Genomic DNA, 57671 nt, shown 5'->3' on the forward strand with positions numbered 1-57671 from the left:
CTCATCGAAGGTCACAAAATCGAGATCGATCTTTTCTCCACCGTCGAGATCTTGTTCTGTAACCTTGCGACACCCCCGAGCAATGAAAATATAAACCGCCCACTCGATTTTGCTTACAGGTTGGTGTGCATCAAGCAGAATCCAATCGGCTGCTTCATATCCAGATTCTTCAAGCAGCTCACGCTTGGCGGCTTCTATCGGACTTTCCCCTTCATCAACTCTTCCGCCAAAAGTGCCGACAAACACATCTTGACCAGGCTGCTGTTGCCGGCAGAGGATAATCTTGCCATCTTCCGTCACAGGGACGACAAGCACGGTATCTGGTCTACGAAGCTTTTCAAACATCGTCCGAGAGCCATCAAACAACTCCTGTTCCCATTGATAAACATCAAAAATGACGCCCTTGAAAACCCTGGTGGCATTTTCAGGAATCGGTTGCTTCGATTGCGGTTTTGCGATATGCATAGGTACCCAACGTCATTCCCGCGTAGAGTATCACACTCCCAGTAAACGCCTAAAACACAAAAAGGGGTCAGGTCTTGAATTTTGAATTTTAAAAAGTCGACGTTATCTGGATATACAAAAAGCCACCAGCAATGCTGGCGGCCTTTTTGGTGACCCCACCGGGAATCGAACCCGGATTACAGGCTTGAAAAGCCCGTGTCCTAACCATTAGACGATGGGGCCGTTAATATGGCGCGAAGAATCTATCATATTAGTATGGGCAAATCAAGACAAAATCAGCAAATTCAAAATTCAAGACCTGACCCCAATTCGATTCCATTTAAATAAGTACTCATCGGGTGTATATACATCATGGGTAAATTAAGCCCTCCAGCAACGGTATGCAAACAACTCCGTTTCCTCCTCCCCTTATCATGGCACACCGTGGCGGACGATTTTGGACCGCCAGTAACTTTTCTTATATCGACGAGGCGCGTGAGAGCGGCGCCGATATTGTGGAACTCGATGTTCGCGCGCGCGGCACGGAGCTCATTGTGCAGCATGACATGCGTTCGTCCTATCAAGGCGTCCTTCGTGATGCGCTTGCGCGATGCGAGGGAGCAGATGTCTTTCTCGATGTAAAGGATCGCGGAGTCGATATCTGGAGGCTACTCGACCTCGTGAAGTTATCGAATGTACATTCTTTTATCGTCGGTTCTTTTTATGCGTCGGTACTCCGCCCACTCGTCGGAGGAGGCACAACGCTCGCGTTCTCTCATATCGGAATCCCCGCGCCCATCCCCCCCGCAGTAGCTTCAGGCGCCACATGGCTATCTGTCCCGTGCTGGCGATTCACTCCTGGGTTAGTGCAAAAGTGTCGGGAACAAAACATCAAACTGTCTCCCTGGGGAAATTTTCAAAAAAATGCCTCTGAGAGAAGCCAACTTCGATGTGCCATGCTCGGCGCACACTCTATCGCCACATACGACGTCAGGCACCTGCGCGAAATAATGAAACAACAAGGGATTCTCTCGTAGGCGCTCCTTAGGGCGCTTTCCGTTTTGTGTTATGCTGTGGCCAACCATTTATGAAATCCAAAAAACGCACACCCGTCATCCTCCCCGCCCTCTCTTTTCTTTTCGCTCTCGCGGCCCTCGCCATCGCCCTTTACGGTCTGTGGCGCCCCACAACGCAGGAACCAGTGGCTCAAGTTATCCAAACAGAAACACCGGAGCCGACCGCCAAGCCCGCGAACATATCCCGCAAGCCGGAAGACCTTCCGGAGGGAATCTATTACGAAGGTGCATATGAGGAATGGGGACGCGCCACCGATGTCACATCGCGTTTTGCCACAATGGAAGAACTCGGATTTACGTTCACCGCGCCGGCATCGTGGGGCGAGGCCGTTTTCACTTTTCAGCCGGGACGCATCTTTGCTGGCGGTGGCACCTACAGCGGGAACTTTCTCAGTACCAGCGTGCAATTCTCCGCGCTCGTTCCACGCTATGTGGAAGGTCGGGAAGGGTATATAGGAGATGCTCTCGGATACGAAAAGCGAGAAGACGGGTACGTCCTCAAATGGATTCCAAGCGCAGACAAACTATTCCCGGTGATCCCCGTTCCCGCCGATCAGGTCGTGGATGAAATCAAAACGAAAAATGGGTCCGCCCTCGTCATTCGTGGAAAAGCCACCGAGGATATGTCCTTCTTTCCCACCGACCCACGCGAGCGCGTCGCAATCTTCAATATTTCAAATGGGGCAACACCGGCGGGAGTCTTTTTCGCAGCCCCTGATGTTCCGGCCATCGAATTTCGCGCGTTCCTCGAGAGCCTTGAAACAAAATAACTGCTATACTAGGTGGGTATGCCGCGAGCAAAATCTCTCTCCCCTCTTTCCCTGGTCGCCGAAGACGTGCCCTATTTTGACGTGAAGGCTGCAACGGACCAGCCGGCGTGGAGCGTAGACGAAGAAGGAGAGCTGGCCCTCGATGTCATGGAAACACCAAACGACGTAGTCGTGCGCTCTGCCATTGCCGGCGTGCATCCCAAAGACCTCGCCATCCACGTCACCGAGGACACCCTCACAATCCGTGGCACGCGCGAATATCACGAGGAACACCACATCATCACCACTCACGTACAGGAATGCCACTGGGGGGCTTTCTCTCGCACCGTCGTCTTGCCGCACACCGTACGCGCCGACGATGCCATTGCCACCATTAAAGGCGGTGTGCTTACCATCATTCTGCCAAAAAGCCGTCACGACGGCCGGGTTCCTATTCACCCTCTTGAGCCATGATCCCCCCTCTCCCCCTACCACAGGAACCATCCAAACATCTGCGCGCACTTTTCCTTGCGGCGCTTTTTGTATTGATTTTCTTGGGAGTCTCTTCCGCCCTCGCCTCCACCTACCGCGGTCGCGTGTACCCTGGCGTACGCATAGGATCGCTTGCCGTCGGAGGAATGACCCCTGCGGAAGTTCGCTCTGCCCTCACGGAACGCGTTGAGCGTATCGTTGCTCAGGGTATTGAGGTGCAGGTCAAAGAAACACGTTCTCATCTCTCGCTTGAAAACATTTCTCAACAAGACCCGGATCTTTCCCGCACGCTTGTTTCTGCCAACGTTGACGCCGTCATGGAGATGGCCCTGCAGAAGGGTCGCGGCCACAATAGTTTTATGAACATCCTGTTGGCTTTGGTGCCGCTTGTTGAACGTCCACGCATCGTCGTACCCGTAGCGCTCGATGCAGAAGAGCTGTCCGCCCGCCTTGCGGAATCTTTCCCTGCTTTTCACGAACCTGCTGCTCCCACGCGCTTTGCCATCAACAAAGAAGGAACGGCATGGAACATCCAGATTGTACCAGGAGAAGATCGACAGCAGCTTTCCGCCAAAGTGATTTTGGACCGTTTGATGCTGGCCGTCTCCACGCTCGATGCCGCATGGCTAGCAACACCCGTCGAAGTCCCCCTCGTCACAGTGAAACCACGCGTGTCTCCCGATGAGGCGCGCCTTCTTATTCCCGAGGCCGATGCCACTCTTGCCCGGGCACCCTATCATCTCCGTTACACAAGTCCCGATAGGGAAGAATTCGCTTGGGAGCTCTCTGCGGAGCGGCTTGCTTCCATGCTTCTCCCCACCCCTTCGGGAGTAGATTTGGAAGAAGGAGCACTCGAAGATTTCCTCGACACGATGGCGCGTGAGGTAAACATTACCGCCGAAGATGCGCGAATGGAGTTTGACGGCGTGCGTGTAAAAGAGTTCCGTCCATCGCGCGAGGGCCGCGAACTCGACCGAGATGAAACCCGCGGCATCGTCCGTCGTCTTGTAGGGTACGCGCGTGACGGATCCGCATTCGTGGTCGTGCGTATGACACAACCCACAACCGACGTGGAGGACGTAAATACTTTGGGGATCAAAGAGGTCCTCGGCACGGGAATCTCCTCCTATGCGGGTAGCCCCGGTAATCGCATAAAAAATATCGCAAACGGCGCCCGACTCCTAAACGGCATCCTTATTGCACCGGGCGAAACATTCTCCCTGCTCTCTGCCTTACGCCCCTTTAACACAGAAAACGGGTATCTGCCGGAACTCGTTATCAAGGGCGACCGCATCATTCCAGAAATCGGCGGCGGGCTTTGCCAAATTGGCACGACCACCTTCCGCGCCGTCATGAATTCTGGTCTCCCTATTGTGGCACGACAGAATCACTCTCTTGTCGTCACGTACTACAACGACCCCGCCAATGGCAACCCGGGCACAGACGCGACCATCTACGATCCGTGGCCTGATTTTAAATTTTTAAACGATACGGGAAATTACCTTTTGTTCGTCACCGAGAACGATGTGACAAAAAAAGAACTACGCTTCTCTTTTTGGGGAACGCGGGACGGCCGAAAAGGTTCTTATTCCCCCCCCATCGTGGAAAAATGGATCCCCGCAGGAGCTACACGAGAAATCAAAACCACCGACCTCGCTCCCGGCGTTCGTCAATGTCAGAGTGCGCACCCAGGCGCCGTGGCCTCCTTCGTCTATACAGTGGAAAAGCCCGACGGGACAAAAGAAGACCGCACCTTCACCTCTTCATATCGTCCGTTGCCAACCATTTGTTTGGTCGGTGTGGAAAAAACCGACATACCTCCCCTTTCCCCCTACATCACTCCAGAAGTCATCCCCACAGAATGAGTTATCCCCTTCCCACCAAAAAAGGAACCGCGTAGGATGCAAGTGGACTTGCGGCGCGATTGGCCTCGGTCAAACGCGCACGAAAGTTTTTCAAACAAAAACAAAAAACCGTTTCTCGCGGGAAGCTGCAGGCAAGAAGATTCATCATGTGGAAGAATCGAGCCGAGGCCTGATTTTTCCATAGATCAATCCCCATGCTTGTCGTGCCTGCAGTTTCCCAAGAGAAACAGCAAAGGAGGAGCGAAATCGCTCCTCCCTTTGTTTTTGTTTGAATGAACAAGGCATGCTAACACGCCCGGCACTCTGTGTCAATAGCCCCTACTTCGCACGAATGACTTTATCAATAATGCCGTAGCGAAGAGCTTCGGCGGGGTCCATAAAGTTGTCGCGGTCTGTATCCTTATCGACCTGCGTTTTGGACTGCCCCGTGTGCTTGGCAAGAATCATGGAAAGATTGTCCTTCACCTTCAAAATGCGCTCCGCATGAATCTTAATGTCTGTCGCCTGCCCTTGCATACCACCGAGCACTTGGTGAATCATAATCTCGGCGTTTGGAAGAGCGAAGCGTTTGCCCGCGGCACCTGCCGAAAGAAGTACCGCGCCCATCGAAGCGGCGAGTCCCACGCAGATCGTCGAGACATCCGGCTTCACGTATTGCATCGCGTCATAAATTGCGAGGCCAGATGTCACAGAACCCCCCGGAGAATTGATATAGATCTTGATGTCCTTTTCTTTATCCTGACTTTCCAGGAATAACAGCTGTGCGATCACCGTATTCGCGACATCATCATCAATCGCCGTTCCAAGAAAGATGATACGGTCAATGAGGAGGCGCGAATAAATATCGTACGCGCGTTCCCCAAGATGCGTTTTTTCAATGACGGTAGGAATGAGAAATTGGTTGGTTGGCATAGTGGGGGAAGTATAGCAAACGTTCGGGTGTGACGGGTAGCGATTTAGAAATACGAAATGAGGGGGACGTGATTACCGGCGGCATCCACAAGAAACATATCTTCGCCCTCTTGTGCCACCGAAGCCCCCGCAACACTGAAGCCGGCAGCCTTTATATGCCCGCCTCCGCCGTGACGACTGGCGATCTCCGCCACATTGCGGGTCGTGCCACGCAGACTCGCTTTTACGCTCCCGTCTTGCTTTTCCACGAGTACGCAAATCATGGGCGCCCCGTGAACAAGGCTCGTCAAAAAATTAGCGAGAGACGACGTATCCAAGTCGAGATCCTCATCTTTGGGAACGTCCTCGCGCTTGAGGTACGTCACCACCGTGCCGTCGGGAAGTTTCTGCAAACGCTCCATACACGTCCCCCACACACGAAGAAGCGAGACGGGTTTATTAGCGTACATGGCGCGCACGACGTCGTGTACACGCGCACCTAGCCGTCCAAGTTCCGCTGCCGCCTCCAGACACACGACGTTCGTCGCATCGTTGCTGAAAAAAGTGGTGTCCGTGCAAATTGCCGTGAGCAAACACGTCGCGGATTCGTGTGAGAGAGCAACACGGTTCTTTTTGAGAAACTGCCATACAACCTCCCCCGTAGAGGAAGCCTCGGGTATGAGTAAATTGAGATCGCCGTAGCGCGGATTCGTTACGTGATGGTCGAAAGAGATAAGGAACGGGTGATGCGGGACATGGGAACGGAACTCCACAACGTGGTCCCCATCGGCACAATCAAAGGAGAGGATAAGGTCAATCGTCGAGTCGTGCAGCGCGACTGTATCAAAAGTGATTTCCCGGATACCTGGAAGAAAATTGAAAGCTTCAGAAATCGGCATAGGAGAAATATGCGTCACCCGTTTATGAAGCCTCCGAAGAACCTGGGCCACGGCAAGCGAGGAGCCCATCGTGTCCCCATCGATGCGCACATCGTTAACGATCAAGACGTGCTTGGCCGCCTGTATACGCTCCCATGCCTGTTGTGCGCGCCGTTCGTCCATAAGGGGGATAGGGTACGTTTTCCTGCCGTCCTCGTCAACCCTCGTTGGGCATTTCGTGTAAGACAAGGGTTGACGAAATAAGGGAAAAATGACACGCTGGCGCGTCATGCTAGGTTCCTAGCCGCTGACCAGCCCAGCGCCTGCTGGGGGGAGGTCTTTCGTGGTCCACATCAACCTGACACCGGAAAGGGTCACGTTCATGAACGAAGAACTTCGTAGCCTCAAGCAAAGAATCCTCGTTCTCGCTGTCCTTGGTCTCGGTCTCGGCATCCTTCTCATCGGCTTCATCTGGAAGACGCGCGCGGACGAGGACGCCATCGTGGCAGAGCTCGGCTGGCGCACGGGACCCATCAGCACGTTCCCGCGGGCAGCGGGCGGCGACATCGTCTCCCTTCAGTCCCAGATCATAGCCCTCGCAGACCGGACAGCGGAGCTCGAGAAGCGCCACGCCCTTACGACCGACCAAGCCGATGTCTTGAGCCACATCCCCGCGGGTAGGCTCCACCAGCTCGAAGGGATCCTCAAGAGCTACGAAGAGGATGGGGGCGACCTGGATCGTGACGGGGGTCCCGATGCCACCACCGACGTAAGCGAGACACTCAAGGAGCGCGGCCTCGTCGCCTTCCTGGGCTATCGGCGCACGCCGCATGGTGTGCGAAGCTACTGGGTGGGAACCCTCTCCCCCACGGGAGAACCCAGACTTCACATCATCATGTGCACGCCTGTGGCGAACGGCAAGCCGCTCTCGGAGTCCCCGAAGGATGGCGCGCCTCCTGCATCCGTGCGTCCATGCTTCGTCACAGACGCGCTTCCGGACCCCGATCCCACCGGCGGCTAGCCCGCTTCCGTCCCTTTTTCTCAGCGACTCGCAAGAGTCGCTTTCGCATTCCTACAAGCTACAAGCTTTGATACACTATCGCCGATATGTACCTCTCGCGCATCGAGCTTCAAGGCTTCAAGACCTTCGCCGCAAAAACCACTCTCGCCTTCTTACCAAAAAAGGCTATGGGGCACTCCCCCATCACGGCCATTGTGGGTCCGAATGGTTCGGGAAAATCCAACTTGGCCGACGCCATTCGTTGGGCTATGGGCGAACAGTCTTTGAAGCTCCTGCGCGGCAAGGAATCTACCGACATTATTTTCTCTGGTTCGGCGCAAAAAGGCCGCGGGGGTTTTGCCGAAGTCTCTCTCACTTTTGACAACAGCGATGGCGCTTTCCCGCTTGAGACCCCTGAAGTCTCTGTCACACGCCGCCTCTATCGCGACGGCGAGTCGGCTTATCTCCTCAACAACACTCCCGCGCGCCTTGCGGACATCCAGCTTCTTCTCGCCGAAAGCGGCGTGGGCCAGCGTTCGTATTCCGTGATCGGCCAGGGCATGGTGGATGCCATCCTCATTGCAAGCCCCGAGGAACGGAAGCAGTTTTTTGACGACGCCACTGGCGTGCGGCCGCTGCAGATGAAGCGCCATCAAGCTATGTTGAAACTTCGTCACACCTACGAAAACTTAGCCGAGACGGAAATGATCATGGCTGAAATTGAACCGCGCTTGCGTCTTCTACGACGCCAGCGTCGTCGTCTAGACGAACGCGCAGAAGTCGAGCAGGAACTTATCCGCGTGCGCGAAAACTATCTGGGCGGACTATGGCGCGAGCTCACGGCAGAGTGGGAAGTGGCGAAAAAAGATTTAGATGCAGCAGAAAAGTTTGCGGCGAGACTTCGCCAAGACGTCGCAACGCTCGAAACCAGTCTCTCGTCGCTTGAGAAGCCGGGCAAAGCGCCCGACGGACTCGCCGAACTTCAGAGGGCATACAAAGATGCACAAACACTCGTCCAAAAAGCGCGCGAGGAACGCTATCGTTTGGAAAAAGAGATTGAGTTGGCGCGCGTGCGCGCGCAGGCGTCGTGGGCGCCTTTGCCATTGGCGGATATTTTGGGGGAGCTGGAAGAAATCAGCAAAAAGTTCGAAAAAGATCTAAAAAGTTTGAAAGGTTTGAAAAGTCTGGAGGAGTTGAAACTGCTTCTGCCGGACATCGAGAAGCTCCACGGACAGAGTGAGAAACTACGCAAGCGACTCACACGACCGGCGCCGGAAGATGTCGAGGTAGATAAAGAACTTGCAGGGAAGCTTACTCAAACCAAAAAGAGCATCGAAGAGGCTGAGCACGAGCGGAAACGCACGGAGGCGGCGCTTGATGCCTACGCCTCACGTGCGGCAGACGAACGCCAAGCCCTCTTTGCTGGGGAGCGGCAACTCCGAGAAACACAACATGCGCTGCACGAAGCAGAGGCAAAAGAGCACGAACGGGAAATTCATGTGGCGCGGCTGGAAGAACGGCGCGTGGGGGCAAGACAAGAAGCCGAGGGGGAACTTCACGACGCGGCCGAAGCATTCCTGGGCCGTCGAGATCTTCCGCACAACACTTCAGCGGAGCGGGAAAAATTGCGCGCAGAGCTTGAACGGCTTAAGTACAAACTCGAACTCATCGGCGGCATTGACCCAGAGACAGTAGCGGAGTTCGAGCAGACCGAGGCGCGCTTCAATCATCTGGAAGAACAAATCAAAGACCTCCGCGCCGCCATGCGCGACACCGAGCACGTCGTAGATGAACTCGACGAAAAAATCCACAAACAGTCCGAGGCCGCTTTCCGCGACATCAACGCACACTTCCAAACCTATTTTAAGGTGCTCTTCGGTGGCGGAACATGCTCGCTTGTAAAGATGACGCGTGAAGAAATCGCCCCCACAGGGTCAGAACACCCAGAGGCGGAGGCGCACGAGGGTGACGTAGATGCGTCGCTTGCAAAGATGGATTCGCCTGCTCTCAAGGAACTGCAGGCTCGTGTAAAAGAACGTGCGGATCGGACGGTCGGCATCGATATTCACGCCACGCCTCCCGGCAAAAAACTCAAAGCCTTGGCTCTCCTCTCCGGCGGGGAGCGCGCACTCACCTCCATTGCCTTGCTGGCAGCCATCATGGCAACGAACCCCGCTCCGTTCGTCGTGCTCGATGAAGTAGACGCGGCGTTGGACGAAGCCAACACACTCCGCTTTGCCGCCATCCTAGAGGAGCTGGCAAAAAAGACACAATATATTGTCGTCACCCACAACCGCGCCACAATGGAGAAAGCCGACGTCCTCTACGGCGTCACCATGAACGAAGACGGCGTAAGCCAGCTCTTGTCGGTTGATCTGTCTGATATTGCCCCCACCTCCGCTACCCGGCGGTAGGCAAAACGACTATTGACACCTCCGCTCGCGTACGTTACCCTCTTGCCACCTATGTTAACGCTTCGACTTTCACGCATCGGGAAACGCAAACAACCCTACTTTCGTTTGATTGCTGTTGAAAAAGGCAAAGATCCGTGGGGCACGAATGTGGAGATTCTCGGCACCTACGATCCGCGCTCTAAAGCACAAACATTCAACACCGAGCGCGTCTCCTACTGGTTGGGAAAGGGGGCACAGCCGTCCGACCGCGTCCACAATATGCTCGTGGACCTCAAGCTCCTGGAGAGCAAAAAACGCACGGCCTCGCGCATCTCCCATAAACGCCAGGGAAAACTGGCCGCGGCCGCGCCGAAAGCAGAGACCTCCGCCTAATCAACGCTCCTGCGGCTTGCCCGCCCAGGAGCGTTTTGCTATGATCGGCGCACATAACTCATCTATTTTCAGATCTTCATATGGAGCAAGATCAGCAGTTTGTTGAATACGTGATCAAGGCGATCGTCAATAACCCCGATGACGTCCGGACCGAGCGCACCGTGGATGAGCGCGGCGTCCTCATTACCTTGCACGTGAACCAAACCGACATGGGCTACGTGATCGGCCGCGAAGGGCAGACCGCCCGCTCGGTACGCACACTTCTCAAAATTGTGGGGGCCAAGCACAACGCGCGCGTGAACCTCAAGATCTACGAGCCAGAAGGATCGCGGCCGCCGCGACGTGAGCACCGTGAGGATGTTGCGCCAGTGGCTCCTGCCGCTGCCGACACATCTGACCTCGATGACTTGGGTATCTAAGTCGCCGCAAAAGAAAACCACTTCCTTCGGGAGGTGGTTTTTGATGCGCAAAGTTGCTATTATGGAGTCGCTATGAACGATGTCCGCAAACAATTACAAGAGGCACGCCAAACTTTCCGCGATTCCATGAAGGCCGTACGCGAGAAAGAATCCGGAGCGTTTCGAGAAGCTATCGAAGAAATGGATAAAGCAGAGATCCCTCTCAAGAGAAAAGAACTCCTCGCTCTGTATGGATGACACACGATCTCTTGAACGTGGGCGAGAGCTCAATGAGGTAACCCGCGAGAATGAAGAGCCCTCTGCTTTGGAGCACACGGTGGCGGAAATGGTGGAAGCCATGCAAGCGGAGCGGGAAAGCGCACGGCGAGATTTTGAAGCACGCAAGTTCACGCATGTGGGGGTGATGCAGACGCTTGCACGCAGACGGCAGGCCCCAGAAGCAGCATCCATCATCGAGACCTACCAACGAAAGGTGGCCGAGATTTCTGAGGACGCCAAGCAGCAGGACAAGCGTCTCGAAGAAGTCCTCAAGCAGGGAGAAAAGAAGGAGGGCGAAACGAAAAAGGTTGAAGGGCCCAAGACACTTCGTGAAACGCTCGAGGCTCGTTTGAAACATATTGAGACAGAAATTGATGCTGTGCCTCGATTCTCTCCCGAGCAGGAAGCGCTCTTTGCCAAGCATAAGGCGATCCGCTACGAGTTGGAGCAGCTCGACCGCACAGAAGATCCGACGGAACGTGCGGCGCTCGAACAGGAGTTGGGAAAACGCGAAGCCATGCGTACAGAGGAGGATGCGCGGCTGCCAAAAGAGGAGCCTCCGATCGTACCCATCGAGACCCACACATCTGCCCCGGCACCCGTATCAAAAGAAAACATCGTCCCAGCTACTCCTGAACCAGAAGAGATAGACGAGGCAAAGCGCGCGCGGTATGACGCGGCGGAAAAAGCTCGTGAGCTCGACGCAGAGCGGTTGGAGTACGAACGCACGTGGGGCATGGCAAACGAACTCACTGCACGTCTGAAATCCTCTGACGCAAGCGAGCGTTGGGTTGCAGAAACTCTCCTTAAAGATCTCGCCCCAAAACTTGATCTCGCTTCAAAACTTTCGAAAATGGAGAGCGACCTCCTGAATCATGGGGTAGTCCATCGTACCGAACTCTCCGCACGGCCGCCGGGAGAACGCTTCCGGAAAGAATTCGACATCCTCGTCGCCACACACAAAAAGTATGGAAAGGACTTTGAGGAAGCAATGCTCCGAGATATTGCTCACACACTCATGGGTTCGGAAGCCGCTGGCACAACGCCGCCCCAGGAATCAGCCCCCGCAAAAGAAACCGAGAATGTCCCTCCCACAAAGGAGGCGATCCCAGACCTCCCTATTGATCAACTTTACCGGTGGCTGGTGTCGTCACAGAGCATGCCCGGAGAGGAGGGGGAGAATCTTTTCGAGATCCTGCGCCAAGAGATGGCCAAGCGCCTCTCCACCGAAGAGGGGATGCAACGAGAAATGAAACATGCAGAAAAAAACGGCAACCAAGATATTCTGCGCGTTCTTGAAGACCATCGCGCAAAACACTATCCCACCCTTGTCGTATGAAATCTTTTGACATCCTGACAATCTTTCCCGAAGTTTGTACGCCCTATCTCGAGACTTCCATTCTGGGGCGAGCGCAGGAAAAAAAACTTGTACGTATTGCGGCCCATAATTTGCGGGATTGGAGTCCGGACAAAAAACATAAAAAGGTGGACGACAAGCCATTTGGCGGTGGACCGGGCATGGTTATGGGTATTCAAGCATTCGATCAAGCATTGAAGAAGTTGAAGAGAAAAAATGCGCGGGTGATTCTTACAAGTGCTTCAGGGAAACGGTTCACGCAAGCCGACGCAAAGCGCCTGGCAAAATACGACCAGCTCATTTTCCTGTGCGGACGCTACGAGGGAGTAGATCACCGCGTGGAAAAACACTTGGCAGATGAGGCGCTCTCCATCGGCGATTATGTCCTCACCGGCGGCGAACTCCCTGCCCTCGCCATGATCGATGCCATCACCCGCCTTATTCCTGGCGTGCTAGGAAAAGAGGCCTCCCTCACCATGGAGTCCCACGATACTCCGGGCGTCCTCGAGTATCCCCAGTACACCCGGCCGGAGGTCTATCCTTTCAAAAAAGACCGGAAAATAAAGAAATTACGTGTGCCGACCGTCCTTCTGTCCGGCCACCACGAGAAAATTACCCACTGGCGCCAGAAGCAGACGAAAGGCCATACTCGCAACGTCTAATGGAGGGTGGAAAGAATCTGGAAATCCCCTGTTGACAGGCATATTCGCCTCCGGTACACTACGCCCGCTACGTAAGAACTTTCACAATTTATAGCATTACGAAACCAATTAGATTTTGTGTGATCATAACGTCCTCGCGTGGCCTTCGGGCCGCCCGAGATTATCACCAAGATAATAATTCCTTTATAGAGTATAGAGCGAAAGCTCAAACAGCAGATCCCTCGCAAGAGGGGTATATCTGAGAGTTTGATCCTGGCTCAGGACGAACGCTGGCGGCGTGTCTAAGGCATGCAAGTCGAACGCCCCGCAGCAATGCGGGGAGTGGCAAACGGGAGCGTAACACATTGGCAACCTACCTCGCAGTCGAGCATAATTCGCCGAAAGGCGGACTAATTCTCGATGGACAAGGGGGGACGAAAGTCATTCCCTTGTAAAGCTCCGGCGCTGCGAGAGGGGCCTATGTCCTATCAGCTTGTTGGTGAGGTAACGGCTCACCAAGGCGACGACGGGTACCGGGTGTGAGAGCACAACCCGGCTCACTGGGACTGAGACACGGCCCAGACACCTACGGGTGGCTGCAGTCGAGAATATTCCTCAATGCACGAAAGTGTGAAGGAGCGACGCCGCGTGGTGGATGACGGTCTTCGGATTGTAAACACCTTTTGTCGGGGACGAACAAATGACGGTACCCGACGAATAAGAGGTTGCTAACTCTGTGCCAGCAGCAGCGGTAATACAGAGACCTCGAGCGTTGTCCGGATTTATTGGGCGTAAAGCGTCTGTAGGCGGTTCGGTGCGTCACTTGTTAAATCTTCAGGCTCAACTTGGAGACCGCGAGTGAAACGGCCGGACTTGAAGCCGGAAGAGGCACACGGAATTGTCGGTGTAGCGGTAAAATGCGTTTATATCGACAAGAACACCAAATGCGAAAGCAGTGTGCTGGGACGGCCTTGACGCTGAGAGACGAAAGCGTGGGGAGCGAATGGGATTAGATACCCCAGTAGTCCACGCCGTAAACGATGAATGCTAGGTATCGGGAGTATCGACCCTCTCGGTGCCGATGAAACAAGCTAACGCATTAAGCATTCCGCCTGGGAAGTACGGTCGCAAGACTAAAACTCAAAGGAATAGACGGGGACCCGCACAAGCGGTGGAGCATGTGGTTTAATTCGACGGTAAGCGAGGAACCTTACCTGGGCTCGAAATTCAGCTGCAGGCCTGACGAAAGTCGGGCGGCCTTCGAGGGTGCTGAATAGGTGCTGCATGGTTGTCGTCAGCTCGTGCCGTGAGGTGTACCCTTCAGTGGGGTAACGAGCGCAACCCTTGTCCCGTGTTGTTTTTCACGGGAGACTGCCCTGGCAACAGGGAGGAAGGCGAGGATGACGTCAAATCAGCATGGCTCTTACGTCCAGGGCGACACACGTGCTACAATGGCCGGGGCAATGGGTTGCCAAACCGCAAGGTGGAGCTAATCCCAAAAGCCGGCCCCAGTTCGGATTGAGGTCTGCAACTCGACCTCATGAAGTCGGAATCGCTAGTAATGGCGCATCAGCCACGGCGCCGTGAATACGTTCTCGGGTCTTGTACTCACCGCCCGTCAAGTCAAGAGAGTTGGTAATGCCCGAACGTCGCCGTAGGGCGGCGGAAGGCAGGACCAATGATAGGGACTAAGTCGTAACAAGGCATCCGTAGCGGAAGCTGTGGATGGATCACCTCCTTTCTAAGGATTTTTTCCTTGGTCGAGATCAAGTTCGAAAGAACTAATCAGGGGTTGACGTTATGATCACAAAGAATCTAATGGAATGAAAAAACAGGAAAAAGGCCTGTTTTTCGTTTTCCGGGGACTTGAATAAATGCATGAGCCATGATACATTTGAGCGGCTAAAAATGGGCGGGGGCGTGTAGCTCAGGTGGTTAGAGCGTTACACTGATAATGTAAAGGTCGATGGTTCGAGTCCATCCACGCCCACCATGCCGGGGTAGCTCAGTGGTAGAGCGCAGGCCTGAAGAGCCTGGCGTCGTCAGTTCAATTCTGACCCCCGGCACCAAAAAACAACATCCAACGATGTTGTTTTTTTGTATAATCAATGCGAGCCAAGAGGCTCTGGCGGTTTTGTTGACGCGTATGAAATGCTCCGGTAAGGTGTGGCGGCAACCCACGGAGGAATCCCATGCAGACTTCTTCTGTCCTGCACCACTCAGGACTCCCCTTCTACTCTCCAGACCAGGACGGGGGGAGTCCCCCAGCCAAGCTCACCCGCGTGGGGGCATGGTGGGAGAGTCTCGGCTACAAGGTCCGCTTCGTCAAGCGCCCCGGAGACATCGACGGATGCGCCGACGGCTGGCGTCTGCAGGTAGGAAACGAGTTCCACCCGACCATCCTCACCTATCGTCCGCAACCGCCAATCCCGGAACTCGACGAGGCGAGGATGGACAAGGTCTTCGCTGCCGCAGGGCACGCAGAGATCGATGCCCCGCCGCAGACCCTCGAGGCGCTCCAGTCGCATCCGAGCTTCTGGAAGGTGGTGCCCTGGGAGGACTCTCGGACTCGGACTTCGGTCCTCTTGCGTGACCCACTGGGCAACTCCATCGGGTTCACGTACGCTCCCTTCGAGAGCGTCTACGACCAGACCTCAGTCTCAAGCACGGGCATGTCCTGCAGCTAGACCGGTCAGTATCTCCTTTTTCTTCAAGCACCCCAACGGGTGCTTCTCAATTTCTTATCCCTCCCCCTCTTTTTTAGGCTCTGTTATAATCCTCCGCATATGAAGAACTTGCCACTTTTTCTTGTTTCCTTCGTTCTGTCCCTCCTAGCACTTCCCGCCTTTGCGGAAGAACCGGACCGCTATGCTGACACGGTCGTTGAGGGGCAAAACTTTTTCCTAAGTTCGGAAGCAGCCCTCGGCGCTCCTGACAACGTCTTTTCGGACAATATGTCCGGAGGCGGTTCCCTGAAGCTTGATCTTGGGAGAGGTGAGGAAGGGCTTGGAAATCTCACGCTCCACTACGCCGTCTTCAGCCCGCAAGTCCAAGTCATAGTTGATTTGCTGGACGCCAATGGCAATCTCCTCCTCTCACAGGGAAACTATGCTCCCATCGCAAACTCGTGGGTGTTTGAGTATTCCGGAACCACCCCTTACCGCTACGTGGTGATCTACAACACGGGGCGACTCACGCTACGCATAGATGCTGTCGAGGCGGCACAGGTCGTGTCGTCTGGAGAAACAGTGGAACAGGAAAGTACCGAGCCGGTAGAGGTCGTGACACAAGACCCCTTGCGCGGACGCATCGTGAAACTCGTGGATGACTGGAATGATGCCACCGACACCGACAAGATCGTGTACATGCTCGATGCGCGAAACAATCGCCACGTGATCCCAAACGAGGCTGTTTTTGACTCATGGAGCTTGGAATTTTCCGGTACGGAGTACGTCGGTGCGGGATCCTATACGGCTATGCCGCTTACGCAGAATGTCTATGTGAGACCCGGAACGTACCTTGTGAAGATCCAGGCAAGCCCGAAAGTCTATGCCGTTGCAACAGGCGGGGTCCTGCGCTGGATCCACACAGAAGAGATCGCAGAAAAGTTGTACGGGAAGAATTGGGCGCAGCGTGTCATTGATGTGCCAGAAGTGCTATTTGCTCGCTACACCAAAGGGGAACCCATTACTCGAGTACGATACCCGGGAACAAGCTACGTACGGGACGAATTCGGTTCAACATGGTACGTGAGTGACACCGGGAGGCGTTGGTCTGTAGGGCCGAAGACGCTCGAGGCGCTGAAACTTAAAGAGGGGTTCCTCGAGACAGGCATGACACTTACGGAGTTTTCTGCTGAGCATGAATTTGCCGAACGGCTCCCCTACTCCGACGGCCTGCGTTGGCCATTCTAGGAAACCTCTGATACAGTGCGCCCATGTCGGGCCGTGGCGCAGTTGGTAGCGCGCCTGGTTTGGGACCAGGAGGTCGCAGGTTCGAGCCCTGTCGGCCCGACCACAAAAACATCCACTCAAGAGGGTGTTTTTGTATAGAAATTTCTCTCTTAGTGACCTCTTAGTGACCACTTAGAGACAATCCAAGACTCGGGCATGCACCCATATAATGTGTGATAGAATAGGCGTGATATGAAAAGGAGGAAGGAGGTGAGTATCACACGCGAGACGGCAGCGCACATCATGGATGCGAATTTTATTGTCGTGGATCTGCATGCAGGACACCAAAGTGTGGCCGAGAAAATACGCCGAGCCATGAAAAAAAACGAGGTGGTCCCAAGCATTCTGGCTGTGGATCGAAAAAAGAAGCTCGTGGGTGTCGTGGACATTGCCGACATTCTCCATGCTTCAACCTCCACAGCCATTGGATCACTCGTGCACCCGATTCCGCAACTTCCCGAACACCTCCCGCGCGCAGATGTACTCCATGCGGCGGCCGAGGCCCGACGCGACCGCATGGTGGTGCTAGATGAGAAGGGACGCCCCATCGGGATTGTCCATGCCAAAGATCTCCTGCACCGTTTTGCGCAGGAACGCTCGGCATCACTCGCCGCGTTTGCCAACGTGCATGAGGAGCATGCCACCGACAGCGTCTGGCGCGCCATCTCTATGCGTCACCGGTGGCTTGTCTTGAACCTTGCCACCGCATTTCTCGCCACCTTCACCGTCTCCCTGTTTGAATCCACTCTCAAAGAGATGGTGATGTTAGCTGCCTTCATGCCGATTGTCGCCGGTATGGGAGGAAACGCTGGCACACAGAGTATCGCGGTTGCTGTGCGCGGGATTGCCCTTCGAGAAATCACGCGGAAGAACGCTGCGCGGTTTGTTTGGAAAGAGTTGTTCGCGGGACTGTTAAACGGCATCATTGTGGCCCTCGTCGCTGCCGGGTTTTCCCTTTTCGTCGGCGTAGATAAAACCTTTGCCATCATCCTCGCCGTTGCTCTTATCATCAATCATATCAATGCCGGTTTCTTTGGCGCAATTATTCCGCTGGTAGTCCGCCGTCTAGGTTACGACCCCGCCCTCTCGTCCTCGATTTTCGTCACCACCGCTACGGACGTAGTCGGCTTCCTCGTCTTCCTCGGCCTTGCCCAAACAGTGCTTCTGTAGCCCTTGCTCTCTCTCACAAGTTCGGTTACACTCTCCCCTGCCTGCGGGTATCGTATAGCGGCTATTATCCCAGTTTTCCAAACTGGTGATGCGGGTTCGACTCCCGCTACCCGCTCCAAAAGAAACCATCTACATGGTTTCTTTTGTTAGGGGAGTCGACTAATCTACAACACTCGGTGTTGTAAAAAAGAACTCATAAAGGGGTAAACGCCTCTAAGTTTAGCTATTATCTGGATACTTTTGCCCTGCAATGACAACACTCGGTGTCGTCATGACCACCCTAAAGACTGAGTATGTCAAGAATCTGCGGGTGAAGAACGGGATTTGCAGCAATAATTCCTTTGGCCTCTCCCGGCACAAGCGGCTCGCCGTCGCCATTTGTGACAATGCACCCAGCTTCCTCAAGAATGACTTTTGCTGGGGCAAAATCCCACCAACTCCCCACACTAAACATCCAATCCTGCCTCCCTTCCGCGACGGATTTAATCGCAGGGGCGATAGACCAGATATGCATGCCGACAAACTCGTGGACATACATCTCTTTCGTGAAACGGAGAGAGCGAGCCACCGCCTCCTCTTTTCCACGCCACCCACCAAACCAATCAGAATAACTTCCGCAACTCTTTTCGATCGCCGTCCGCGAACTTGTTTTTATCTGCGCTCCATTCAGCCAAGCTCCGCCGCCACGTTTCGCAAATAACTGTTCACCTGTCATAGGAAAATAGATCGCTGCCATCTCGATCTCCCCCTTATGTGCAAGAGCTATCATCACTCCAAACAGCGGCCACCCTATAGTAAACATCTTTGTACCGTCCAAAGGATCAAGGATCCATGTGTACTCACGATCTGTTTCCCATTGTTCCTTTGGAACCTCTTCCGAGATAATGCCATGCGCCGGATATGCCGCACGAATCCGCGACACAAGAAGATCGTTTGACCGAAGATCCGCCTCCGTCACGACGTCGTGCTCATCATTATTTTTCGTGTACTTCACTCCTGCATGCAAAAAATAGGGGCGGACGATCCCTCCTGCCTCACGCGCAATTTCCTGAATGAATTGATCCATAGGTTCTTGATTCTACCACTCTGTTACCTCTCCCGCACAGCGCTCTATGCGGTCAGCGGGACGGAGAGTTTCAATTTGTGAGCGCGAGAGCAGAGGGGTATGGGGAATCGTATAAAGATGGTCGCGCACAAACCACACATCCCCCTCGCTCGTCATCCAATTCTTCCTATCAAACCGCGTAAGCGACACGGGACGCGAGAACGTACGCAGGGTTTTCCTGCCACCCTTTTGCAGAAAGTATTCGTGAAAATACGAGAGAGCCAGTTCGCGCAGTGTGCGATAGACCGGTTCGCGGTAGCGAAGCACGGCATGATTGGTTTTTGAGATCGCCCCCCAACAACCGTGTTGTTGAAATAGCGCCACCACGTGGTCGTCATCTTTTCCGCTTGCCTCAAGATCTAAAAGAAGCGGGCGATGTCCGTGAAACCGCAGCGCAAGCGCTGCAAACATAGCTCCTTCTAGGCAGTGCGCTTCTTTATGCCGCATCACTCCGCGAGGCGAACGACACGTATCCGCCTGCCGTTCAAAGTTAAACGGCAGTGCATTCACGTAATCCTGGACCTTTGCAGGCGTGGAGAGTGACTGCAGGAGCCGGCATTCTCCGCTTGTAAAAATATCTCGCCGCATATCTAAGCGCCGAGGCGTTTTTTCCCCGTCGGACAAATATCGTTGAGAGGGCACGTCTCGCACAGCGGCCGTGGCTTGCAGATAGCTCGACCGTGCATGATAAGAAACTCATTGACGTCGAGATAATCCTTTGGGGGAAACAGTCTGTCCAAATTTTTCCCCATCCTTCGTGGGTTCTTTTTTTCCTTTGTCCACCCCAACCGCGGCGCCACGCGCTGCACGTGCGTATCCACCGCCACTCCCACAGAGATACCGAACGCTTTCGCCAAAATAAGATGCGCACTCTTATACGAAACGCCCGGCAGTGTAAGAAGGTCCTCGAGCTTCGCTGGAACCTTCCCCCCATAAGCCCCGACGAGCCGCTTCCCAATGCCTTTGAGATATTTCGTTTTTGCATTGAAAAAGGTGATGGAGTGAATCTCTTTTCGCAGGGCTGGCACAGATGCCTTTGCATAGTCCTCTGCGCTCTTATATTTTGCAAACAACCCTCGCGTCACCATGTTTACTCGCTTATCTGTGCACTGCGCAGAAAGAACGACGGCAATCACAAGCTGAAGCGGCGTCCTCCATCGAACAAACGTCTCGTCGGTCTTTTTGTATATCTTCCTCAACCGCTGGAGAACCGTGTGTGGATTAGCCATCGGCATATCTTCAACACTTAGTGTTGTACAAACCCCACGGCAGCGAGAGCAATAGCAAGCGCGTCGGAGGCGTCATCAAGCTGGGGCGTCTGTTTCAATTCGCACAGACGGCACACCATCTGGCTTACCGCCTTCTTGTCTGCCCGTCCGTTCCCCGTCACCGCCACCTTTACTTGCCCCGGCGTCATCTCCACCACTCGGCACCTTTTGCGGGCACACGTAAGAAGAATTGCTCCGCGCGCTTCGGCTACGTGCATTGCCGTCTTGGCGTTGGAGGTAAAGTAGAGCTTCTCTATCGCCACAGACGTCGGCTTATGGTGGTCAATCAGTTCTTCCAGATCGGAAATGATCTCTGCCAAGCGCCCCCCTATCTCCCCTCCCGCGCGTGTCGTGGAGACTCCTACATCTTTCACCTTTACCTTTCCCCGCTTAACTTCAATCACCCCGAATCCGCATCTGCCGTATCCTGGATCAATCCCCAAGATCGTCATACGGGTTCTTCAGCGTTGGTGAAATAGTCCTGCACGTCGTCATCCTCCTCGAGCGCCTCCACAAGATCTCGAATTTGATTTGTGGTATCTGTGTCTACCTTCATGGGCGTTTTCGCCGTATATTCCATCTTTCCCTCCTCGCCGCGAGATGCATCAAACATCCACATGACCGCGTTTGGGTCAGAGACACTTCCCTCGTGTTTGGAGAAGATAATTTTTACATTCGCCGCCGTGCGGGCGCGGTTATCCGTAAGCGCCACGACAACCCATGCTGTCCCTCCAGGACCGAATCCCTCGTAGCGCACGCTCTCCACGTTCCCTTCCGATCCTCCGCCAACCCCGCGAGCAATCGCACGCTCAATGTTGTCTTTAGGCATGCTCACGTCGCGCGCCATCGCAATGGCGGTTTTGAGCCGAGCATTACTCGCGGGATCTCCGCCGCCTTCGCGCGCCGCTACCGTGATCTCTCTCGCCATCTTCGTAAACACTTTCGCGCGTGCAGCGTCAGCCTTGCCCTTAACAATTTGTATGTTGTGCCAATGTGAATGACGTGCCATGCCCTTATTCTACTCTTCCGCTGATCCTTTGACAGTGCCGGGCTCGATAATTATTTGCGATGTTGCAAGCTCCGCCTCCAGTGCAATTATGTCGGGTTTCCCTTCTTCTGAGGGTGCGGGCACGGCTTCCTCCACCTCTTCTTCCACTAGCTTGCCGCGGTCACGGAACCCTGTCCCAGCCGGAATCAACCGTCCGATGATCACGTTCTCTTTGAGTCCCTCCAACCGATCCACTTTCCCCGTCACGGCCGCGTTGATAAGCACCCGTGCCGTCTCTTGGAAGGATGCGGCCGAAAGCCATGACTCGGTGGAAAGCGAGACCTTCGTCACTCCGAGGAAAAGCGGCTCCACCACGGCCATCTCCTGACCCCCGTTCTCGGCCACCTCGTTTGCATCAAGATACGTCGCTCGCTCCACAATTTCGCCCGGCAGAAGATCCGTTCCTTTCGGGTCTCCCACACGGACGCGTGAGAACATCTGGCGAATAATGATTTCCACGTGCTTGTTGTTGAGCTTCTGTCCCTGCGAGGCGTAGATGTATTGAATCTCTTTGGAGAGATATTTCTGCACAGCCGCTTGCCCCTGGTGCTTAAAGAGAAGTTGTAGATCAAGTCCCCCGTCCGTAAGCGCATCTCCTGCCGCGACCTCGTCACCTTCCTTCACAAGAAGAGAGTATCCGGGCGGCACCAAATATTCACGCTCGTGCTCTGCTTCAAAGATGAGCGTCACCGAACCGCGTATCACCTTTGCCAAACCGGAGGCCTCTGCCTCGATTTGTTCCCCGCCGCTGCGTTCAATGATCACCTGGCCAGCCTTCACCTTATCGCCGTCCGCCACTTTCACTTTTGCGCCACGGCCCGCGGTGTACTTCTTTTCTCCCATGCCGTTAAAGTGTACGCGGACAATCTTCTGTCCGGCGCGAGGTTCGGCAGACGCTTTCGCTCCCGCCTGTATGTCTTTTTCGATACGTTCAATTGTCACCTTGCCGGATACTTCCGTCATGATGGCCTTACGCTTGGGGCTGCGCGCCTCAAACAGCTCTTCCACACGCGGAAGACCTTGCGTAATATCTTTCCCGGCCACACCTCCCGTATGGAAGGTGCGCATCGTGAGCTGTGTGCCAGGCTCGCCGATGGACTGTGCGGCCATGATACCTACGGCTGTCCCCAAATTGACGAGCTTGTTGTAGGCCAGATCGTACCCGTAACACTTCTGACAAATCCCGCGGCGTTCTCGGCAGGTCATAACCGAGCGCACGTGCGCTTCCTCGAGGTCTTTGCTGGCTCCCTCAAGCGCGCGTATATGATCTTCCGTAATCAGCTCCCCTGCAGCGACCAACACTTTTTTCCCGCCCGGGACTTTAACGGGGCTAAGAGCGATGCGCCCAAGAATGCGCACCAAAAGCGGCTCACCGATTTCATCCGATTCCACTTTCGTCAGGTGCACACCCTCAGTATCGCCACAGTCCTCGCGGCGTACCACAACATCTTGCGCCACATCCACAAGACGGCGCGTGAGATATCCGGCGTTTGCCGTCTTAAGCGCTGTGTCGGTCAACCCTTTGCGCGTTCCGTGACTTGAGATAAAGAATTCAAGCACGCCCATTCCTTCTTTAAAGGAAGACTTCACGGGTAGTTCGATAATTTCTCCCGACGGATTGGACACAAGCCCCTTCATGCCTACCATCTGCGTGAATTGCCCCCACTGACCGCGAGCACCGGAGTCAATCATGGTGTAGGCGGGATTGGCTTTAGGAAGGCTCTGCCGGGCAAGGTCTGCCACGCGATCTTTGATTTCGGTCCAGATTTTCACCACAGCCTCATGCCGCTCGTTGTGCGTCAACAGCCCTTGCGCATAATAATCTTCCACCTCGCGCACACGGCGGTCCCCCTCTTCGATCAGCTCCGTCTTTTCTTTGATGGTAGGAAGATACCCCATGCCCCACGAGTACCCAGACTTCGTAATATAGGCAAACCCCATTTCCTTGAGACTATCGAGAAGCTCCGCGGTGTTTTCGAATCCATGTCGTTCGATATTGTCACGAATGACAGCTGCCAATTCTTTCTTCGCAAGCGTTTTGTTTTGAAACGGCACTTCTGCGGGGAGCGCATCGTTAACAATCACGCGACCAATCGTTGTGGTAAGAAGCTCGCCGCTCGACGTACGCAGCCGAATCCACTGGCGCAACCCGATGTGTTTGGCCTGATAGGCGTAGACCGCTTCGGTTTTGTCTGCAAAAACAGGAAGGGTTTTTTCGTCGCCCGCATCTTCGGTAGACGACGTCATGTAGTAGATACCCCATACAACGTCCTTTCCTGGCGTGGCCACCGGCCCGCCAAAGGAAGGCTTCAAGAGATTGCGCGTAGAAAGCATGAGCTCGCGCGCCTCACGATTGGCCTCGGTCGTAAGCGGAACGTGCACCGCCATCTGGTCTCCGTCGAAGTCTGCATTGAAGGCATCACACACAAGCGGGTGAATCTGGATAGCCTTTCCTTCAATAAGGAGCGGCTTGAACGCTTGGATACCAAGACGGTGAAGTGTGGGTGCGCGGTTAAGAAGCACGTGCGCGTCGGCCACGACTTCCTCCAGAATGTCCCACACCTCCGGATGATCCGCCTCAATAAAGCGGTTAGCGCTGCGGATGTTGTGCACGTATTCGCGGGCAATGAGCTTGCTGATGACAAACGGTTTGAAGAGTTCGAGCGCCATGGTTTTCGGAATCCCGCATTGATGGAGTTTCAGATGCGGCCCCACCACAATGACGGAGCGGCCGGAATAGTCAATGCGTTTCCCAAGAAGATTTTGGCGGAAACGACCCTGTTTTCCTTTCAGGTTGTCGGCAAGCGACTTCAATTGGCGCTTGCGGCCGGTGGCGGCAATAACTGTTTTTGAGTGGCGTGCGCTGTTGTCAATGAGCGAATCCACCGCCTCCTGGAGCATGCGCTTTTCATTGCGCACGATGACTTCCGGCGCATGAAGTTCTCGCAGACGCTTCAGACGATTGTTGCGGTTGATGACACGGCGATACAGATCGTTCAAATCGCTCGTTGCAAAGCGTCCGCCGTCAAGCGGCACCATAGGGCGCAGATCCGGCGGCGTTACGGGAAGCGCATTCAAAATCATCCAACCGGGCTCAATGCCATTGATTTCAAGCGATCGGAGAAGTTTTAAGCGGCGCATCAGACGGTCCTTGCGCGCCGTCGAGGCATCGACAATTTCCCCTTCGAGCGCCTTGGCCGTTTCTTTCATGTTCACCCGAGACAAAAGCGACTGCACCGCTTCGGCTCCGATCCCCGCATCAAAGATATGCCCATACTTGAGCGACCAGTCTTGATAGGTTGTTTCGGAGATGAGTTTGAGCGGACGGAGTTCCTTGAGTTCGCGGTCCACTTTCAAGAAATCTTCTTCAAGCTCCTCCATCTTTGTATCGCGAATTTTCTCCAGGCTCTTCTGCTCGGCGGCAATTTTCTTCGTATCGTCGCCAAACTTCTCCTGCAATCGTTCCATGTCGCGCTTGAATTCGCCATCAATGATGCGTACCTTTGCTTTGTATTCGCTCTTCACTTGTTCTATCGTCTGTTCGCGCGCCTCTTCGTTCACTTCCAAGATGATGAACTGCGCAAAGTAGATCACTTTCTCAAGCTGCATGACCGACAGATCCAGCACCGTGCCGATTTTGCTCGGTAGTCCGCGCAAAAACCAGATGTGCGAGACGGGCGAGGCCAACTCGATATGACCCATGCGTTCGCGTCGGACAATGGAGTGGGTGACTTCCACCCCACACTTATCACAGACAATTCCCTTGTAGCGAATCTTCTTGTACTTGCCGCAGTAACACTCCCAATCTTTCGATGGTCCGAAAATCTCTTCGGCAAAGAGTCCGGAGCGCTCCGGCTTTTGCGTGCGGTAATTGATCGTCTCAGGTTTGCTCACCTCTCCATAAGACCACGAACGGATCGTTTGGGGTGAAGCCAGACGAAGGCGAATAGAGTCGAAGTCCGAGATTTTTAGCGTGTTTGCTCGTTGAAACATATGGTTAGGAAGCATCACGGACTTTACGTTCGTCCAATTCGACTTTGTTCCCCGCTTTCAAAAGCTCTACATCCATACAGAGACCTTTCAACTCGCGAATCAACACGTTGAAGGATTCCGGAATGTTGACTTTGCGAATCGCGTCCCCCTTGATGATGGACTCGTACGCCTTCGAGCGGCCAGGAACGTCATCGGATTTGATAGTGAGAATTTCTTGCAGCATGTGCGCCGCGCCATACGCCTCAAGCGCCCATACTTCCATTTCCCCAAAGCGCTGTCCGCCGAATTGCGCCTTCCCCCCAAGCGGTTGCTGCGTGATGAGGGAGTAAGGCCCGATGGAGCGTTGGTGGATTTTATCCTCGACCATGTGGGCCAGCTTCAAAATATACATGTACCCTACGGTCACTTCGTGGTCGAACGGTTCGCCGGTGCGACCGTCATGAAGCATCACCTGACCGCTACGGGCAAACCCGGCGCGTTCAAGCTCATCTTGCACCACGGTCTCGGGAATACCGTTCAATACCGGCGTCGTCACGGCGTATCCCAAACTGTTGGCGGCCAGCCCCAAGTGAAGTTCCAGAATCTGCCCCAAGTTCATACGCGACACAACGCCAAGCGGGGTCAAAATAACATCCACCGGCGTACCGTCGGGCAAGAATGGCATATCTTCCACCGGCACGATGCGCGAGACAACTCCTTTGTTGCCGTGGCGTCCAGCCACTTTGTCTCCCACTTGCAGCTTGCGGAGATCCGCCACGGAAACTTGAATAGACTTGATGACACCCGGCGAGAGCTTATCGCCTGCCTCGCGACTGAAGACGCGTACGGCCACCACTTTTCCATGCTCCCCATGTTCCAGATAGAGCGAGGAGTCACGCACATCGCGGGCTTTCTCGCCGAAAATTGCGCGAAGAAGTTTTTCTTCCGCCGACAACTCTGTCTCACCTTTAGGTGTGATCTTTCCCACCAGAATGTCGCCGGCTTTTACCTCGGCTCCTACACGTACGACCCCTTCCATGTCCAGGTTTTTCAGTTTTTCTTCCGACACGTTTGGAATATCTGCCGTCACAACTTCGGGACCAAGCTTCGTGTCACGCACATCCATCGTGTAGTGCTCAATATGAACAGACGTGTAGCGATCATCCTGCACCACGCGCTCAGACATGATCACGGCATCTTCATAGTTGAAGCCGTCCCACACCATAAACGCGACAAGCATGTTCTGTCCAAGCGCCAACTCCCCACGATCCACCGCGGCCGAGTCCGCCAGCACATCTCCCTTTTTCACCTTTTGTCCGGGCTCTACCATACAACGCTGATTGAGCGCCGTGGAATTGTTGGAACGGACGAACTTCACGAGCGGGTAGTTTCTGTGATCGCCCTTTTTATTTTTCACCGTAATAGCGTTCCCATCGGCAGCAAAAACTTCGCCATCTTCCTCGGCCACAAGCACGTGTCCTGAATCAATGGCTGCGCGGTGCTCAACGCCGGTTCCCACAATAGGCGCTTCCGGCTTCACCGTCGGCACTCCCTGGCGTTGCATGTTCGTTCCCATGAGCGCGCGCGTCGCGTCATCATGTTCCAAAAACGGAATGAGCGCCGTGCCGATGGAAACAATCTGGCGGGAGGAGACATCCATGTAGTTCACCTCGGTGCGATGCACGTTCTGTGGCTCGCCGAATTTGCGGCCGCTTGTGTACTCCGTCGCGATCATGCCATCGGGCAGGAGCGGCGTGGTCGCCGGCACCGTGATAGATTTTTCCTCTTTGAAGGCGTTGATGTACTCAATGTCATTGGTCACTTTGCCGTTCGCTACTTTGCGATACGGTGTTTCAATAAATCCGTATTCATTGATTCGCGCATAACTGGCAAGGTGTCCCACCAACCCGATGTTGGGACCCTCAGGGGTCGCAATGGGACAGATACGGCCATAATGAGTGGGGTGCACGTCGCGTACTTCAAATCCGGCGCGTTCGCGTGAGAGACCGCCCGGTCCCATCGCTGAGAGGCGGCGTTTGTGCTCAAGTTCAGCCAACGGATTAGCTTGGTCCATGAACTGGGAAAGCTGGGAAGACATGAAAAACTCGCGTACGGCTCCAATGACTGGACGCGCGTTCACCAAACGTCCGGGCGTGATGGTGTCGATGTCTTGCGTGGACATGCGGTCACGGATGATGCGCTCCATGCGCGCCAACCCCACGCGGAAACGCCCTTGTAGAAGCTCGCCTACCGCACGCACGCGGCGGTTACCCAAGTGGTCCACGTCGTCGGGTTCTCCCTGCGTAATATTAAGACGAATGATCTCGGAAACAATCAGACGGAGATCTTCCTTCGAGAGAATACGGTTCTCCTCTTTCCCCACAATCTCTTCATTCACTTCAAGTCCGAAACGAATGTTGAACTTGTACCGCCCCACTTTGTGCAAATCATAGCGGTCAAAGTTGAAGAACATGGCGTGAATGAGTGACTTCGCATTTTCCGCGGTTGCCAAATCGCCCGGACGAATACGTTTGTACACCTCTTTCAACCCTTCTTCCTCGTTCTTTGCCGCGTCCTTCGCAATGGTGGATTCAAGATAACGATTCGTGGGGTGTGTGTCGACATCTTTGAACATGGCCAGAAGTTCCTCGTCGGCCGAAATGCCAAACGCGCGCAGAAGCGAGGTCACGGGGACTTTGCGTTTGCGGTCGATTTTTACCCAAATGACGTTCTTCGGGTCTGTCTCAAATTCCAGCCATGCCCCACGGTTTGGAATAATTTTCGCCCCGTAGTATCGGCGGCCACGGTAGACATCCGCAGTGAAGAATGCCCCGGCCGAACGCACAAGCTGGGAAACAACCACGCGCTCAACGCCATTGATGACAAATGTCCCGCGCGGCGTCATAAGCGGCAGGTCGCCCAAATAAATTTCCTGTTCCTTCGTGGTATTGAGACGTTTGTTGACGAGCTTGGTTTTCACGCGCAGCGGCGCCTCAAATGTAATATTTTTTTCTCGCGAAGTGACCTCGTCAAACTTCGGCTCATCCAAATAATAATCATCAAACGTGAGTTCCAGATCGCGCCCAATAAAGTCGCGGATCGGGTTAATCTCGTCGAAAAGTTCGCGAATACCTTCCTTCAAAAACCACGCGTACGAATCGCGTTGGACTTCGACCAAGTCCGGAAGGTCGGTGACGTCGCCAAGCGGCACAAATTGTTTGCGCTCGCGCACGGCAGGGGGCTGGCGCTTGTAATGCACCATAGGGTGGGGAGTGATAGGGCGAGAGCCTCGCAAAACAAAAGATCTACCAATGTATGTAGGTAGTTCTTCTTGCTTTACAAAAGCGCGATCTCGCGCATGTGCACCTTAATTAATTTGACAAAACTTAGGTGCAGACCCGGTTGACCGACCAGCCAAAAACGGGGAAAGCGCCCGGAATGTATCACGAGAGCGAAAGGACGTCAAGCAAGGCGGTACCAGGTACAAAAGACTCCTTCTTGGGGCAGTGTCAGCCATCAACCGTCAGAATAATTCGACCTCCAGGAGGAGAGAGATTTCGCTCGACCGAAGCCAAGCGTCCGGAAGCACAAATCACTTCGACAGGAATCGCGACACTGCCCAAAGCAGGAGTCCGTGGAAAAGGGTACTGGGGAAAACGCTCCTCGTCAAGCCTCGCATATGCTAAAATAGCTTCGTGTATGGGACGTAGGCGCTACCGTCGGAGAGTGCACATCAATCCAGAAGCCGCACGCGGCATTCTTGTTTTATTTTTCGCCGCTCTTGCCGGCCTTCTTCTGCTCTCTATGGCAGACCTCGCCGGTGCCGTTGGCCGGTTTATCCAATCCTACGCTTCTCTCCTTTTCGGGTGGGACTACATCTTCATCCCGTTTGTCTTCCTTCTCCTTTGTACAGCGGCCCTCTATCCTGATCGCCGTTATCTCACCGCGTTTCGTGTCATCGGCCTCATCCTGTTCTTTCTCTCCTTCAATGCCCTCGTTCACCTTCTGTGGGTGAAGAGCCCATCCCCCACGCAAGACATGCTCCGCGAGGCCGGCGGGGTGGTTGGCGTGTTGTTTGGCCGTATTTTTGAAAATCTCCTGGGGTATTGGGGGTCGCTGCTTGTTCTCATTCTCCTTACGCTTGTCGCGGCACTTCTCATCTTCAATGCCTCGCTTCGTCAAGTTGTAGACGCGCACGCGCGGCTTCTGCGTCCGCTCCGCGCCCTCGTGCGCCGGCCAAGTTTCCGTTCGCGTGAGGAGCCGGGAGAGTTCAACGAAGATGAGAATTTTGAAGAAGATATTGTGGAGGATATTCCCGAGGAGACCGACACGGGCGGGGACGACGAAATCAAAACGGCAAAGGCTCCAAGTCGGGCGAAAGAAATTTCCGCCTTGAAGGAGCAGCCGCTCACCACCCGCGTCCAACGCAAGATTGAAATTCCTTTGGACCTTCTTGAACACCGCAATGCAAAAGCGATGTCGGGGGACATCGAGCACAATAAAGAAGTCGTGCAGAGCACCTTCCGCGAATTTGGGATTGACGTAGAGATGAGCGAGGTCTCCGTAGGACCGACCGTGACGCAATACACTCTGCGTCCGCCGCGTGGAGTAAAGCTCACGCGTATTCTTTCACTCCAAAATGACCTTGCTCTGGCACTCGCGGCCCACCCTATCCGCATTGAGGCTCCCATCCCAGGAAAGTCCCTGGTGGGTATTGAGGTTCCCAATCAAACCGTCGCCACGGTAAGTTTGCGTGCTCTTCTTGAATCGAAAGAATTTTTGAAAGCTCCCTCGAAACTGGCATTCGCTCTTGGACGCGATGTAGCGGGCGAGGCGTGGGTGACCCAGCTCGACCGCATGCCGCATTTACTCGTTGCCGGCGCCACCGGAAGCGGGAAATCGGTCTGTCTCAATGCCATCATCGTGAGTCTCCTGTACGCAAACGGGCCCGATGAACTGAAGCTCATCATGATTGACCCCAAGCGTGTAGAGCTCACCGCCTATGAAGGCACGCCGCATCTTCTGGTACCCCCCATCACGAAAGTGGATGACGCGGTCAACGCGCTTAAGTGGACGATTCGTGAGATGGAGCGGCGGCTGGATGTACTTTCGAAATTCGGGGCAAAGGACATTAAGGGCTTTAACAGCCGCTCACAAGAAAAGATGCCCTATATTATCGTGATAATCGATGAGTTGGCCGATCTTATGATGTCTTCGGGGCGCGAGGTGGAGGCAAGTATTGTGCGCATTGCACAGCTGGCGCGTGCGACAGGCATTCATCTCGTGATTGCCACACAGCGCCCGTCCGTGGATGTCATTACCGGCATCATCAAGGCTAATTTCCCTGGCCGCATTGCGTTTGCCGTCGCTTCACAAACTGACTCGCGCACTATTCTCGACATGGCCGGCGCCGAAAAACTCCTCGGCCGCGGCGACATGCTTTTTACGACAGCCGAGCTCTCCAAACCTAAACGGTTGCAAGGAGCATTCGTGTCGGAAAAGGAGATTGAGCGTGTCGTGGATTTCTTGAAACATAACGGCACGCCCGACTACAACTATTCCATTACGGAGCGCGCGCGAAGCGCCACGCTTTTTGACGGTACCGACGAAGACGACGAGTTGCTCGACGAAGCAATCCACTATATGATTTCGGCAGGCAAGGCCTCCACGTCCATGCTCCAGCGTCGGCTAAAAATCGGGTATTCCCGCGCGGCACGTATTATGGATATTCTGGAGGAAAAGGGTATCATCGGGCCACAGGACGGAGCCAAGCCGCGCGAAGTTTTGGTGGAGAGTTGGCCCCCAGAAAATGTGGGGGACACCGTGACAACACAAGAGAGAGAATTTGCCGAAGCGGGATTAGAGCCAGAGATCCTCAACGAGGCAACAGAAGCGTCTTCCGGCAAGAGTGTAGAAGAAGATGACGAGGAAGAAAAACAAGACACGTATGAGTTTCGTGGTCCGACCACTTGAGAGGGAGCAGGGGCTTGGAGAGAAACTCCACGCTATGCGTTCGCGTTTGGCGATCTCTCTTGAGATGGCCGAGGCAGCGACGAAAATCCGCGCATCATATTTACGCGCTATCGAGGAGGGCGCCTGGCACAAGCTGCCCCCCTCCGTGTACGTGCGCAACTACTTGAAGAAATATGTGCAGTATCTGGGTGGCGACCCAGTATATTTTCTCTCGCGTTTTGAAAGCGAGTGCCGTTCATGTGATTTTCTGGCGCACGCCCGGCTGCCGCGTCAAAAAGTGCGGCGCGGGCGGTTCTTGGTAAGCTCTCGCGTACTCGCTACGGCAGGACTCTGCCTTCTCTTCCTCTCTCTTATGGGGTATCTCGGCTGGCAGATTTACGGGATTGTGGAGCCGCCAGCGCTTACCGTCTTTACTCCCGCAGATGGGACGAGCACAACGGAGCCAAAATTGGATGTATCGGGCGTGGTAGACGGCGAAGCGAGCGTCTTTGTGAATGGAAGCTCCGTATTGCCCACGCCAAACGGAAGTTTTTCCACAACCGTCACGCTCGAACGCGGGTACAACCTTATCACCATCGAAAGTAAGCGTCGCCACTCCCGCCCATTCGTCATCCACCGTCGCGTTTTGTTCGGTCGCCCGCAAACATGGTATACTGTCGGCGCACGGTGACAGAAAAAAGGAGGAGCTACCTTCTTTTTCTTTTTCCCTGTCAGCTTGTGGAAACATTTTTATTGTATTTCTCAGAAGAAAGACGTAGGCTCAAAACAACCATCCTCTATGTCAACCAAGACGTCCGATTTGCGCGCCAAAGCCGCGCTCGAAGCTATTTCGCAGATTAAGCAACGCTACGGCGATGGCGCCATCATGCGCCTTGGCGAGGCAAAGACCGTAGATATTGATGCGGTCAGCACCGGGTGCTTAAGTATTGACCTGGCGCTTGGTGTGCATGGCGTACCGCGCGGACGTATTATTGAAATCTACGGGCCAGAGTCCAGTGGGAAAACGACGCTCGCCCAGCATATCGTTGCAGAAATCCAAAAGATCGGCGGTGTCGCCGCCTATGTGGATGCCGAGCACGCGCTTGATCCAGAATATGCCAAACGCATCGGCGTTAATATTGACGAGCTATTTATCAGCCAGCCCGATCACGGAGAGCAGGCCCTCGAGATTGTGGAAACCCTCGTGCGCTCAAACGCGGTAGATGTCGTCGTGATTGATTCTGTCGCAGCCCTTACGCCTAAATCCGAGATCGAGGGCGAGATGGGAGACCAACACATGGGTTTGCAGGCCCGGCTTATGAGCCAGGCTCTGCGCAAACTCACGGCGATCATTGCCAAGTCAAATACCACCGTCGTCTTTATCAACCAGATTCGCCATAAGATCGGCGTCTTCTTTGGCAATCCAGAAACAACCCCCGGCGGAAACGCGCTTAAATTTTATGCGTCCGTACGCGTAGAAGTCCGCCGCGCGGCACAGATCAAACAAGGAGACGCAATCGTGGGAAACCGTGTAAAACTCAAGGTTGTCAAAAATAAAGTTGCGCCGCCGTTCCGCCAATGTGAGTTCGATATTATGTACAATGAAGGCATCTCTGTGGCAGGAGACCTTCTCGATCTTGGAACAGCCGTAGAGACAATTGCGAAGTCAGGAAACAGTTACACATTTGGCGAGGAAAAGCTCGGGGTGGGGAGAGAAAATGCAAAACAATTCCTGAAGGAGCACCCCGAACTCATGCTGGCCATTCGTCTGGCTGTTATCGAAAAGTCCAAAGATGTTCCGACCGTTTAGGCGTTGACCCGCTCGGCGTATTCACCTGTTTCCGTGTTCACGAGAACCCGCTCCCCTTCTTTGATAAAAACCGGGGCTTGAATTTTGAGACCGTTATCAAGTTCAACCTCCTTTGTGACATTCCCTGAGGCCGTATCCCCCTTCACTGCCGGAGGAGCTGTCTTTACTGTGTACTCGACTTTCTTTGGAAGCGTCACTGTGAGCGGTATCCCTTCATGCATTGCTACCGTGACTTCTAGCCCCTCCTTCAAATACGGTGCCGTCTCTTCAATATTTTCTTTGTTGATCTCTACTTGTTCGTAGGTCTTTCCATCCATGAACGTATACATTGTTCCGTCATTATAGAGATACTGCATTTTCAAATAGCTCACATCCTCAAACTCCAGTGTTTCGGCAGACTTGAACGAGACTTCCACCACCTTCCCCGTCTGAATGTTCTTCATGCGCGTACGCACAAACGAACTCCCCTTTCCGGGGGAGACGCGCTGAAAGGAAACAACGACCCATAAGCCGCCTTCACGGCGAACGACGGTACCGTTGCGAATATCATTTGGACTGGACATAAGAGAGGGAAATAGGGGTTGCAAAGTTGCAGGGCGAAGAAGCCACAACGGAACAGAATCTACGCAGGAAAGATGTCGGTGTGAGGCAGGACGTGGACGTCATCCAGGCGCGGTTTTTTAAGAAGCGCCATAAGGAGGCGGTCCACCCCAAGCCCATTGCCAAATGTAGGTTGGCGCAGCGATGGTAGCAGTGCTAACAACTCTTCGTCAATGGGAAAAACGCTTTTTCCCGCGCGTTCCCTTTCTTGCCTCTCCCGCTCAAATCGCGCGCGTTGCACCACAGCATCCGTAAGCTCCGTGAAAGCATTACATAATTCAAGGCGCCCGCAAAATACTTCGAAACGCTCGGCATAATAGCCGTCCAAAGTAGGGGCCGCAAGCGCCGCTTGCGGGGTGGGGTACTCATAGAGAACAAGCACTTCATCCTCCGGAAGAGTGTTCTCTATGCGGGAGACATACATCCGATAAAACACGTCCGACCATGAGTCGTCTTCCGTTGTGTGGATCCCAAGAGTGTGCGCGGCATCATGGAGCTCACGCAGCGAAAGTCTCCCGACATCTACTATCCCGACGTGTCGCTCAAACATCTCTTTTATTTTGACGCGACGCCAGGGACGGAGAAGCGGGTGATCCTTCACGCCAAGAGCCTCCGCCACCGCATGCACAAGCTCTTCCGTCTGATCCATTCCTGCAAGATACTCCATGCCCCCTTCGTACCACTCCACCATGGTGAATTCCGTTGCGTGCGTGGCATTCCATACTTCCTCGTCACGAAAGACTTTGCCGAGATAAAAAATCTTGTCCATGCCGGCCCCGAGCAATTTTTTCATGCTGTACTCCGGAGACGTTAAACAGGCGGCACGACGATCCGGTTCCCCGGGGCAGTGCAAGGTAACCTCAAGGGGAGTAAGCGAGGGGTCAGAGTCCGGAGAACGGAGCAATAGTGGCGCTTCGATCTCTATATACCCGCGCACAGCAAAAAAGGAACGGATGGCGGACAACGCCGCCATCCTCTGCCTCGCGATCGTACAGAGCGAGGCCGCATCCTTCATAGTTACTCGGCAACAAAGGGAAGAAGCGCCATGATGCGCGCCTGCTTGATGCTTCCGGAAAGTTTGCGCTGATGAAACGTACACACACCGCTGCGCTTACGCGAGACGATCTTTCCGTACGAAGAGATGTAGCGTTGGAGCAGCTTGCTGTTCTTGAAATCAATGACAAGAGATTGGTTCGCGCAAAAAGCACAGTGCTTTGCGCGCGTAAGTTTCTGTTTTGCGGATGATTTGGACTTGGTTTGCATACGTTAGAAAGGAATATCTTCAAGACGGATTTCCTCTTCAGCCGGCGGTTGCGCCATCGGAGGAACAGGTGACCCCATGGCAGGCGCGCTAAATTCAGCCGGGGGCCCGCCCGGCGCGCCGCCGCGATCGAGCATAATCATGTTTTCTGCGATCACTTCTGTGGTGCGACGTTTCTGTCCATCTTGGCCTTCCCACTCGCGCGTCTGCATGCGACCCTCAATAAAAATTTTCTTGCCCTTGCGCAAATACTGTCCGCAAATCTCCCCAAGCTTCCCCCACGCAACGATGTTGTGGAACTCTGCCTGTTCTTGTTTTTGCCCGGAAGCATCTTTCCAGCTGCGATTCGTCGCAATACCAAACGAGCACACGCTTTGCCCGCCGCCGGTTTGGCGTAGTTCGGGGTCGCGCGTGAGATTGCCGATGAGGAGCACTTTGTTAAGCGAGCCAGTAGCCATATTAGAGATTTTCAAGCGTTGAATCTTCCAAAATCTCATCGAGCTTTTTGTCGAGTTCCTCGGCGGTAAGCGATTCCGCAGCTGCTACGGGTGCCGCAGCAATGACAGGAGCGCTTGCGGGAGGAGTCGGGCGGCGGCGCAAAATCGAAGGGGCCCCTGTTTCAGAGAGCGGATACACATACGACGCCATCTCAAACGCCATGCCCGCTTCGGCAGGTGTGCGACGTGTAATACAATGGCGCAAAACTTTCTCCCCCCACTCCAAACGGAGCGTGCGGTCGATTTTCTTCACGGCTTCGGCAGGGATCGTTGCCTGCAGGAGCACATAGGTTCCGTGCTTTTGGCGGCGAATGGGATACGCGAGGGTAAGCTTTCCCACTTTTTCATGGCGGGAAATTTCCCCACCGGCGTCTTTCACAAGAGCGGCAAGATTTTCCATGATGCCGTCCACTTCCGTATCGGTAAACGCGGAAGAAATAATGTAGAGAAACTCGTAGATCATAAGCGCATTGGTCCTCCGAAGCTTTCGCGCAGGAGGACACCCCGCAAGAACGAGGTATGGACAATGAATTAATGCCGGCACACTAACGATTTTTGGCAGAAACGTCAAGGAGCGGTATGATCGTGGCAATTATGCACATGGTTATTGCAGGAAATCATCCTGAACTCACAAAGGCAGAGCTCCTCTCCCTTGACCCAAGAGCAAAGATGCACGCGGAAGAAAACGGCGTTTTTTTTGTGGAATTTCATGCTCCGCCCGCAGAGATATTTCAGAAAACAGGTGGAGTCATTAAAGCGGCCGAGTGGTTTCTCGATGTTCCCACATTCGATGAAGAGACTCTGGCCGCCATCCTTACAGAAACGCTCCCGAACCGTAAAGGACGCGTAAGTTTCGGTATATCCGCCTATGGGCATACGGGGGGAGATGTAAAAAAACTCGGCATGCAGGTGAAACGTCTTGCGCAAGAACGCGGCATGTCGTGTCGTTTTGTGGTAGACCGTTCTCCTGCTCTCGGCGCCGCAACTATTTTAAAAAATCACCTCCTCGAGGAGGGGGCAGAGTTTGTCCTTGTACAGAAGGCAGCGGGAATGGCGATTGGCCAAACAGTGTTTATTCAGCCGATTGATGCCTGGAGTGTTCGTGACTACGGCCGGCCGTCACGTGACGCCCACGCCGGAATGCTTCCCCCAAAACTCGCGCGCATCATGGTGAACCTTGCAGGAAACAAAATGGAGCGGACGCTGTGGGATCCGTTTTGCGGATCTGGCACGGTCCTCACGGAAGCAGTCGTTCTTGGGTATACACATGTGTACGGAAGCGACATTAAGGAGGACGCCCTTGCAGCCACAGAGAAAAACCTGTCCTGGATAGAACAGCAAGCATCCGTGTCTTTTGAAGCACTCACATTCAAACACGATGCGCGGGATCCCCTACCTGCCGACATCCCGCAAATGTTCGATGCTATTGTGGCTGAAGGCACCTTGGGTCCCCCAGAGCGCAAAACAGCTGAGTCGTTTTCGAAAATTATTCAAGAACTTGAAGAATTTTATCGGGTGGTGATCCCCACGCTTGTTGGATCACTCGAAAGAAATGGCGTGCTGGTCCTCGCCGTGCCGTTTTTCCGATCACAGGGAGAAGAACATTTCCTCTCGCTTGGGACACTCTCAAAGGAGCGGTGGACATACGCGCGGCCCGATCAGCACGTGGGGAGAGAAATTTGGCGCATAAAAACGGAATGACGCCCTGGGGCGTCAAGAAGGGAGAAGGAACGAATGGATGAGGCTCCGGTCAGAGGAGATCATCGTCATTGGCGCGCATGGGGGAGGAGGAAGTTCTCGAAACTCTTACCTTGCTTTCCTCCAACCGGAGCCGTCCATCTGCCAATACTGCCGTTCGCTTCAGCTTCGGCACAGCTCTGCTTCGACAAGGGTCGTATGAGCACAGCACAGCGTCTGCGTGAGCGTCCCTCCGTGGCAGATAAGGAGGGAGGGACATGCGTCTCCTAGCGTAACTCAAAGAGCGGGGACTAATGACAGTAAATCAAGTCGCTGCTGCCGCGTCAAAGAAGTTATGCACAGAAATGACGAATCCCACCAGAGTGGTGGGAGAGAAAGGAACATTCACACAGGCGCGAGGCGGGCGAAGGTGTCCGGATGCAAACGATTGTATCTCACAAGAAGTTGGAGAAACTCCCGCGTCTCCGTAAGGGCACACACGGCAATGCCGGCACCCCGCAACTCCGCGACAGCTTCGGTGCTTGCCACAAGGGCGAGCACAATACCGAGGATGACCTCGCGCTGCCGACGGAGAATCGGCTGCGTGCTATCGAGCACGGGACAGAGCAAGAGTCCGCGGTCTCCGGGAACCGTATGCGCGCCGTGCAGAAAGACGGGGATCCCCCGCAGAGCCTCCGTGAGACCGTCAAGTAGGCCCTCGTCCTCCATGGGGAGGATCACCGTGTAGTTCCCGCCCGGTTCGTATCCGTCTTCCATGAGGGCTTCCCGTAACCGCTCGCCGATGTGCACAAGCGAACGCGCGGGCCAGGAAATTCCCCGACACGTAGGCGAGTCGAAGAGCACGGGGAACTCCCCCTCACGATCAACCTTGAGAATGCCCGTTTCGAAAAGACCGAGGAGGAGTTCCGTGTCCGCCGCCCTGAGCATGCGCATGAGTACCTCCGGCCTCATGCTACCGTCATTGACCGACCAGGGCAAATTCGATACTATCGCGACGGGTAAATCCCACGGGCCACTAGCTCAGCTGGTAGAGCGCTTCCATGGCATGGAAGAGGTCAGCGGTTCGATCCCGCTGTGGTCCACCATAAAACCCAGACCCCTGGTTTTTTTGTTTCCCTAAAATCGAAAACGACCTCGGAGGTCGTTTGGTCCCACTACGCGCCACTCCGCCTTGCGGCTACGTTCGGCACGACGTTGGGGACAAGAAAGAACGTTCAGGCAGGGACAGGTTCTGCAGTGAGCTCCACGAGAGGAACGCCGAGCTTGCCAGCTAAGAGCTTCAGCTTCTGCTTGAAGATGGCGTTGGTAGAGAGATTCCCCTCCACACTCTCGAGGGCGTGCAGGACCGTCGTGTGGTCACGGTTGAAGATCCGCCCAATCTGGGGAAGCGACATCGCCGTCCCCCGCCGGATGAAGAACATGGCGACGTGCCGAGGCTCGATGAGCCGGCGCGGACGCCGCGGTCCCTTGATGTCTGCCTGCGAAACGTTGTAGAACCGGCAGACCACCTCAAACACCTCGTGCACCTGCAGATTCGGCTCAAGGTGCGTCACCCCCACCTCTACATCTTCGACACTAGGCGGACGGCCACGAGTGTTGTAGATGGAGCGCGCCCACTTCGCGATGCCGCGGAGCGCATGCTGGTTCGCACTGGCCCGCTGAGCCATCATTGTAACCACGTTGGGCCCCACGCTCACCCCCTCCTCGAGACACATCTGACGAAGGATTGCCGTGCGCGTTGACCTGTCCTGCGTCTCAAGCGGTACCGAAAGTCCCTGCAGGAGGAAGTTCGTCAGACGTTGTGGCACCCCCGGGATGTCGCGGAAGTAGCGGCTACCAGAGATGACAACACGTCCGCCACGCGCGTGGACGATGCGTAGCATCTCCGCGAAATTGCCGTGGAGTTCGGGAGGAGGCAGGGCCTCCTCAAGGCCGTCGAGCAGAAGCATGTCATGCTTCCGATGTGTCTCAAAGAAACGCAGCGAGGCCGCTTCCGTTCGGGAGTGTAGGAGCTCGAGTCGGAGATCCCCACCTTCCATGTACGTGACGTCCATCGTGGGATGCAGAGACAGCACGCGCTCGCCGATGGCCCGCAGCAGGTGCGTCTTCCCCGTTCCCTCCCCCCCAAAGAGGTAGAGTGGGCTGTAGGAAGATCGCCCCTCGGCCAGAGCAAGCACCGCATTGTGGGCAAAACCGTTGGTGCCCACGACAAACGTGTCGAAACTCATCTGTTTGGTGAAAGGTCCCATCACTACCTCCACACCAACCCTATCGTGAGCTTTGAGAAAAAGCAACAAGAGGATATACTGCCGCGCGTATGCTCCAAGTTGGTATTGTCGGCCTCCCCAACGTAGGAAAGTCCACCTTATTCAAGACGCTTACCAAAAAGCAGGTGGACTGTGCGAACTTTCCTTTTTGCACCATTGAACCAAATGTCGGAGTCGTCGAAGTGCCTGACGAACGCTTGAAAGCGCTCGCCGAGGTTTCCAAATCGCAAAAAATCATTCCAACGGCGATAGAGTTCGTCGACATTGCTGGATTGGTGAAGGGCGCCCACAAAGGCGAGGGGTTGGGAAATAAATTTTTGGCAAATATTCGCGACGTGGATATGATTTTACACGTCGTACGCGAATTTTCTGATAGCAACGTTATACACGTAGACGGAGATGTGGATCCTGCACGCGATGTAGAGACGATCGAGGTGGAGTTGGCGATGGCGGATTTTGTAAACGTGGAAAAGCGACTCGATGGCGTAAACGCAAAAGCAAAGTCGGGCATGACAAAAGAGATCGAACGACAGTTAGCTCTCTTGGAGAAATTGAAGACGGCCCTTGCGGCAGGACATCTGGCAAAAACGGTAGAGCGCACAGACGACGACGCGCTGTTTATGCGCGAGCTTTCGCTTTTGACCGACAAGCCGATTTTGTATGTGGTAAATATCAATGAAGCCTCTGCCGCAGATGCATCGTGGAAAAGTCCGCTCGGCGAGGCACGCACGGCACTTCCGATTTCCGTGAAAGTCGAATCGGAAATTGTCGACTTGCCAGCAAGCGAGCAAAAAGAATTTCTCGATGCCCTCGGATTAAAACAAACCGGACTCGACCGGTTGATTACAAAGTGCTACGAGATGCTGGGACTCGTGACATACTTTACCTCTGGAGAAAAAGAAACGCGGGCGTGGACAATCGTGCGCGGAACAAAGGCGCCGCAAGCGGCCGGCGTCATTCACACCGATTTTGAAAAAACATTTATTCGCGCCGAGATTATTTTTTGGAAAGACCTGGTGGAGCTAGGCGAAGGTGGTGCGCGCGAAGCAGGAAAACTCCGCATCGAAGGAAAAGACTACATCATGCAAGACGGCGACACCGCCCACTTCCGTGTGGGGGCCTAACGACAACAGCGCTGTCTAGGGAACCGTCGTCTCTGCAACAGTTTCTTCAAGCGGCACAATAGGTTCTGGGGTGTCCATCCCTTCTTTCAATCGCGCAATGCGCGCGGCGACAATCGCCGCGTCCGACGTCGTCGTCTCCATAGCCTCAAGTTGCTTTATTGCCTCGGAAGTTTTTCCTTGTGCCTCAAAAACTGACGCCAAGAACCACCGCGCGTTGGCAAACGTAGGCGCAACCGCCACGGCCCGACCAAATGCCTTCTCGGCTGTGGCAAAGTCGTTCATGCGCAGAGCAAGCACCCCACGTTGGAACGCCACTCCCACATCAAGCGCGTGTACGCGCAGAAGCTCATCGAGCTTTTGCGCCGCTTCCTCCAGTCGTCCTTCCTCTTGGTACGCAAGAGCAAGATAAAAATGTGCGGGCGCATAATCTCGTTTCAATCCAATAGCTTTCCCGAAAGCCTCTTCTGCCATGGCGAGGGCTTTTTGCCGCTTTTGTTCCGCCCCCCTTCGCTCATCGCCCGACGAGGCAGAGAGAGTACGATTCAGCAGCCCGGCCTCTACTAAATACACGCGTCCAAGACCAACCACATTGACGGGATTCTGCGGCTCAAGGCCCGCAGCCCGCTCAAAGGAGAGCCGCGCAAATTCTCCCGCGTCGGAAAGAAGCGGCATCGCCTCACGATATACGCTGCCGCGCACACGCCAGTTAACGGCATTGTACGGATTCACATCGGTAGCACGTTTGGCGGCATTAACACCTCCTCCAATAGTGTTCTGCAGAGCGGTAAGTTCCGCTGACGCGAAATCCGCAATCGCCTTCCCTGCAAGCATTTGGCGCGCCTTCTCAAGAAGGGCTTCCGAAAGACTTCGATACACCGCGTCATCATGACGATTAAATGTCGCGGCGCGCACGAGAGGATCGAGCACGCGATCAATCGATTCCCCGGCGCGATCCGCCCGGATCGCCTTTGCGAAAGCGACCTCTCCCACATGCCGCTCACCTGTTACAAACATGAGCGTGAGAAACCCGATCGCAAGCAGTACACCGGCGAGGCTCAAAAGAAGTCCCGCGCGCGGAGAACGTGAGAGCGCCCACGAACGCTCTCGCAAGCGGTCGGCGCACAAAAGCGCCGAGAACAGATAGAAAAGGAAAAGAAGAGTGAGATTTTCACTGTAGAGAAACAAAGAGACGGCAAGGGTGAGCCACGCCGACCCAATCGCCATATGCGTGTGCCAGAGCGCATGTCCCCGATCGCGGAGAAGTCCGTGCAGAAACAGGCCTGCCATTCCTGCCACCCAGAGCAGAAAAACAAGAGTGGGGACGACACCGAGCGTGGGAAGCATGGTCAGAATAAAATTATGCGCCCGGTCAAACCGCGTATTCCAAAAGGATGTCTGATTGATATCAGATGGACGGAAACGCTCGTAATCGTACGCATAGGTTCCTGGTCCCGTGCCAAAAAAGAACTTCCCATCTTGAAGTGTCTGTCGCGCGATATTCCAACTGGAAGTCCACGTAGGCGTAACTTCAACGGGGAGACCGAGAGAAAAGGGGCGTGCCAAGAAAAGGAAAAAGATCGCGAGAACCCCCATGAGCGTGGGCAACAGGAACCGACGTGTGTGGGGAAACTCTTCGGCTCGGATAAGCCCCATGACAAACAGCGTGCCGACTCCCACCAGAAGCGCTACCCACAGTGCCCAAAAATCAAGCGCAAGAAGATAGAGAAGACTCACGACACAAATAACAACGACAAGCACTTTCTCCATGCGCCCAAACAGACCAGAAAAAAAGACGTCGTGATCTCCCTTGCTGCTGGCAAGCCACAGCGCCAAACCAAACACCGAGCAGACGACGCCAAAGAGACCAAGTGCGTTGAGCGTCCCGATGGGATTGAAGGTGTTCCCTTGTCCGGGAAGAAGCGCCCACCCGAACGTATGCGCAAGAGCGGAAAGGAGAACAAGTGCGGCCGAGAGGAGAAGCGCAAAAAAGGTCTGGCGGCGAAACACCGCGATAGACGCTTCTTGGACTACAAGCCAGAAAAAAACGGTAAGCGCGCCCGCCGTCAAAACGCTTTGATACTGCTGGAGAGCCGAGCCGACAAAACTCTGATATCCCGCGGGAGAAAACAGGGCACTCAACAGCACAAGAGCAAAAAACACGACAGGCAGAAGGACGGCTAGGCCGCGGCGGAGCGTGATAGTGCGCGTCTCAAACGCCCTGGCACACCAAGCAAGTGCCGCCACAGATACAAGCAGGAGCAGAAGAGATTGCTTGTTGAGTTCGAGAGGATCGAGACTCCACGGGACAAAAAGCACGGGGAGGAAAAAGACGAGCGCAAGCAAAGAACCCTGAACCGTAAACGAGAGCACGGCGTGGGGAGAGAGTTTCATATTACTCGCAATGATAACACAAAACTCTTCCTCCCCATGTGTATTTTAACGTTTTAACCGGAGAGAATTCATCACGACAGAGATGGAGGAGAGCGCCATTGCCGCCGAGGCAATCACGGGGCTCAAAAGTCCGGCAGCCGCAAGCGGGATACTGAAAACGTTGTAGAAGAACGCCCAGAAAAGATTTTGTTTGATCGTTCGGTACGTCCTCTGCGAAAGCCGGATCGCTTCGACAACTTTTTCGGGCCCTCCCCCCACAAGCACCACTTGTCCTGCCTCAATCGCAATATCCGTGCCGCTTCCCACGGCAATACCTAAGTCAGCTTGTGTAAGCGCGGGCGCATCGTTGATGCCATCCCCCACAAACGCCACCTTCTCCCCATTCGCTTGCCGCTCCTTCACACGCAGGAGCTTATCCTCCGGGAGAACTTGCGCCACGATGTCCTCAATCCCAAGCTGGCGGCCAATTGCTTCCGCCGTCCTTTGGTGATCACCAGTCAACATCGTCACCTGCAGCCCGCGCTTGCGCAATGCCGCGATAGCTTCTTTTGCTTTTGGCTTCGCCACATCTGCGATGCCAAAAATAGCAAGAATTTCTTTGCCACGCGCGAGAAGGGAAATCGTCTTTCCTTCGGCGCGCAGGGCATCAATTTTTGTTTGCTCTCCCTCCACCGTGCCCGTCACTTCATGCACCCATGCCGCAGACCCCATAAAAACCGTGTGTCCGCCCGCCTGGCCTCGCACCCCTTTGCCCGAGACGGCCTCCACGCGCTCGATAGTTTGAAGCGGAACATTTTCCCCTTTTGCGAATTCCACAACAGCGCGCGCGAGCGGATGCTCTGATGACGCCTCAAGCCCTCCGGCCAAACCAAGCAAGGTGTTCTTATCTACATTGCCCGCCACAGGAATAAAGTCTGCCACGTGCGGTTTTCCTTCTGTGAGAGTCCCGGTCTTATCGAAAATGATGGTCGTAATGTCACGCCCGCGCTCCAGCGCTTCGCCGTTTTTGATAAGCACCCCTTCGCGCGCGCCGCGCCCTGTCCCCACCAAAATCGCCGTGGGAGTTGCCAGCCCAAGAGCGCAGGGACACGCGATCACCAGCACGGCCACGGCATGGATAAGCGCCACGGGCACCGCGTTTCCAAGTCCAAGCCAGACGAAAAACGTGGCAAGAGATATAAGCAAGACAATCGGCACAAAGATCCCCGAGATTTTGTCCACGAGTTTCTGAATCGGCGCCTTCTTCCCCTGTGCGTCAGACACGAGTCGCACGATTTGCGCAAGCACCATGTCCTTCGTTTCTTTTTTCACCGTGAGTGTAAGCGCCCCCTGCAGATTCACCGTCGCCCCATACACCAAGTCCCCAGGTTTTTTTGAGATCGGCATGCTTTCTCCTGTAAGCATCGACTCGTCCACCGACGAGAGGCCTTGCAGAATCTCTCCATCCACCGGCATTTTCTCTCCAGGCTTCACCAGTACACGATCCCCCACGCGCAAGTTTTCTACGGGAACATCTTCCTGTGATCCGTCCGGGAGAAGTCGGTGCGCCATCTTGGCGCCAAGTTCCAAGAGCTTGCTGATTGCCTCGCTCGCTTTGCCTTTACTCTTCGCTTCAAAGAAACGGCCGAGAAGAATAAAGGCAGTGATGATTGCCGCCGTCTCGAAGTACACCTCTCCGCCAGAAAACATCTGCCACCAGCTAAGAATAAGCGCTGCAAGTGTGCCAAGAGAGATAAGCGTGTCCATGCCCGCCGCCAGGTGACGTGCTTGGCGCAGGGCCGTCTTGTGAAAGACCATACCCGGTCCAAGCACAACGATCGTGCCAAGAATCGCTTGGAGCCACGGAAGGGTTCCAAGCATCGCAAGAACAAGAACGGGAACGGCTAGAGTAAAAGCGATGGCGCTTAGTCGCCGCGTCGTCCGCATTTCCCCATGCGCCATATGATCTCCTCCCTCCGTATGCCCTTCGTGTTGCATCTCAACGTTGTACCCCTCTCTCTGTACGGCCGTATGCAGAGCATGCTCGGGCGATAAAGTCTCGTCATGCTCGACCATGGCCTGCTTGAGAGCGTAATTGACGTTCGCCTCTTTCACGCCAGGAAGTTTTTTTAAGGATGACTCGATCCGCACCGCGCAGGACGCGCAATGCATGCCGCCGATAGTGAATGTCGTTTTCATAGATTTTAAGGATTTACAATCAACGTACCGCTCGTCATGCCCATTGAACACGTAAACGGATAAACACCGGCTTGTGGAGGAGTGAATTCAAACCGGTTGTAGCCGCCGCGAAGACTCAAACGCATGCCAAGCCCCGGTACAATGAGCGTGCGCGCACACCCAATGCGGTTCGCCGCATAAATCTCCCACACGGCGGGAATACCCGCTTTGAACTGCACCGTGCGCGGCTGATAGAGAAGGTCGGATGTGACTTCCATCTGCACAACTTGTTTACCATCTACCAGCACGGGCTGGTTTGTCGCGACAACGTCCCGCGCCTTTGGCTCGAAACGTATCCCGACAAGATTCAACCCATTTTGGGCATTGAAAAGACCAAGTGCGAGGACGAACGCACCGATGAATTTCGTGAGATTTGCCGTCCAAGCCTTGCGCGTCCCCGATAGTGCCGCGCCAAGCCCCAGAAGCGCTGGCGCAGTCCCAAGTGCAAAGATCATCATGACAAGCGCTGCTTCCGTGGGGTTTCCCGTGGAGAGCGCGTAGAGCTGCATGGACTGCGTGAATCCGCACGGAAGGAAAAACGTCGCCGCGCCGAGAAGAGCTGGCGCAAGCGGGTGTTTGGCATGGGCAAGGTCGTGGACACGATGCGAGAGCCACTTGGGAGGACGAATGGCGCGCGAGGAGAACTCAAGCAGATTTGCCCCAAGCAGAACCATAAAGATCGCAACCGCAATCACCAGTACGCCGTTGCCAAATGGCGAGAGCGCAACGCTTTTTCCTGCAAAACCGATCAGAGCGCCAAATGCGCCGAACCCGATCACGCGGCCAAGATTAAAGAGAATGTGTGGTTTCAGTCGTTCGAAGACACTTGCATCGGCATATTTCTCTCTTGTGGCGGAAGAGACGGCGACCACCAGTCCAGAGACGACCGCCGTGCATGTCGAGAAAGCTGCAAGAAGTCCCACCCCAAAAACCGCGCCGAGTCCGACAATGGAATCAGTATCTGGCCCCGTCGCAATCCATCCCGCCCTTCTTATCAACAGGTAGAAGAGGACAACAAGAGCCACGAGCAGAAGCGGGTGGGGCCCAGAAGACGGAGAAGATTGTGGCACTTTTTGCTCCTCCGTAAAGCGATAATGGTGCCCCTTGAGAGCTCCGTTAAGATCGTGCGCCGTCAGCCGGACCCCCCCCTCTAACTCCATCACCACGCTTTGCGCCGAGTGAGAGACATGAACGGTGCGCACGCCGGGAAGTTTCCGCAGCTCGCGCTCAATGAGGATCTCGCAGCTTGCGCACGAGGTCCCCGAAACATGAAAAGTTTTTTTGTGAGTCATACACGAATAAGATCAAGAACAAAAATGTTCTTGACTCAATCGCGCCTGGCAACGGAAAAAAGAAATGCAGGGTCACGTGCACGAGGCACGAAAACGGGAGTCGGCAGAAAATCCATGCGGAATAGCTTTGTCAAAATAATGACAGCGGCGGCAAAAACGATGAGGACCATTCCCGCCTCAAGGCCCGGCACAATCATTGTGTCGGTTGCTTCATTTACACACACGAGCTGACATTTCTCATCCGCCATCGTTTTCATCCACGTATGCTTTCCAGAAACAATAGAGCCCACAAGAAGCGTAAAGCTCACGAGCACAACGACAAGCGCAAGGTGAATCCATGACGTTTTCATGTCGCTACATTACACCCTGTGGTGTGTTTTGTACACGGAGGTCCCGGCCTCTCTGGAAAGAAAACGGTTCTTGTGCTACGGTGGGGGCATGAAGTCCGTCCTCGTAAGCTTTTTCCTTATCCTTTTTGCCACGACAAGCATCGCGGTGGTTTTTAATATGCACGGAGGAGAAATGGCGGCCGGAACATCCCATGACTGTCAGCTCCCCGCAATGTTCGGGCTCGCCTGCGTGCCCGATGGGGATGTCGGTATGGCCTCCCATCACCTTACAGCCGCGCGCACATTTATTATGGCCACGTCTGAGGAAAGTGTTGGCACCCTGTGGTCCGTTCTTCTGGCCACGGCCATCACGATCGTTGTCTCCTTTATCCTCACGCATTTCACCCATCCCGCCGCTCTCACACAAAGGTGGTTCGCTCGCGTGCATGAACGTGTCATTCGAAAGTGGCGGCATTGGTTCGCTGTCTCGCAAAGATCCATCTTTGACGCATTCGTCGCTTTTGCGCATGCGCCTCATGCCAGATGATGGCAGAGATCTTCGCGCATGCGCTCGCCTCCTGGCGAGTGTTTTGTTTATGCGACTATTGTTTCTATGTCATCTCTTACATCACCAAAAAACGCTCTCCCTCTCGCGGGAGTGCTCATAGCCATCGTTGTGCTTCTTGTCGGTTTGCGCGCATCTTCCGGTCCGCCGAAAGCTGTTTCCGCAAACTTGTCCGGAACAAAAATAACCGTCTATAAGTCGCCGACCTGCGGATGTTGCGCAAACTATATTGCCTATCTGAAACGCGCCGGTCTCGAAGTGGAAACCATCACAACAACAGAAATGGAGGCCGTGAAAAATAAAATGGGCGTGCCCACAGGATTCACCAGTTGCCACACATCAGAAATCGGCGGGTACACGGCCGAGGGACACATCCCCCTTGAGGCATTAAGCAAGCTGGTCGCCGAGCGGCCATCTCTCGCAGGTATCGCCCTTCCCGGCATGCCCTCTGGTTCTCCGGGAATGCCCGGCGCCAAGCAAGGACCGTGGAGCATTTACGGCTGGTCCGCCAATACAAATCCGGAGCTTTACACAGAATCCTGATCTATGCGCCGGCTCCCTATCCTTGTTGCGGGGCTTGCCTCGGTCTCCCTCCTTGCACCGCTTCCTGCTCTTGCGCATTGTCCCCTCTGTACCGCAGGGGCGGGGCTCGCGGCACTCCTTGCTATAAAGCTCGGAGTAAGCGCTATGTCGGTCGGTGTCTTCATCGGTGCCTTCGCCGCCGCGATCGGGCTTTGGACGCACCGCCTCCTCAAGAAATCCTACATCCCCGCCCAGGCCGCTATCCTTGCCATCCTTTCCTTCCTCTTCACGATCCTCCCCTTGCGTATCATCCTCGCGCAGTACCGCTCGATCTATCTCTCTCTTTCAGGTCCCTACGGTTCGTGGCTTAACAGAACGTACCTCATCGACATCTTCGTCGCAGGAAGCATCATTGGTGCCGTTCTCCTTATCGCAGCTCCTTCCATCAGCCGATGGGTTAGTAGGAAAAGAGGGGGGAAGCTCTGGCCATTCCAGGGAATATCCATCACGGCGTTCCTTCTTGTAAGTGCCGCAATCATCATTGAACTTCTCGTATGGATTCCACCCTTCTCGTAATCCTCATCGCCATAGGATTCTTCGTCGCAGCAACCGCCATATTCTCTCGAACAAAACGAGCGCTCTGCGCCGTGTGCGCTGCCATAAGCGCAACATGGATTCTCCTTCTCGTTCTCTCTCGCGCGGATCTGTTCCGCGAACCGCGTCTTGTCGCCGTTCTCATGGGAGAAAGCGCCGTGGGAGTTATGTTCTTGCTTGCAAGGCGCTGGCCCGCATTCGCATTATTCCGACTCCCCTTCCTCCTCACTCTCACGTGGCTTACCGCCATAATCGTCGGCGTGAGAGGAGACGAGGCGCCCACGTTGATCGTTCTCCTCGCTCTTTGGTCCGTGTTTATCCTTATTCACTTGATCCGGCACGTGTCGTGGGCCGGTGCTCTGTGGCGCCGCATCACTGCCTGTTGCCGTAATTGGTAATCCTTATGGAACATGACTCACCTCAAAACAACCACGTACTCGAGAAACCATCCGAAGACGCCTGCTGCGCAGACACTCCCCGTTCTGAACCTAAAAAGAAGACGGGGGCAGAGACGAATTACTGGAAGATTGCCGCTATGGTTTTCATGGGGCTTTTCTTCTTCAACGCCTTCTTTCGTGTTTCCGTCGCTCCTCGACAAGGGGTTCGTCCCGCCACGCCCACAAAAACAAGCGCTTCCTCTGCTCCCGCTGTAGATTTAGATGCAACTCTTGCCGCAGAGAAGGAGGTCCTGCCGCCGGATGGAGTGGAAATTCCCCTCATATGGGGGGACCTCGGGAGCCGAATGGTCGAAGCGGGTGTCATTGATCGCCAGAAATTCGAAGCCATCTATACAGGCAGTGGGGGCCTGAGTGAAGGAGAAAAGGCTTTACTCTATGGAGCCGATAACGGTCGCCTGCGAATGGATGCGGAAAATTCCCGGTTTCTCTTGAATCTGCTATGGGCATTCGGCCTTGGCAACAAGAGCGACGTTCTCGATAGTGGGCCCATGCAAGACCCGCGATACGGTGGGGCTGAACGGTTCGCCTCCACGGGTGGATGGACATTGGCAAACGGGCAAGCAATGGACCACTATAGCAAGCATGCCTTCGTGACCCTCACCCAGGAGCAAGCAGACCGCGTTCGCGCCGTGGCCGAAAACATCTATCGACCGTGCTGTGGCAACAACACCCTGTTCCCCGACTGCAATCACGGCATGGCCATGCTCGGACTTCTCGAACTCATGGCCGCACAGGGAGCAACGGAGGACGACATGTATAAAGCAGCGCTTGCGGTAAATGCTTATTGGTTCCCCGATACGTATCTCACCGTCGCAAAGTATATGCGGGATACGCAGGGAACTTCGTGGAGCAAGGTAAGTCCCAAAGAAATTTTAGGGGCTGCCTATTCAAGCTCGTCTGGGTACCAACGCCTGCGCCAACAGAGCGCGCCCGTGCAGTCCTCAGGTGGAGGCGGGGGCGGTTGCGGTGTATAGGCCAGACGCACAACGAAAGACAAAACAAACACGGGGCGTGGGGTGCCCCGTGTTTGCGACTGTAGAAGTCTTGGTCGTGGTTCATGGGACGACAAGCATCTCACGAACCCCGAAGGTGAAAGAACGCAGGTCATTCTGTCGCATGGGCAGAAACGTCTAAGGTTTCAACTGCCTGTTCGGCAGGGACCTGTTGGGGTTGTTCCGACAGACTCATGTCGGCTGACGCTGAAGCAGGTTCTTCTGTAATCATCTCTACGGGAATCTCTTCGCTTGGCTCTTCTACAGGCGACACAGTCGGTTCTTGGACTGGTTCAGCAACAACTTCCATTAATTCTGGCCCCGGCTCTAGAGGAGCCTCCAGTTCTGGCTCCACCTCCGGAGAGGTCTCTTGCTCTGCAACAGGTTCTACTGACTCTTCGACTTCTGGAGTTTCCTCTGGCGTCTCCTCCAGAATTTCCGGTGGCACCTCTTCCTGGATTTCCGGAAGCTTCAGATAGCGCTTCGGTTCCACATCTTTGCGATACCCGATCGCATACCAATCCACAGTAACGCCGTTTTGCTCACCGCCAACCTGGACAAGATCAAACCCGTTGGCGTTTTTGTTCTCCACATACACCGCGACAGCAGACGCGGGCGTTGCCACCACGCGCACGGGCACCTGATTTGAGATAACGTCGTTGAAACTCGGATCCTCCGTTTCGAACGAAACATGCGCCCGGCCGTTTTGAAGTTCTACACTTCCGGCAAGCGTAATGTAGACCTCTGGCGACGTTGTCGCGTAGGTTTGTTTCCATTCCTCTTGATACGTGCGCACCGTCGTGGAGATGAGCCCCTGTGTTGTAACGTCGCCATTTTCGGAAATCTTCCACCGCTCGCCGATGCCGGAGAGTTCCCCCACGTTGAGCATACTGTTGCCGCCCGCATAGAAATTCCCGGCAAGGTCAAGACTGGAAAGGGACATGCGGGCTCCCGACGCACGGTTCTCCGCAAGCGAGGCAGGCCCTGCCCAATACTGCGGACGAATAAAGGCGATAATGCTTCCCACTCCCCCCGGTGATGCCTCCATAGCGAATCCGATGATAGTACCCGCCTTTGTCGCTTTCATGGCAACTCCCGGCGTAGAAGAAGATGTGAGGGGATCGCCAATCTCGATAGCGCCGCCTTCGTCGTTTACAAAAGTCGGCACACGGCCTGCAAGCGCCACCGGATAATTTCCCGGCGCGTTTTCTCCGGCAAGAAAACCTGGGCGTGTAGAAACAACGCCCGCAATTTTTTGGCTGTAGTTTTCCCGGCTCCGCTCAACGGATTCTTTAGATGCCGCAAAGACGACAATCTCACCGGGCTTCAGCATCTCTGTTGAGGGGAACATTTCCGCAAAGTCATAACTTCCCGTGGCCCACCCAGATGCATTCGTGCGCATAAAGTCTCCTCCGGGACCTGCGGAACTATCATAGAAAATGTAGCGGTTCGTTTGTGGCACACCTCGATCGGAAGGGTAGAGGTGATCGCCTACGATGACATCTCCCGCTACAGAAAATGTGCCGCTCTCGTTCACGTAGGCAATCTCGGCGCCCACAGCATCACGCATGGACAAACGATAATCCGTCGTGTTCGTCACGATGGTCTGGAGCGAAATGCTGCGATCCATAACCGATCCGTCAAATGCCGATCCGCGCAGCGAAAGCGACGGGGAATCCACAACAGGGGTAAGCACGGTCGCATCACCCGACGATACAGAGAAATCACTCGCCACAGCAACAGCCGTTCCGTCCGCCAAAATTCTGCTAGCGGGGTTCCACTGCAAATTTACAAAGACGTCAATGCGATCTCCGATTCCTGTATACGGCTCAAGGGCAAAACCGAGGACGAGACCGGGTCCTGTCGCTTTCATTCCAACGCCGGCCACGGAAGAAACCGCGATCGGATCTCCCGCCGCGATCGCGCCACCCTCGAGATTCACTTTCACGGGCACGCGACCGACAAGAGCGATTTTGCGCTCATCGGCATCGAACGTATCGTTCTCTCCATTGTTGAGCGTCACACCCGGCGAGGTAGAAACGACGCCGAGAAGACCCGTCGAAGCATCCGCACGAATAACAGCCCCGTCCGCCTGCAATCCGACAAGCTCGCCTTCCACGAGTGTCAGATCAGCGATGGTGTAGACTTCGGCGACGTCAGCCGCACCGACACCCAAACCCGTGTCGAGGAAAAGTTCCCCCGCCGCCGTCAGACGCATTTCGTCATCGTCTAAAGCAATCACCCCCCCGGCTGTCCAACGAAGATCAGACGGTGCCCCATTGGAAATGGAGGCGGCACCGGAGGCTGTATACATTTGCCAGCTTCCTCCGGAGAGCCCTGAATCAATACCCGAAACGGAAACGGAAGCAAATCCCGTCGTAAGCCCCGTGGTAATTCCGGTTTCGACACTCTCGGTCGTACTCCTCACCGCAAGATTCCCCCCATCCAGTCGAATGTCTCCGTCCGCTTCGATGTCACCGGTAGCATAAATGTCCCCTGCTCCCGTCGCAAGCGCATTATTCGTATCCGGTGTGCCATTACCGTCTACCTGGAAAAGATTGCCATAGAAATATCCCGAGTAATTCGTAGCTCCGCCGCTCGCCGTAGCATACACACCGTAGGCAGTCGGAGACCCTGTACCCCCGGTGCTTGCATCCACCTCAAGACCAAAGACTGTCCGATCGTTACCCGAAGCATTATTTCCCGAAACATCAAGAGTCAACCCAATAGTGTTTCCTCCAAATGTCCCCGTTGTTGGATTCAGGGTGATGACCCCCCCACGCGGATTTGTAATTGTTCCTCCTGCAGGCGCAATATTTACATCAATGCCATCCAGTGTTGTGATGGTTCCTCCGGTTGTTTCTATATCGAGCGCCAATCCATTCGCCGATACGAGCGTTCCAAGCGTCTGAGTGAGAGCGCCGTAGAATAAATCTACCTCCCCATTCACCGTCTGAGATGCCGAGAGATCAACGGAGCTGCCCACTCCAGTAGCAATGTTTGTGATGTCTGCCACACTATCGAGCTTCACAACACCGAGAACACCCCGCACATCGGCGATCGTCGGACCTCCAGATGTCACAGAAAAACCGCCACGAGCACCGATGATGGGATCATCATCAAGCGTCGGTGTACCCGTTGTTGCTACGTCTCCGTTAACTCCGATAAGCCCACCATCGGCCCCAGAACTTTGTGCCGTTGTCACCGTAAAGGCCCCGCCCGCAACATTTGATGTAAAACCGGCTGTCGTATTTGTGAGTGTTCCGCGCACGAGCGAACAAGCAGAAGTACAGGCAATGGAGTCTGTGGCGGTAATCACGGCAAAGTTACTAAAGCTTGTCGACTCACCAACCCCCACATGTCCCTTAACCTCAAGCGTGTTATCGAAATCCACCGCACCGTCCACGTTCAACTGATCGTCAATGTAGACATCGTTGTTGAAACCAGCAAGGTCTTCTACATAGAAATCGTTCCCGCCAGAAAAGGCAAATCCTGCATCCACAATATTCTCCGTGAGGGATGTCTGTCCCACCACAACCGCCCCGCCGAAAGCGGAGGAGCCAGCGTTCACAAGAAGCGCCATACCGGTTGAGTCCGTATCCTGCGTGATCGAAAGAACATTCACGCTATCCGTAAGTGTTCCTGCTGTCGGCGTAACTGCGTTGGAAAGGTTGAGTACGGATCCTTGCGTCGTGTAGCTACCAAGTAACGTTGGGTCATTTATGACGGACGTGCGTGCAATACTCGCCGTGTCAAAGTTGTCTGTAATCGTTGAAGCCGCTGTAAGCGTACGACTCGTGCTGACTTGAAAAGAATCCGTCGTGTCGGCTGTCACGGACCCGGAAGCCGTATGCGAAAGCGTAAGCAAATCGTCTCCGTTAAGCGATGTCGCGCTAATGGCAACGGCTCCTGAATCCGCCGTGATGGTACGTCCCACGCCAGATCCTCCTGCGTCGTAGGCAGTATCGAGTGTGACGCTCGATCCCGTAAGATCCGAAAGGTACGCAACCGTGCCGGTTTCATTTTTGAACGTGATGGTCTTGTCTACAGCCGTGGGATTCGTGATCGCAAAAATGGTTTGAAAGGCATCAAGAGAACTTCCCTCAAAGGTAAGTGCATTCGTCCCTGCCCCATCCCCAATGTTCACAACACCACCAATGTTCACCGGAACGGCATTGATGGTATTGAGGTTGAGAGCAACGTCACCCGCATCAATGGTAAGCGTGCTGTCCGCAGAAATGTTGTTGTCCGCTAAAGTCAGTTCGCCAATAGTAATCTGCTCCGTGTCATCGCTGAGAGTAATGCCGCCGATCAGTTCGACATCCCCATCCCCCGTCACACGAAACGCCTGTGTTCCGTTCACGGCCAAACCAAGAAGCGTTTCGGTAGCGGCCGCTGTTGTGGGATTGAGGTAGAACACTCCAGCCGAGACGCCAGTTCCCGTCGGATCTCCTGTGAGCGTAAGATTTCCGCTTGAGCTTGTGATGGGAATAAATGAACTCGTCCCGCCCGTGAGCGACGTGTCGTAGCCGTCCACATTTTCCGCGTTTAACGCGTACGGCGACGATGTAAGGCGCTTGCGCGGAGAAAGAGGCTCGCCGTTTACCGTCACGCGCAGATAGAGCGCCGCGTTGTCGGCAAAAACGGAATCGTTGATCACCGCGTAGGCCGGCGACGCTCCCGTGTCGCCAAGATTTTCTGAAAAAAGTCCGTCCGTAAGTGTTACCGTGCGAGCACTGGGCGAAGTACAAGAACTTGAATTGTTCGACCAAAGACATGTCCCCGCAGTCGGGTCATTATAAATTTCGAAAATCATCCCGATGTTCGCATCCGTTACCGGCACGCCGTTTGCATCAAGCAACCGTCCTTGATACGTGATGATGTTAGGCGGCGACGTTGCCGCGCGCACAGAAGGGAACGCGCCCGCCAACAAACTCGTTCCAAGCACAACGATCCCCGCCAAGCGGAGAAGGGCTACGTTGAGTTGGAGAAAGTGTTTTGCGTTCATACATCCTTCTTGCGCAGAGACACATCGACAGCAATTTCGGACGGTTCCTTCTTTGCCGTAAGATCAATCGGTTTCACTTCATGCGGCTGGTAGCCGTCTTTCTCAAACCGCGCATAATACTCGTTTGGTCCCACCAAGAAACTGTAGCGGCCTTTGCGATCCGTCACCGCTGTCGCAAGCAACTTGTTGTAGACTGGCTCGAACACACGCACCACGACTTGCGCCAGAGGCCGGCGCGTCCCTTCGTCGTAGACAATCCCCCATCCCTTTGGCTTCGTCGGCCGGGCGAGCCGGCGCGCAAAGAAGTACACGAGCACCTGCAAGAGAGCTATCGCGCCTATCAGAACACTTGGGCGAATGACCACCATAACAACGGACAGCAGAACCCCAAGTACTCCGACAATTTGCTGGAGCACCCGCAGACTTTCGCGGAGCTTCACGCGCGCCGGCGCATGGGCGCTCCCCTGCGCCAGAGAGTCGAGGGGGATATTTGCCGCCACCGTGGCATGCTCCTCCACAACACGAACGGTTTCGCCGTGGTAGAGATCCAAATATCCCCCATCTTCTTTGCGATCACGCAGGATGCCGCTTGGGAAGGTAAACCCTGCTTTCACGACGCCCAAGCGATACTCCCCCGGATCCACCAAAAAGAAGTAGCGGCCAAAACGATCCGTCACGCGCGTCTGCAACAATCGCCCATCGGTAAGGCGATACAGACGCACGATAGCGAGATCGATCGGCATTTTAGTTCCCGCGTCATATACCACTCCCCAACTTTTGCGCCGCCGGCGCCAGAGCAGGAGAACAGGGGACGTGAGAAGATACTGAAGGAACGGGACAAGGTTAAAGCTCGCAGAAAGCAATACCGTCGAGGACACACCGGTTGCGAGGAGCACCGGCGCGGCAACGTCGATGCCGCGTTGGACGGACGGGCTTTCCCGTACCGCTTCAAGCGTCTCATTGGCGCTTTCTTGAATAATGTCGGCAACCACGCGGAGCTTCAGAAGCGTGGGAGCGGACGATGTGATCACGTCTATGATGGGTGGCGGTTCGCGTCGAAGCTCGATAGGCATAGCCACGATGGTATTCGTGACGAATGCCGGAGCGGTCTGTGCAGGCCTGTACCCAGAGCCTTCAGCGCGTACATAGTACTCGCCGGTTGGCACATACCACGCAAATGTCCCATCTTCTGCGGTGGTGACGGGGTTCAACTCACCAAAAGGCGAGCCGTCCCACGAGGAAAAAACACCACCTTCACGCACAAAGAGCTGCACGCGCGTGTACCCAACACGCTCGCGTTCACTTTCGAGCATCTCGAAAGTGAACCCAAACGACCTGGGAGAAAGGAGCACGCGGGAAAGAACTTGGCGGTTATCACCTACTCGCTGCCAAAGAACAAGCGATGCCGCGGATCCAGGCACGGTGATCGTCGCGCGCAGCCCCTCGTCAGTGCTTTGCAAGAGGTAGAGATCGGCACCGACCTCAAGTTCAAGTCCGTCTGCAGGAATTGGTGAGGAAGGAATCGTCACCGTAAGGGATCGGCCGGCAAGAACTGCGAGCGCATTTTCCGACGGATAGAGTTCAAGAAGGTCGTTACCCACAAGGTAATGGAGATCGAGTACCGGAGCACCGGCAGACGGTTCGGGCAGATCTTCCACCGTCACTTCTTCAGCCTCGTCTGTGTCCTCGCCTGTCTCCTCCTCTGCCTCATCTCCACCCGTAAGAATCGTCTCGGTACTTTCTTCGTCACCAACCACAATATCTTCCGGCTCTTCTTCAACAATGACGGTATCTTCACTCTCGTCCTCCTCTTCCTCAACAACGACATCTTCTTCCTCTTCAGCCTCTGGCAGTGAACTCGTCGGCGTCGCATTGGCAAGCGCGCCAGAAGAGAACAGGTTCGCGGTATCCTCGACAAATACGGCGTAGAAATACGTCGTGCCATTCGCCAGTCCCGTGTGCAGATGCGACTCTGTGAGACCAAGCAAAATGATCGTGCCATCCGTGGGAGAGGTGGGAGAACGGTCGGTGCGATACACGATCCGAACGCTTGAAAGATCCGTCTCCAGGGGAAGCAGCCACGAAAGAGCAACCTGCCCGTTTCCCGGAGTTGCCGTCAGCCCCGATACGTTCGCCGGTGGAAGCTCAGCGGGAGTCACAAACACGCGGTCTACCGTTTCCGTCTGATTCCCCATCGCATCGGTAGCCCGAATCTTGTAGTGATAGAGCGTGCTTGGCGTAAGACCCGACAAAATCACTTCATGCTCATCCGTAAGCCCGAGCGGGGACGTCACGCTTGATCCGTATGCGCTCGTGAGACCGTAGAAAACCGTGCCCGTCGTGAGCTCATTGGTGAGCCAATCAATGATCGCCATCGTACTTGAAACATCCGCGCTGATCTCGCTGATGACCGGCGGCGTTGTGTCTTGCGTCGTGAAGCTGAAGTTCCCACTTGTCACCGTGTTGCTGCACAAATCGGTTGACTCAACCTGGAATTGATAGACCGTGCCAGACGAAAGACCACCGATAGCCGTCGTGTGATTTTGCACGAGACTCGTATCCGTTTCGGTTGAACCATAAGAGGTCGTGAGACCATACCGCACAATTGAGGTTGCATCTTCGCTCGTCTGCCAAAGAATGGCTACAGAATTCGCGGTAGGTACGGCGGAGACATTCTCTATCACTGGCGCTGTGGTATCTGTGCAGAGACTGGGTGGAGAGG

At 54.7% G+C, this 57671-nt stretch carries 47 protein-coding genes, 6 tRNA genes and 1 rRNA gene (2 of these 54 cut by a window edge); 30 read left to right on the plus strand and 24 right to left on the minus strand.

Annotated elements, in window-relative coordinates; translation table 11 throughout:
* Window positions 1-465 carry the 5' portion of an NUDIX hydrolase gene (locus HYW18_02275; protein MBI2484954.1) on the minus strand. Its footprint begins 117 nt before the window's first position, so only the first 465 of its 582 coding nucleotides appear in the window; it begins with the start codon at window positions 463-465; the stop codon falls past the left edge of the window.
* Between the two features lie 147 nt (window positions 466-612).
* A tRNA-Glu gene (locus HYW18_02280) sits at window positions 613-687 on the minus strand.
* A gap of 158 nt (window positions 688-845) precedes the next feature.
* Here HYW18_02280 and HYW18_02285 point away from each other — a divergent pair.
* Genes HYW18_02285 through HYW18_02300 form a run of 4 tightly spaced genes read left to right on the plus strand, consistent with a single transcriptional unit; the run spans window position 846 to window position 4626 of the window.
* Complete coding sequence (locus HYW18_02285) at window positions 846-1481, plus strand: glycerophosphodiester phosphodiesterase (protein MBI2484955.1); 636 nt, start codon at window positions 846-848, stop codon at window positions 1479-1481.
* Window positions 1482-1531: 50 nt separating this feature from the next.
* Window positions 1532-2290: a hypothetical protein gene (locus HYW18_02290; GenBank protein ID MBI2484956.1), complete on the plus strand. Its 759-nt coding sequence runs from the start codon at window positions 1532-1534 to the stop codon at window positions 2288-2290.
* Window positions 2291-2308: 18 nt separating this feature from the next.
* Window positions 2309-2743 carry an Hsp20/alpha crystallin family protein gene (locus HYW18_02295; protein MBI2484957.1) on the plus strand — a complete coding sequence of 145 codons (435 nt, stop codon included), beginning with the start codon at window positions 2309-2311 and terminating at the stop codon, window positions 2741-2743.
* Window positions 2740-4626 (plus strand): VanW family protein, encoded by a 1887-nt coding sequence (locus HYW18_02300; GenBank protein MBI2484958.1) that lies wholly within the window; start codon window positions 2740-2742, stop codon window positions 4624-4626. Before HYW18_02295 ends, HYW18_02300 begins: the two co-directional genes overlap by 4 nt.
* Before the next feature lie 318 nt (window positions 4627-4944).
* Here HYW18_02300 and clpP read toward each other — a convergent pair whose 3' ends face one another.
* Window positions 4945-5538, minus strand: coding sequence for an ATP-dependent Clp endopeptidase proteolytic subunit ClpP (clpP, locus tag HYW18_02305; GenBank protein MBI2484959.1), 594 nt, complete (start codon window positions 5536-5538; stop codon window positions 4945-4947).
* 44 nt (window positions 5539-5582) lie between these two features.
* The gene (locus HYW18_02310; protein MBI2484960.1) at window positions 5583-6578 is read right to left on the minus strand and encodes a DHH family phosphoesterase; all 996 of its coding nucleotides are present in this window, start codon (window positions 6576-6578) and stop codon (window positions 5583-5585) included.
* 199 nt (window positions 6579-6777) lie between these two features.
* Here HYW18_02310 and HYW18_02315 point away from each other — a divergent pair, with 199 nt between their 5' ends.
* From HYW18_02315 to HYW18_02385, 15 genes are all read left to right on the plus strand, one after another.
* The gene (locus HYW18_02315; GenBank protein MBI2484961.1) at window positions 6778-7416 is read left to right on the plus strand and encodes a hypothetical protein; all 639 of its coding nucleotides are present in this window, start codon (window positions 6778-6780) and stop codon (window positions 7414-7416) included.
* Window positions 7417-7502: 86 nt separating this feature from the next.
* Window positions 7503-9809 carry an AAA family ATPase gene (locus tag HYW18_02320; protein MBI2484962.1) on the plus strand — a complete coding sequence of 769 codons (2307 nt, stop codon included), beginning with the start codon at window positions 7503-7505 and terminating at the stop codon, window positions 9807-9809.
* Window positions 9810-9860: 51 nt separating this feature from the next.
* Complete coding sequence (rpsP, locus tag HYW18_02325; GenBank protein MBI2484963.1) at window positions 9861-10181, plus strand: 30S ribosomal protein S16; 321 nt, start codon at window positions 9861-9863, stop codon at window positions 10179-10181.
* 80 nt (window positions 10182-10261) lie between these two features.
* On the plus strand, window positions 10262-10600 hold the full coding sequence (locus tag HYW18_02330; protein MBI2484964.1) for a KH domain-containing protein: 339 nt from the start codon (window positions 10262-10264) through the stop codon (window positions 10598-10600).
* Window positions 10601-10672: 72 nt separating this feature from the next.
* Window positions 10673-10837 carry a hypothetical protein gene (locus tag HYW18_02335; GenBank protein MBI2484965.1) on the plus strand — a complete coding sequence of 55 codons (165 nt, stop codon included), beginning with the start codon at window positions 10673-10675 and terminating at the stop codon, window positions 10835-10837.
* Window positions 10830-12197, plus strand: a complete 1368-nt coding sequence (locus HYW18_02340) for a hypothetical protein (GenBank protein ID MBI2484966.1) — start codon at window positions 10830-10832, stop codon at window positions 12195-12197. The genes HYW18_02335 and HYW18_02340 overlap by 8 nt, the downstream gene beginning before the upstream one ends.
* A complete protein-coding gene (trmD, locus tag HYW18_02345) occupies window positions 12194-12877 on the plus strand; it encodes a tRNA (guanosine(37)-N1)-methyltransferase TrmD (GenBank protein MBI2484967.1) in 684 nt (227 codons plus the stop codon). Before HYW18_02340 ends, trmD begins: the two co-directional genes overlap by 4 nt.
* Before the next feature lie 238 nt (window positions 12878-13115).
* Window positions 13116-14600: ribosomal RNA gene (locus HYW18_02350) — 16S ribosomal RNA — on the plus strand.
* A 172-nt stretch (window positions 14601-14772) separates the two neighbouring features.
* Window positions 14773-14849, plus strand: a tRNA-Ile gene (locus HYW18_02355).
* A gap of 1 nt (window position 14850) precedes the next feature.
* Window positions 14851-14925: transfer RNA gene (locus HYW18_02360), tRNA-Phe, on the plus strand.
* A 123-nt stretch (window positions 14926-15048) separates the two neighbouring features.
* Complete coding sequence (locus HYW18_02365) at window positions 15049-15543, plus strand: hypothetical protein (GenBank protein ID MBI2484968.1); 495 nt, start codon at window positions 15049-15051, stop codon at window positions 15541-15543.
* A 99-nt stretch (window positions 15544-15642) separates the two neighbouring features.
* Entirely contained in the window at window positions 15643-16770 is a 1128-nt protein-coding gene (locus HYW18_02370; protein ID MBI2484969.1) for a hypothetical protein, read from the plus strand.
* A 27-nt stretch (window positions 16771-16797) separates the two neighbouring features.
* A tRNA-Pro gene (locus HYW18_02375) sits at window positions 16798-16873 on the plus strand.
* Window positions 16874-17001: 128 nt separating this feature from the next.
* Complete coding sequence (locus HYW18_02380; GenBank protein ID MBI2484970.1) at window positions 17002-17979, plus strand: magnesium transporter; 978 nt, start codon at window positions 17002-17004, stop codon at window positions 17977-17979.
* 43 nt (window positions 17980-18022) lie between these two features.
* Window positions 18023-18097: transfer RNA gene (locus tag HYW18_02385), tRNA-Gly, on the plus strand.
* 162 nt (window positions 18098-18259) lie between these two features.
* Here the strand turns inward: HYW18_02385 and HYW18_02390 are convergent.
* Genes HYW18_02390 through rpoB form a run of 7 tightly spaced genes read right to left on the minus strand, consistent with a single transcriptional unit; the run spans window position 18260 to window position 28634 of the window.
* Complete coding sequence (locus HYW18_02390) at window positions 18260-19045, minus strand: inositol monophosphatase (protein MBI2484971.1); 786 nt, start codon at window positions 19043-19045, stop codon at window positions 18260-18262.
* A 12-nt stretch (window positions 19046-19057) separates the two neighbouring features.
* Window positions 19058-19672, minus strand: coding sequence for a hypothetical protein (locus HYW18_02395; GenBank protein ID MBI2484972.1), 615 nt, complete (start codon window positions 19670-19672; stop codon window positions 19058-19060).
* A gap of 2 nt (window positions 19673-19674) precedes the next feature.
* Window positions 19675-20313, minus strand: a complete 639-nt coding sequence (locus HYW18_02400; GenBank protein MBI2484973.1) for an endonuclease III — start codon at window positions 20311-20313, stop codon at window positions 19675-19677.
* Between the two features lie 17 nt (window positions 20314-20330).
* Window positions 20331-20804 carry a crossover junction endodeoxyribonuclease RuvC gene (gene ruvC, locus HYW18_02405; protein MBI2484974.1) on the minus strand — a complete coding sequence of 158 codons (474 nt, stop codon included), beginning with the start codon at window positions 20802-20804 and terminating at the stop codon, window positions 20331-20333.
* Complete coding sequence (locus HYW18_02410; GenBank protein MBI2484975.1) at window positions 20801-21361, minus strand: YebC/PmpR family DNA-binding transcriptional regulator; 561 nt, start codon at window positions 21359-21361, stop codon at window positions 20801-20803. Before HYW18_02410 ends, ruvC begins: the two co-directional genes overlap by 4 nt.
* 9 nt (window positions 21362-21370) lie before the next feature.
* Entirely contained in the window at window positions 21371-25393 is a 4023-nt protein-coding gene (rpoC, locus tag HYW18_02415; protein MBI2484976.1) for a DNA-directed RNA polymerase subunit beta', read from the minus strand.
* A 4-nt stretch (window positions 25394-25397) separates the two neighbouring features.
* Window positions 25398-28634, minus strand: coding sequence for a DNA-directed RNA polymerase subunit beta (rpoB, locus tag HYW18_02420; GenBank protein MBI2484977.1), 3237 nt, complete (start codon window positions 28632-28634; stop codon window positions 25398-25400).
* A gap of 437 nt (window positions 28635-29071) precedes the next feature.
* Between rpoB and HYW18_02425 the strand changes: the two genes are divergently transcribed.
* From HYW18_02425 to recA, 3 genes are all read left to right on the plus strand, one after another.
* On the plus strand, window positions 29072-31345 hold the full coding sequence (locus tag HYW18_02425) for a DNA translocase FtsK 4TM domain-containing protein (GenBank protein ID MBI2484978.1): 2274 nt from the start codon (window positions 29072-29074) through the stop codon (window positions 31343-31345).
* Window positions 31320-32015 (plus strand): helix-turn-helix domain-containing protein, encoded by a 696-nt coding sequence (locus tag HYW18_02430; GenBank protein ID MBI2484979.1) that lies wholly within the window; start codon window positions 31320-31322, stop codon window positions 32013-32015. The genes HYW18_02425 and HYW18_02430 overlap by 26 nt, the downstream gene beginning before the upstream one ends.
* Before the next feature lie 108 nt (window positions 32016-32123).
* The gene (recA, locus tag HYW18_02435; protein ID MBI2484980.1) at window positions 32124-33134 is read left to right on the plus strand and encodes a recombinase RecA; all 1011 of its coding nucleotides are present in this window, start codon (window positions 32124-32126) and stop codon (window positions 33132-33134) included.
* On the opposite strand, the gene efp is transcribed toward recA, so the two are convergent.
* Genes efp through rpsF form a run of 5 tightly spaced genes read right to left on the minus strand, consistent with a single transcriptional unit; the run spans window position 33131 to window position 35955 of the window.
* Window positions 33131-33697 carry an elongation factor P gene (gene efp / locus HYW18_02440; GenBank protein MBI2484981.1) on the minus strand — a complete coding sequence of 189 codons (567 nt, stop codon included), beginning with the start codon at window positions 33695-33697 and terminating at the stop codon, window positions 33131-33133. The two genes, recA and efp, sit on opposite strands and share 4 nt — an antisense overlap.
* Window positions 33698-33756: 59 nt before the next feature.
* On the minus strand, window positions 33757-34749 hold the full coding sequence (locus tag HYW18_02445) for an EF-P lysine aminoacylase GenX (GenBank protein MBI2484982.1): 993 nt from the start codon (window positions 34747-34749) through the stop codon (window positions 33757-33759).
* 2 nt (window positions 34750-34751) lie between these two features.
* Window positions 34752-34997, minus strand: coding sequence for a 30S ribosomal protein S18 (locus tag HYW18_02450; GenBank protein ID MBI2484983.1), 246 nt, complete (start codon window positions 34995-34997; stop codon window positions 34752-34754).
* Between the two features lie 3 nt (window positions 34998-35000).
* The gene (locus tag HYW18_02455; protein ID MBI2484984.1) at window positions 35001-35453 is read right to left on the minus strand and encodes a single-stranded DNA-binding protein; all 453 of its coding nucleotides are present in this window, start codon (window positions 35451-35453) and stop codon (window positions 35001-35003) included.
* 1 nt (window position 35454) lies between these two features.
* On the minus strand, window positions 35455-35955 hold the full coding sequence (gene rpsF / locus HYW18_02460; protein ID MBI2484985.1) for a 30S ribosomal protein S6: 501 nt from the start codon (window positions 35953-35955) through the stop codon (window positions 35455-35457).
* Window positions 35956-36071: 116 nt separating this feature from the next.
* Between rpsF and HYW18_02465 the strand changes: the two genes are divergently transcribed.
* Window positions 36072-37193: a hypothetical protein gene (locus HYW18_02465; GenBank protein MBI2484986.1), complete on the plus strand. Its 1122-nt coding sequence runs from the start codon at window positions 36072-36074 to the stop codon at window positions 37191-37193.
* Window positions 37194-37574: 381 nt separating this feature from the next.
* Here HYW18_02465 and HYW18_02470 read toward each other — a convergent pair whose 3' ends face one another.
* The gene (locus HYW18_02470; GenBank protein MBI2484987.1) at window positions 37575-38123 is read right to left on the minus strand and encodes a hypothetical protein; all 549 of its coding nucleotides are present in this window, start codon (window positions 38121-38123) and stop codon (window positions 37575-37577) included.
* A gap of 76 nt (window positions 38124-38199) precedes the next feature.
* On the opposite strand from HYW18_02470, the gene HYW18_02475 reads away from it, so the two are divergent.
* A tRNA-Ala gene (locus tag HYW18_02475) sits at window positions 38200-38275 on the plus strand.
* Window positions 38276-38404: 129 nt separating this feature from the next.
* On the opposite strand, the gene HYW18_02480 is transcribed toward HYW18_02475, so the two are convergent.
* Complete coding sequence (locus HYW18_02480) at window positions 38405-39418, minus strand: hypothetical protein (GenBank protein ID MBI2484988.1); 1014 nt, start codon at window positions 39416-39418, stop codon at window positions 38405-38407.
* A gap of 89 nt (window positions 39419-39507) precedes the next feature.
* On the opposite strand from HYW18_02480, the gene ychF reads away from it, so the two are divergent.
* Window positions 39508-40581 (plus strand): redox-regulated ATPase YchF, encoded by a 1074-nt coding sequence (ychF, locus tag HYW18_02485; GenBank protein MBI2484989.1) that lies wholly within the window; start codon window positions 39508-39510, stop codon window positions 40579-40581.
* 15 nt (window positions 40582-40596) lie between these two features.
* Here ychF and HYW18_02490 read toward each other — a convergent pair whose 3' ends face one another.
* Genes HYW18_02490 through HYW18_02505 form a run of 4 tightly spaced genes read right to left on the minus strand, consistent with a single transcriptional unit; the run spans window position 40597 to window position 46831 of the window.
* Window positions 40597-42972, minus strand: a complete 2376-nt coding sequence (locus HYW18_02490) for a tetratricopeptide repeat protein (protein ID MBI2484990.1) — start codon at window positions 42970-42972, stop codon at window positions 40597-40599.
* Between the two features lie 45 nt (window positions 42973-43017).
* A complete protein-coding gene (locus HYW18_02495) occupies window positions 43018-45150 on the minus strand; it encodes a copper-translocating P-type ATPase (protein MBI2484991.1) in 2133 nt (710 codons plus the stop codon).
* Window positions 45151-45155: 5 nt separating this feature from the next.
* Complete coding sequence (locus HYW18_02500; GenBank protein MBI2484992.1) at window positions 45156-46481, minus strand: sulfite exporter TauE/SafE family protein; 1326 nt, start codon at window positions 46479-46481, stop codon at window positions 45156-45158.
* 35 nt (window positions 46482-46516) lie between these two features.
* Entirely contained in the window at window positions 46517-46831 is a 315-nt protein-coding gene (locus HYW18_02505; GenBank protein MBI2484993.1) for a hypothetical protein, read from the minus strand.
* A gap of 88 nt (window positions 46832-46919) precedes the next feature.
* Here HYW18_02505 and HYW18_02510 point away from each other — a divergent pair, with 88 nt between their 5' ends.
* The 5 genes from HYW18_02510 to HYW18_02530 all read left to right on the plus strand — a co-directional run bounded on the left by HYW18_02510 (window position 46920) and on the right by HYW18_02530 (window position 49923).
* Window positions 46920-47357, plus strand: a complete 438-nt coding sequence (locus HYW18_02510; protein MBI2484994.1) for a hypothetical protein — start codon at window positions 46920-46922, stop codon at window positions 47355-47357.
* Window positions 47358-47423: 66 nt separating this feature from the next.
* Window positions 47424-47918, plus strand: a complete 495-nt coding sequence (locus HYW18_02515; GenBank protein MBI2484995.1) for a CopG family transcriptional regulator — start codon at window positions 47424-47426, stop codon at window positions 47916-47918.
* A gap of 3 nt (window positions 47919-47921) precedes the next feature.
* Window positions 47922-48473, plus strand: a complete 552-nt coding sequence (locus HYW18_02520) for a hypothetical protein (protein MBI2484996.1) — start codon at window positions 47922-47924, stop codon at window positions 48471-48473.
* Window positions 48452-48889: a hypothetical protein gene (locus HYW18_02525; protein ID MBI2484997.1), complete on the plus strand. Its 438-nt coding sequence runs from the start codon at window positions 48452-48454 to the stop codon at window positions 48887-48889. The genes HYW18_02520 and HYW18_02525 overlap by 22 nt, the downstream gene beginning before the upstream one ends.
* 5 nt (window positions 48890-48894) lie before the next feature.
* A complete protein-coding gene (locus tag HYW18_02530; GenBank protein ID MBI2484998.1) occupies window positions 48895-49923 on the plus strand; it encodes a hypothetical protein in 1029 nt (342 codons plus the stop codon).
* Between the two features lie 130 nt (window positions 49924-50053).
* On the opposite strand, the gene HYW18_02535 is transcribed toward HYW18_02530, so the two are convergent.
* Together HYW18_02535 and HYW18_02540 are read right to left on the minus strand one after the other, a co-directional pair.
* Window positions 50054-54949 carry a hypothetical protein gene (locus tag HYW18_02535; protein MBI2484999.1) on the minus strand — a complete coding sequence of 1632 codons (4896 nt, stop codon included), beginning with the start codon at window positions 54947-54949 and terminating at the stop codon, window positions 50054-50056.
* Window positions 54946-57671: the 3' portion of a carboxypeptidase regulatory-like domain-containing protein gene (locus HYW18_02540; protein MBI2485000.1), read on the minus strand. 613 nt of this gene lie beyond the right edge of the window; only the last 2726 of its 3339 coding nucleotides appear in the window; its start codon lies beyond the right edge, outside the window — the gene reads right to left on this strand; it ends in the stop codon at window positions 54946-54948. Before HYW18_02540 ends, HYW18_02535 begins: the two co-directional genes overlap by 4 nt.

It is taken from the genome of Candidatus Uhrbacteria bacterium, from assembly GCA_016187485.1.
Lineage (GTDB): Bacteria > Patescibacteriota > Patescibacteriia > UBA9934 > UBA10169 > JACPJO01.

Excerpts from the sequence above, each read along its gene's own strand:
- HYW18_02285 (MBI2484955.1), top strand. The coding sequence starts at position 846 with ATGCAAACAACTCCGTTTCCTCCTCCCCTTATCATGGCACACCGTGGC.
- HYW18_02290 (MBI2484956.1), top strand. The coding sequence starts at position 1,532 with ATGAAATCCAAAAAACGCACACCCGTCATCCTCCCCGCCCTCTCTTTT.
- HYW18_02295 (MBI2484957.1), top strand. The coding sequence starts at position 2,309 with ATGCCGCGAGCAAAATCTCTCTCCCCTCTTTCCCTGGTCGCCGAAGAC.
- HYW18_02300 (MBI2484958.1), top strand. The coding sequence starts at position 2,740 with ATGATCCCCCCTCTCCCCCTACCACAGGAACCATCCAAACATCTGCGC.
- clpP (MBI2484959.1), bottom strand. The coding sequence starts at position 5,538 with ATGCCAACCAACCAATTTCTCATTCCTACCGTCATTGAAAAAACGCAT.
- HYW18_02310 (MBI2484960.1), bottom strand. The coding sequence starts at position 6,578 with ATGGACGAACGGCGCGCACAACAGGCATGGGAGCGTATACAGGCGGCC.
- HYW18_02315 (MBI2484961.1), top strand. The coding sequence starts at position 6,778 with ATGAACGAAGAACTTCGTAGCCTCAAGCAAAGAATCCTCGTTCTCGCT.
- HYW18_02320 (MBI2484962.1), top strand. The coding sequence starts at position 7,503 with ATGTACCTCTCGCGCATCGAGCTTCAAGGCTTCAAGACCTTCGCCGCA.
- rpsP (MBI2484963.1), top strand. The coding sequence starts at position 9,861 with ATGTTAACGCTTCGACTTTCACGCATCGGGAAACGCAAACAACCCTAC.
- HYW18_02330 (MBI2484964.1), top strand. The coding sequence starts at position 10,262 with ATGGAGCAAGATCAGCAGTTTGTTGAATACGTGATCAAGGCGATCGTC.
- HYW18_02335 (MBI2484965.1), top strand. The coding sequence starts at position 10,673 with ATGAACGATGTCCGCAAACAATTACAAGAGGCACGCCAAACTTTCCGC.
- HYW18_02340 (MBI2484966.1), top strand. The coding sequence starts at position 10,830 with ATGGATGACACACGATCTCTTGAACGTGGGCGAGAGCTCAATGAGGTA.
- trmD (MBI2484967.1), top strand. The coding sequence starts at position 12,194 with ATGAAATCTTTTGACATCCTGACAATCTTTCCCGAAGTTTGTACGCCC.
- HYW18_02365 (MBI2484968.1), top strand. The coding sequence starts at position 15,049 with ATGCAGACTTCTTCTGTCCTGCACCACTCAGGACTCCCCTTCTACTCT.
- HYW18_02370 (MBI2484969.1), top strand. The coding sequence starts at position 15,643 with ATGAAGAACTTGCCACTTTTTCTTGTTTCCTTCGTTCTGTCCCTCCTA.
- HYW18_02380 (MBI2484970.1), top strand. The coding sequence starts at position 17,002 with ATGAAAAGGAGGAAGGAGGTGAGTATCACACGCGAGACGGCAGCGCAC.
- HYW18_02390 (MBI2484971.1), bottom strand. The coding sequence starts at position 19,045 with ATGGATCAATTCATTCAGGAAATTGCGCGTGAGGCAGGAGGGATCGTC.
- HYW18_02395 (MBI2484972.1), bottom strand. The coding sequence starts at position 19,672 with ATGCGGCGAGATATTTTTACAAGCGGAGAATGCCGGCTCCTGCAGTCA.
- HYW18_02400 (MBI2484973.1), bottom strand. The coding sequence starts at position 20,313 with ATGGCTAATCCACACACGGTTCTCCAGCGGTTGAGGAAGATATACAAA.
- ruvC (MBI2484974.1), bottom strand. The coding sequence starts at position 20,804 with ATGACGATCTTGGGGATTGATCCAGGATACGGCAGATGCGGATTCGGG.
- HYW18_02410 (MBI2484975.1), bottom strand. The coding sequence starts at position 21,361 with ATGGCACGTCATTCACATTGGCACAACATACAAATTGTTAAGGGCAAG.
- rpoC (MBI2484976.1), bottom strand. The coding sequence starts at position 25,393 with ATGTTTCAACGAGCAAACACGCTAAAAATCTCGGACTTCGACTCTATT.
- rpoB (MBI2484977.1), bottom strand. The coding sequence starts at position 28,634 with ATGGTGCATTACAAGCGCCAGCCCCCTGCCGTGCGCGAGCGCAAACAA.
- HYW18_02425 (MBI2484978.1), top strand. The coding sequence starts at position 29,072 with ATGGGACGTAGGCGCTACCGTCGGAGAGTGCACATCAATCCAGAAGCC.
- HYW18_02430 (MBI2484979.1), top strand. The coding sequence starts at position 31,320 with ATGAGTTTCGTGGTCCGACCACTTGAGAGGGAGCAGGGGCTTGGAGAG.
- recA (MBI2484980.1), top strand. The coding sequence starts at position 32,124 with ATGTCAACCAAGACGTCCGATTTGCGCGCCAAAGCCGCGCTCGAAGCT.
- efp (MBI2484981.1), bottom strand. The coding sequence starts at position 33,697 with ATGTCCAGTCCAAATGATATTCGCAACGGTACCGTCGTTCGCCGTGAA.
- HYW18_02445 (MBI2484982.1), bottom strand. The coding sequence starts at position 34,749 with ATGAAGGATGCGGCCTCGCTCTGTACGATCGCGAGGCAGAGGATGGCG.
- HYW18_02450 (MBI2484983.1), bottom strand. The coding sequence starts at position 34,997 with ATGCAAACCAAGTCCAAATCATCCGCAAAACAGAAACTTACGCGCGCA.
- HYW18_02455 (MBI2484984.1), bottom strand. The coding sequence starts at position 35,453 with ATGGCTACTGGCTCGCTTAACAAAGTGCTCCTCATCGGCAATCTCACG.
- rpsF (MBI2484985.1), bottom strand. The coding sequence starts at position 35,955 with ATGATCTACGAGTTTCTCTACATTATTTCTTCCGCGTTTACCGATACG.
- HYW18_02465 (MBI2484986.1), top strand. The coding sequence starts at position 36,072 with ATGATCGTGGCAATTATGCACATGGTTATTGCAGGAAATCATCCTGAA.
- HYW18_02470 (MBI2484987.1), bottom strand. The coding sequence starts at position 38,123 with ATGCGCATGCTCAGGGCGGCGGACACGGAACTCCTCCTCGGTCTTTTC.
- HYW18_02480 (MBI2484988.1), bottom strand. The coding sequence starts at position 39,418 with ATGAGTTTCGACACGTTTGTCGTGGGCACCAACGGTTTTGCCCACAAT.
- ychF (MBI2484989.1), top strand. The coding sequence starts at position 39,508 with ATGCTCCAAGTTGGTATTGTCGGCCTCCCCAACGTAGGAAAGTCCACC.
- HYW18_02490 (MBI2484990.1), bottom strand. The coding sequence starts at position 42,972 with ATGAAACTCTCTCCCCACGCCGTGCTCTCGTTTACGGTTCAGGGTTCT.
- HYW18_02495 (MBI2484991.1), bottom strand. The coding sequence starts at position 45,150 with ATGAAAACGACATTCACTATCGGCGGCATGCATTGCGCGTCCTGCGCG.
- HYW18_02500 (MBI2484992.1), bottom strand. The coding sequence starts at position 46,481 with ATGACTCACAAAAAAACTTTTCATGTTTCGGGGACCTCGTGCGCAAGC.
- HYW18_02505 (MBI2484993.1), bottom strand. The coding sequence starts at position 46,831 with ATGAAAACGTCATGGATTCACCTTGCGCTTGTCGTTGTGCTCGTGAGC.
- HYW18_02510 (MBI2484994.1), top strand. The coding sequence starts at position 46,920 with ATGAAGTCCGTCCTCGTAAGCTTTTTCCTTATCCTTTTTGCCACGACA.
- HYW18_02515 (MBI2484995.1), top strand. The coding sequence starts at position 47,424 with ATGTCATCTCTTACATCACCAAAAAACGCTCTCCCTCTCGCGGGAGTG.
- HYW18_02520 (MBI2484996.1), top strand. The coding sequence starts at position 47,922 with ATGCGCCGGCTCCCTATCCTTGTTGCGGGGCTTGCCTCGGTCTCCCTC.
- HYW18_02525 (MBI2484997.1), top strand. The coding sequence starts at position 48,452 with ATGGATTCCACCCTTCTCGTAATCCTCATCGCCATAGGATTCTTCGTC.
- HYW18_02530 (MBI2484998.1), top strand. The coding sequence starts at position 48,895 with ATGGAACATGACTCACCTCAAAACAACCACGTACTCGAGAAACCATCC.
- HYW18_02535 (MBI2484999.1), bottom strand. The coding sequence starts at position 54,949 with ATGAACGCAAAACACTTTCTCCAACTCAACGTAGCCCTTCTCCGCTTG.